This window comes from Brachybacterium sp. EE-P12, from assembly GCF_003711805.1.
Lineage (GTDB): Bacteria > Actinomycetota > Actinomycetes > Actinomycetales > Dermabacteraceae > Brachybacterium.
In genome coordinates this window covers 111,273-165,547 of sequence record NZ_QXCP01000009.1, presented here as the reverse complement: position 1 = coordinate 165,547, position 54,275 = coordinate 111,273, and the positions used below count along the sequence as shown (strand labels likewise).

Genomic DNA, 54,275 nt, shown 5'->3' with positions numbered 1-54,275 from the left:
GGAAGGGATCCGGAACGACGGGCCCCGGGGTAGAGGTGGCCCCGGGGTGGAGATGGGGCCGGGGGAGAGGCGGGCCCGAGGTGGAGATGGGTCCGGGGGAGAGGCGGGCCCGGGCTCAGACCTTGCGCAGCAGCACCGAGTGGACGCGGTGCTTCCCGTCCTTGCGCAGCACGAGGTCGGCGCGGCCGCGGGTGGGGACCACGTTCTCGGTGAGGTTCGGTCCGTTGATGCTGCGCCAGATCCCGAGAGCCGTCTGCACGGCCTCGTCATCGGTGAGATCGGCGTAGCGGCGGAAGTAGGAGCGCGGGTCGGAGAAGGCGGTCCTGCGCAGCTGCAGGAAGCGGTCCACGTACCAGCGCTGGACGTCCTCGACCCGGGCGTCGACGTAGACCGAGAAGTCGAAGAAGTCCGAGACCGCCATCCCCAGCCGTCCGTCGCGGCGGGGGCGGGCGGGCTGGAGCACGTTCAGGCCCTCGACGATCAGCACGTCGGGACGCTCGACGACCACCTTCTCGTCCTCGAGGATGTCGTAGGTCAGGTGCGAGTACACCGGGGCCTCGACCCGCTCGTGGCCGGCCTTGACGTCCGCGACGAAGCGCAGCAGGCGGCGGCGGTCGTAGCTCTCGGGGAAGCCCTTGCGCTGCATGATCCCGCGCGATTCGAGCACGTGGTTGGGGTACAGGAAGCCGTCGGTGGTCACCAGCTGGACCCGCGGGGTGTCGGGCCAGCGCGCCATCAGCTCGCGCAGCAGACGGGCCGTGGTGGACTTGCCGACAGCCACCGAGCCGGCCACGCCGATGATGTACGGGGTGCGCTGCTGGTGCTGGTCGAGGAACTCCTCCCGCGCCCGACGCAGCGACTGCGCGGCCGCGACCTGGATGTTCAGCAGGCGGGAGATCGGCCGGTAGACGGCGTCGACCTCCGAGAGGTCCAGCCGGTCGCCGAGGCCGCGCAGCCGGTCCACGTCCTCCTCGGACAGCGGCAGCGGCGTCTGCCGTGACAGCCGCGCCCAGTCCTCTCGGGAGATCTCCTCGAACGGGGTGACCGTGGCGTGCGCCGCTGCTGCCTTCATGCAGGAGATTCTTCCAGCATTTCGAGCCCGCGCCGTGCAGCGGTGCATCGCCGCCCTCCCGGCTGCGCCCCGGTCAGCACCGCGCAGGGCGCGATGCTCATATCTGATCGGTCGTGAGCACGCTCGGCCACGGCCGCGCGCGGCGGGGAGCGAAGGTGAGGAAGGCCTCGCACGGATCCGGCGCGGGCGGCGGAATCGGAGGACGCGATCGCTAGCGTGAGCGCCATGTGTGGAATCGTCGGATACGCAGGCCCTCGCGCCGCAGCCCCCTCCTCCCGTCCCGTGGACGTGGCCCTCCAGGGCCTCGCCCGCCTCGAGTACCGCGGCTACGACTCCGCGGGCGTCGCCGTCCTCGACGAGGGCGCGGTGCGCGTGACCAAGCGCGCCGGCAAGCTCGCGAACCTCCGCGGCGCCCTCGAGGACGCCTCGGAGTCCACCGGGCAGGTCGCCATCGCGCACACCCGCTGGGCCACCCATGGCGGCCCCACCGACACCAACGCCCACCCCCACCTGGGCGGACGCGACGGCGAGCTGGCGCTGGTCCACAACGGCATCATCGAGAACTTCGCCGCGCTGCGCGGCGAGCTCGAGGCCGACGGCTTCGCCTTCGCCTCCGAGACCGACTCCGAGGCCGCCGCCCATCTCGTCGCCCGCGAGATGGCGGCCACCGGCGACCTCACCGAGGCGATGCGCCGCACCGCCGCGCTGCTCGAGGGCGCCTTCACGCTCCTGGCCGTCCACCGCGACGCCCCGGACACCGTCGTCGCCGCGCGCCGCAACTCCCCGCTGGTGGTGGGCCTCGGCGACGGGGAGAACTTCCTCGGCTCCGACGTCGCCGCCTTCGTCGACTCCACCAAGGAGGCGCTCGAGATCGGCCAGGACCAGATCGTCACCGTCACCCCCGATGCGGTCTCGATCATCGACGTCGAGGGCCGCGAGGTCGAGGACGCGAAGCGCTACACGATCGAGTGGGACGCCGCCGCCGCGCAGAAGGGCGGCTACGACTCCTTCATGGCCAAGGAGATCCACGAGCAGGCCGACGCTGTCGCCGACACCCTCCGCGGCCGGCTCGAGAACGGCACCCTCCAACTCGACGAGATGCAGATCGACCCCTCGGTGCTGCGCAGCATCGACAAGATCGTGGTGATCGCCTGCGGCACCGCCGCCAATGCCGGCGCCGTCGCGAAGTACGCGATCGAGCACTGGTGCCGGATCCCCACCGAGGTCGAGCTCGCCCACGAGTTCCGCTACCGCGACCCTGTCGTCACCGAGAAGACCCTGGTCGTCGCGATCTCCCAGTCCGGCGAGACGATGGACACGCTCATGGCGGTCCGGCACGCCCGCGAGCAGGGCGCGAAGGTGATCGCGCTGTGCAACACGCGCGGCTCCACCATCCCGCGCGAGTCCGACGCGGCGCTGTACCTGCACGTCGGCCCCGAGATCGCGGTCGCCTCGACCAAGGCGTACCTCGGCCAGATCGTCGCCAGCTACCTGCTCGGCCTCTTCCTCGCCCAGGTGCGCGGCAACCTGTTCCCCGACGAGATCGCGGCGCTCATGGACGACCTCGAGCAGATCCCCGCGCAGATCCAGCAGGTCCTCGACGGCTCCGCGCAGATCGAGCAGCTCGCCCGTGACATGAAGGACGTCACCAGCGTGCTCTTCCTGGGCCGGCACGTCGGCTATCCCACCGCGATGGAGGGGGCGCTGAAGCTCAAGGAGATCGCCTACATCCACGCGGAGGGCTTCGCCGCCGGCGAGCTCAAGCACGGCCCGATTGCCCTGGTCGAGGAGGGGCAGCCGGTGTTCGTCATCGTGCCCTCCCCGCGCGGCCGCCACTCCCTGCACTCCAAGGTCGTCTCCAACATCCAGGAGGTGCGCGCCCGCGGCGCCCGCACCCTGGTGATCGCCGAGGAGGGCGACGACGCGGTGCTGCCCTACGCCGACGAGGTGATCCGCGTGCCCGCCACGCGCACCCTCTTCGCCGCGCTGCTGACCGTGATCCCGCTGCAGATCTTCTCCTGCGAGCTCGCGACCGCGAAGGGCCTGGACGTGGACCAGCCCCGCAACCTCGCGAAGTCCGTCACCGTCGAGTGACCGGCACGGCCGGCCGGGGCGGCGGGCGACCTGCCCGGTCCGCCCCGCCGGTGGGCCGGGGGTGTGATACTGCCACTGTGACCCTCTCGACCCCTGCGACGTCCGGCCCCGACGACACCTTCGGCGGCCGGGCGTTCGCGCCCCGGGCCGACGGCACCGTCGTCGGCGTCGGCGTGGACGTGGTGGACATCCCGCGCCTGGACGCGATGATCGCCCGGACCCCCGCCCTGCTCGACCGTCTCCTGACCCCCGGGGAGCGGGAGCTCTCACCGGCCTCGCGCGCCGCCCGGGTCGCCGCGAAGGAGGCCGTGGGCAAGGCCCTCGGCACCCCGGGAGACTTCTCCTGGCAGGACGTCACCGTCGAGCGCGCCACGGGACAGCGCCCCCATCTGCGGCTGCGCGGCGCGACCCTGCGCGCCGCCGAGGAGCAGGACGTCGCCCACCTCCACCTCTCCCTCTCGCACGACGGCGCGATCGCCACCGCGATCGTCGTCGCCGAGCGAGAGGCGCAGGCGGGGAGGCGCTGATGCTGCGAGGGCACGACGCCGAGGCCGTCCGCGAGGCCGAGCGGCCCCTGCTCGAGGCGGGGGAGCCGCTCATGCTCCGCGCCGCGGCCGCCCTCGCCGAGCGCGCCGCCCACCACCTGCGCTCCGTCCCCTTCGCGCCGCAGGTCCTCGTCCTCGCCGGGGCGGGCGCCAACGGCGGCGACGGGCTGCATGCCGCGGCAATCCTGCGCCGCGAGAACTCCCTGTCCGCCGACGCGATCACCACCTCTGCGCGCCGCCACGAGGAGGGCGCCCGGGCGCTCGAGACCGCCGGCGGGACCCTCCACCCCCTCGCCGAGCTCGACGCGGAGCGGCTCGAGCACCTGCTGGGCGAGGCGGACCTCGTGATCGACGCGATCCTCGGCATCGGCGGCCGCCCCGAGGTCCCCGCCGAGCTCGAGGAGCTGCTCGAGGCGGTGCGGGACAGCGGCGTGCCCGTCCTCGCCGCGGACCTGCCGAGCTTCGTCGACGCCTCCACCGGGAAGGCCGCGCCCGGAGCGCTGCCGGCGAGGGAGACGATCACCTTCGGAGCGGTCAAGGCGGGGCTGCTGCTGCCCGGCGGCGCCGAGCTCGCCGGGGCCGTGCACCTCGTTGACCTGGGGCTCCAGCCGCACCTGCCCGCCCGGCCCGCCGTGCAGCGGCTGGAGCTCGCCGATGCGCGCGACCTGCTCCCGCGCCCGGACCGCAGCTCCACCAAGTACAGCCGCGGCGTGGTCGCCCTCGCCGCCGGCAGCGAGCAGTTCCCCGGCGCGGCGGTCCTCGCCGTCTCCGGCGCCGCCCGCACGGGGGCGGGCATGGTCCGCTGCCTCGCCCCGCAGCGCGTGCTCGACCTGGTCCTGGCCGCCCGTCCCGAGACCGTCGGCCATCCGGTCGGCCCCGGCCGCGCGGGCGGTCGCGTGCTGGACGACGAGACCCTCGCGCGCACCCATGCGGTCGTGATCGGGCCGGGCCTGCCGGCCGACGACCCGCGTGCCGGGATCGGCGTCGCCATGCTCGCCGGCGAGGGGGAGGGGCCGCGCCGCGGGGCGCTCGACGCCGGCGCCCTCGGGGCGATCACCCCCGCGCACCGCTTCGGCCCCGACGTGGTCCTCACCCCGCACCGCGGGGAGGCCGAACGCCTCGCCAGGCGGCTCGACGTGGACCCGGACCTGTCGGCGCCGGAGCTCGCCCGGGCGCTGGCCGCCGCGACCGGCGCGACCGTGCTGCTGAAGGGCGCGATCACCCTCGTCGCCCCCGGGGACGGGGGAGCGCTGCGCTCCCAGGACGACGCCACCTCCCAGCTCGCCGCCGCCGGGACCGGCGACGTGCTCGCCGGGATCCTCGGCACCCTCCTCGCCGCGGGGCTGCCGGGCCCCGAGGCGGCCGCGCTCGCGGCGCTGCTGCACGGCCGGGCGGGCCGCGCGGCCTCGGGTGACGGACGGCACCCCCTGGTCGCGCTCGAGGTCGCGGACTCTCTGCCGGCGACCATCGGGTCTATCCTGGCGGACGCCCAGGACCTGAACCGAGGAGCCCGATGACCATCCCGATCCCTGCCGAGGACCCCCGGCACGTGCCCAACCGGGCGGTGATCGACCCCTCCGCGATCACCCAGAACACGCGGGCGCTGGGGACACTCCTCGAGGAGCAGACGGCGCTGATGGCGGTGGTCAAGGCCGACGGCTACGGGCACGGCATGCTCACCGCAGCTCGCGCCGCGATCGAGGGCGGGGCGACCTGGCTCGGCGTCGCCCACCCCGCGAGCGCCCTCGCGCTGGCCCGCGCGGACCTCGACGCGCAGATCCTCACCTGGCTGTACGAGCCGCACACGGCACGGATCGTGCTGCCCGAGGTGCTCGCCTCCGGGGTCGATGTCGCCGTCGGCTCCCCGGAGATGCTGCAGCTGGTCTCCGCCGCCGCGCGCGAGGCGGACCGGCGCGCCCGCGTCCACCTCAAGATCGACACCGGCATGGGCCGCAACGGTGTGATGCCCTGGCAGATCCGGGAGATGGGCACGGCGCTGCGCGAGGACGACTTCCTCCAGCTCACCGCCGCCTGGACCCACCTGACCAGCGCCGACTACCCCGAGGATCCGGCGACGGACCAGCAGGTGGAGCTGTTCGACTCGGCCTGCGAGGCGCTCGAGGAGGTCGCGGGCCCGATCCCGCTGCGGCACCTGGCGAACTCCGCCGCGACGCTGACCCGCCCCGATCTCCACCGCGACATCGTCCGCCCCGGCATTGCGCTGTACGGCTACCCGCCCGTGCCCGCCGATGTGCCGCTGCGCCCGGCGATGACTCTCTCGAGCCGGCTCGCGCTGGTCAAGGAGGTCCCCGAGGGGCACAGCGTCGGCTACGGCCGCATCCACCGCACCAGCCGTGCGACGACCCTGGGCCTCGTCCCCATCGGATACGCCGACGGGCTGCACCGCACCGCCTCGGACCGCATCGAGGTGCTCGTGCGCACCGAGAGCGGTGACCGGCGCGTGCCGCAGGTGGGACGGATCAGCATGGACCAGATCGTGGTCGACCTGGGTCCCGACAGCGACGCCCGCGCCGGGGACCAGGTGGTCCTCTTCGGCGACGCCGGCGGGGAGCCCGACGCCCCCACCGCCCCGACCGCGGATCACTGGGCGCGCGCCGCGGACACCATCCCCTACGAGGTGCTGACCTCCGTCTCCGGCCGGGTCACCCGCGAGGTGCGCGCATGACCGCGGGCTCCGACGGCACCGGTGCGTCCGGGGCCGGGACGGCCGGCACCGGCGCTACGGGCGAGAGCGACGGCGCCCTCGAGCTGCACACCCGCGACGCCGACGGGACCCGCGTGATCGCCCACGCGCTCGCCGCGGCGCTGCGGCCCGGCGACCTGCTCGTGCTCGACGGCCCGCTCGGGGCCGGCAAGACCACCTTCACCCAGGGGCTCGGCCAGGGCCTCGGGGTGCGCGGCCCCGTCGCCTCGCCGACCTTCGTGATCGAGCGGGTCCATCCGAACCTCGCCGGCGGCCCCGACCTCGTGCACGTGGACGCCTACCGCCTCGGCGGCACCGGCGAGATCGACGACCTCGATCTCGAGGCGGACCTGGACCGGGCCGTGACCGTCGTGGAATGGGGGAGGGACCGGGTCGAGCACCTCGCCGACTCCGTGCTGCTGGTCGAGCTCGAGCGCCCCGACCGGGTCGAGGACCCGCTGGACCCCGACGAGCCCCGCACCCTGCGTCTCACCCCGCGCGGACCCCGCTGGGACTCGGCCGCGATCGCCGCGCTCGAGGCGGCGCTCGCCGCGGTCACCGCCGCCGACGGCACCGCCGATCCTTCGGCCGAGTCCGACGTCCCCACCGCCACCGACCCCGTCGGCCCCGCCGAGCAGGAGGAGAGCTGATGCTCCTGGGAATCGACACCTCCGGCGCCGTGAGCGTCGCCGTCGCGCGCGGAGAGCTGCCCGGCACCGACGAGTCCGCGCCCGCCGCGGAGCTCGAGATCCTCGCGGTCCGCTCCGACGCTCGCTCCCGCCACCACGACGAGGTGCTGCTGGCCCTCGTGGAGGAGACCCTGCAGGCCGCGGGCGTGACGCGCGAGGAGCTGACCGGCGTGGTCGTCGGCCGCGGCCCGGGCCCCTTCACCGGGCTGCGCGTGGGGCTGATCTCGGCCCGCTCGATCGCCGCCGTGCTCGGTCTGCCCCTGCATGGACTGAGCTCCTTGGACGCCCTGGCCCATCAGGCTCTCGCGGATGTGCCGGCCGATCGAGGCCCGGTCACCGTCGCCGTGGCGCTCGACGCCCGTCGCCGCGAGGTCTACCACGCCCGCTACCGACGGGAGACGGACGGCGCGGTCACCCGGACCGCGGAGCCCGCCGTGCACGCCCCCGCCGAGGTCGCCGCCGAGCTGACCGGCTGCGACCTGCTGGTCGGCTCCGGCACCGCGCTGTATCCCGAGCTGCTGCCCGCGACCGCCGAGATCGAGCACGTCGACGCCGGCCACCTGCTGCGCGCCGCCGCCGAGCTCGCCGCCCGCGGCGAGGACCTCACCAGCACCGAGCCGATGTACCTGCGCGAGCCGGACGCCGCGAAGCCCACTGCGCGCAAGAGCGCCCTGGGCCGCTGAGATGAGCACGGCCGACGGCAGCGGCATCGCCGGCGGGTCCTGGATCTTGCGACCGGCGACCCTCGAGGACGTCGAGGAGATCGCGTTCGCCGAGCTCGAGCTGTTCCCCGACGAGGCCTGGACCGTCTTCCAGCTCGCCGAGGAGATCGCGCACCCCGACCGCCGCTATGTCGTCGCGGTCGAGGAGGGCACGCTGCTCGGCTACGCCGGGATCATGCTCGCCGGCGACATCGCCGACCTGCACACGATCGGCACGCGGAGTGAGGGGCAGGGGACCGGTCGCGCCCTGCTCGCCTGGTGCGAGGAGCAGGCCCGACGCGGCGGCGCGGAGCGGATGCTGCTCGAGGTGCGGGAGGACAACACCCGCGCCCGCGCCGTCTACACCGCTGCGGGCTATCGGGAGATCGGCCGCCGTCGCGCCTACTACCGCATCCGCGGTCGGCGCATCGACGCGCTCGTGATGCAGCGCGAGCTCGACGCCCCGGGCGGCCCCGCAGCCTGACCCGACGCTGCTGGCGCGGACCGGACCTCGCTCAGAGGTGGTCGTGCACCTTCTGGAAGATGTCCGGGTAACGGGCCTCCAGCCGCACCGAGGCGATCCGCAGCCCCACCAGCAGCACGACCACGCCGATCACGAGGGCGAGCGCCCCGGCGACGGTGATCAGCACGAGGCTGTCCGTGACCGCGCCCCAGATCCCCACGCCCAGCGGCAGCAGCATCGGCACGAACACGGCCACCATCGAGATCCCCATCGAGAGCATCGCGTTCGAGCTCGACGCGGACTTGTCCTTCATCGGGTTCGTGCCCGGAGGTGAGCTCGGGTAGGGCAGCATCACTCCCGCCACCATCGAGGTGCCCCAGCCGGCGAGCATCGCGCCGAGCGCGCCCAGCAGCGTCATCGGGATCAGATGCGGCAGCCCGAACAGCAGCGGCAGGCCGATCGTGATGACCACGACGGCGGGCACCATGAGCACCGCGATCGCCGCGATGCGGCCCAGCAGGTTCGCCCTCGCGGGCAGGCCGGTGACGATGTTGACCCAGCTGGCCGGGCCGTCGAAGCCGAACTCGTTCGAGACGCTGAGACCCGTCATCGCGCACATGAACACGGCCATCCCGAGCATCATCGGCCGCGCCTCGGGGGTGATGAAGCCCATCGCCACGAAGAACACGATGACCACCGGGTAGATGCCGAGCGCCGCGAGATAGCGGGTGTCGCGCCGCCAGTAGCGCAGCGCCTTGCCCATCACCGCGCCGAAGGGGCCGACGGGCACGAAGCGGGGCACGAGCGGGGAGACCTTCGCCTGCCCGGAGGAGGCGTCGCCGGTCAGCGCCGAGGTGAGGGAGAGGTCGATCGAGCGCCGCCACCACAGCCACACCACCACGATCGTCGCCGCGCCGATCAGCGCCCGCAGCAGCGCGGTGAGCACCCGCCCCTCGGCGAGGTCCATCGGCACGGAGAACAGCGCGCCGAGCGGCGTCCAGGCCAGCACGTCCACCGCGCGCGGCAGCTGCTCGCGCACCCACGCGGTGTCGAGGTCCTCGATCCGCTGCGCCGTGAGCGAGAAGGCGTAGATCGCCCCGAACATCACCATGAAGCCGAGGATCCCGCCCAGCTCGCGCCCCTTGCGGCTCGAGGTGCGCGAGGCCGAGTGCGCGAACCAGGCGCGCGGCAGCAGCAGGCACAGGGCGAGCCCGGCGAGATTCGCGGGGATCAGCGCGAGCGCGCCGAGCACGATCCAGCCCGCACCCTGCCCGAACACGATCAGCCACAGCAGCTCGAAGGCGGTCGCGATCCCGATCGCGAGCAGCGTGAAGATGCTCGGCAGGCTCAGCGCCGCCGCCGCGAACATGCCCGGCTGCAGCTCCTTCGCGCTGCGGGGGAAGAGCGCGAAGGCGCGCGGGTCCAGCGTGTCGTCGAGCCCGAAGGCGAACACGGGGATCAGGAACCACACCAGCACGGTGACCGCGCCGAGGCCCCGCACGATCTGCGGGAACAGCTCGCCCTCGCCGGCCCAGAGGGTCGTGCCCAGGAACAGGAACACGAGTCCCGCCAGGCCGCCCAGGGCGTACAGCGCCCCGATCGAGGTGCCGATGAGCTTGCCGATGTTCTTGCGGTAGGACCGCTTCCACAGCGTCCACTTCAGCCGCAGCTGCAGGCGCACCAGCGCGCGGCGCTCGATGTCGCCGTGGCGGACGTCCTGCGCGGCCGCGGTGCGGGCGTGCTCGGTGCTCAGGACTCCAACCACGACAGGCTCCCCTCCGCGACGTCGCCGCCGCCGACGAGGTCGATGAAGGTCTGCACGAGACTGCCGCCCTGGCGGACCTGGTCCAGCGTGCCGTCGGCCATCAGCTGCCCCTCGGCGATGATCGCGACGTGGCTGCACAGCCCCTCGACGAGCTCCATGACATGGCTCGAGAGCACCACCGTGCCGCCGCCGTCGACGTAGGCGGTGAGGATCGTGCGGATCACCTGCGCGGAGACCGGGTCGACGGCCTCGAGCGGCTCGTCCAGCACCAGCAGACGCGGGGCGTGCAGCAGCGCGCAGGCGAGCAGGATCTTCTTGGTCATGCCGGCGGAGTAGTCCACGACGAGCTTGCCGTCCTCGCCCGCGAGGTCGAGAGCGGCCAGCAGCGACTCCATCCGCTCCTCGACCACGGCCGGCTCCATCCCCCGGATCAGGCCGACGTAGGTCAGCAGCTCCCGGCCCGTGAGCCGGTCGAAGGTGCGCAGCCCGTCGGCGAGGACCCCCATCCGCGCCTTGGCCGCCTGCGGCTCGGCCCACATGTCGTGGCCGAGCACGTGGGCGGTGCCGGCGTCGGGCCGCAGCAGGCCCGTGGCCATCGAGAGGGTGGTGGTCTTGCCGGCGCCGTTGGGGCCGACGATCCCGTAGAAGGAGCCGCGCGGGACGTCCAGCGAGAAGGCGTGGACCACCTCGGTGCCGGAGAAGGACTTGCGCAGGCCGCGGATCGACAGCGCCGTCGACTCGGGGACCGACGCGTCGGCGGCGACGGGTGCGGCCGCGCCGGAGAGCGGGCGTGCTGCGGGCTCCGGGCTCGCTTGCGGGGAGGGGGCAGGCACCGAGGAGGGCTGGGGGGCGTCGCTGTGCATGCGGTCACGTTATCGCCCGGCCGGTGCGCGAAGCTCCCTCTCTCGGCGGGAGCATCTGCGACCTTCGTCGGTGCGCAGGCGGAGAGCCTGCGATGACTAGGATGCCCGTGAGCCACCGTGGCTCGTACGGAAGGAGCCCCATGTCGACATCGCGCCCCGCTCCCGGAGCCCCGGGCCTCGCGCAGGAGGTCCGAGAGATCCCGATCGGTGTGCGCCGGGCCGCCTCGTGGTCCTGGCGCCTGCTCCTCATCGTCGCCGCCGGCGCGCTGCTGCTGTGGGGGCTCGTGCAGATCACGACGATCGTGATCCCGCTGTTCATCGCCGTTCTGCTCGCCTCGCTGCTCACCCCCGTGGTCAAGGTGATCGTCCGCTACACGCCGCTGGGACGCGGAGCGGCCAGCGGCATCGCCCTGCTGGGCCTGCTGCTCGTGATCGCGGGGATGTTCACCCTCGCCGGCCGGCAGCTGATCGCGCAGTGGGACGACATCCAGGGCCGTGCCGTGCAGGGCTTCCAGGCGCTGCTCGACTGGGTCCAGAGCACGTTCCAGATCGACACCCCGATGATCGACTCCGCTCTCGAGGAGGGGCTCGAGCAGCTCCAGCAGTACTCCGGCCAGCTGGTCTCCGGCGCGGTCACCACCGCCACCGCGCTCGGCAACATCGGCACCGGTCTCGTCGTGGCGCTGTTCTCCCTGTTCTTCCTGCTCGCCGGCGGGTCGGGGATCTGGCGCTGGGTCGTCGGCCTGCTCCCGCCCGCCGCGCGCGTGCCCACCCATGAGGCGTTCCGCCGCGGCTGGAAGGCGCTGTCGGCCTACATGCGCACCCAGATCCTCGTCGCCGCCGTCGACGCGACCGGCATCGCGATCGGCATGGTCGCGCTGAGCCTGGGCTCCTACGCGGTGCCGATCTGGCTGCTCGTGTTCCTGTTCAGCTTCATCCCGCTGGTCGGCGCCATCGTCTCCGGCGCGATCGCGGTGCTGCTGGTGCTGGTGCTCAACGGCTGGGTCGGCGCGGTGATCATGCTCGTGATCGTGCTGGCCGTGCAGCAGCTCGAGGGCAACGTGCTGCAGCCCTTCCTCATGGGCAAGGCCGTCGAGATCCACCCGCTGGGCGTGTTCCTGGGCGTCGCCGCCGGCGCGATGATCGCCGGGATCCCCGGTGCGCTGTTCGCGATCCCGCTGATCGCCTTCGTCAACGCGACCCTGCTGTACGTGGTGGGGCGGGACCCGAGCCCCGACCTCGGCCACGACCGGGCCAGCGCGGAGCACTTCGCGGCGCTCACCCGCGGCACCCCCGCGCGCGAGAGCGTCGGCGCGCAGGGAGCGGCGCCCGACGCGGCGGACACGGCGGCCGACGACGACGGCCCGGTCCCGTCGGCCGGTGCCGCGGCGGGCGGTGATCCCGCCCCGTCGGTCGAGGAGCCCGTCCCGTCGGTCGAGGAGCCCGCCCCGTCGGTCGAGGAGACCGCCCCGCGCCCGCGCGAGGACGAGCAGCGGGACTGACCCTGCCCTCGGGAGCCGGCCTCCCGGGATCCGCTTCCTCGGAAGGCGGCCCCCAGAACGGGACGAGCCCCTCCCGGCAGCGCCGGGAGGGGCTCGTCCCTGTGTCCGGGACAGGGCCCGGACCTGCCCCGCGGGGCGTGCGACTCAGGCCGTGTACGGCTTGGCGCGGAGGATCTCGATCGGGAGCGACTTCCCGTTCGGGGCGATGTAGTCGACGGTGTCGCCGACCTTCGAGCCGTGGATCGCGGAGCCCAGCGGCGACTCGGTGGAGTAGACCTCCAGATCGTCGCCGTCGGCGATCTCGCGGTTGCCGAGCAGGAAGGTGCGCTCCTTGCCGGCCATCGAGATCGCCACGACCATGCCGGGCTCGACGACGCCGTCATCTTTCGGGGCCTCCCCGACCACGGCGTTCTTCAGCAGGCGCTGGAGATCGGCGATGCGCGCCTCCATCTTCCCCTGCTCCTCGCGTGCGGCGTGGTAGCCGCCGTTCTCCTTGAGGTCGCCCTCGTCGCGAGCCGCGGCGATGCGCTCGGCGATGTCGGTGCGGCCCGGGCCCTCGAGCTCGGCGAGCTCCTTGGCCAGGCGGTCGTACGCGTCCTGGGTGAGCCAGGCGCCATTCGGCTGGCTGCTCATGGGTTCACTCCTGTCGTCCTCGGTGATGCGCACGGGGACGAGAACCCCCGAAACGCGAATCACGGGGCACATGTCCTCATGCGCCCCGTGTGCGGGTGATGATGATGCCCGGCTGTTCGCCGGTTTCGGGCAACCTTACACGTCACCTCCCACGTTCCCCGGGACCGTCGGAGGATTTACGCGCACGGAGAAATCCGTGCCTGCCGCTCCGGGCCCCGTCAGCCGACGGTGCAGCCGACGATCTCGGCCGAGACCGCCTGGCCCTGCGTGGAGATCTCCACGTGGTGGGCGGTGCGCCGCTCCGTCTGCGCCGGCACGGTCGTCTCGACGAAGCCGACCTGGGCCCGTCCCTCGTTCAGCGCCTGGATCCGGCAGGTCGCCTCGGTGCCCGGGGGCATCGTGACCACGTAGTCCACCTCGATCAGGTCGTCGGCCAGATGCTCGTAGGCGACGACCTCGTAGCGCACGTCGGTCCTCGAGATCATCATGCCGATGACCACCACGGCCGCGAGGAACACCGCCGCGGCGACTCCCACCAGGATCTTCGCGGTGCGCGGGGACACGATCGGCCCGCCGTAGCGCTGCGCGTGGAGGTCCTTGACGTCGTCCATGGGCTCAGTCTCGCAGACGCCGGCGGGGAGCCCGCCGACAGTCGGGCCGGTGTCCGGGAGGGGCCGGTCACCTCCGCGCCGTGGGGAGGTGACGGTCACGTCGGCGCCGCGGACAGGGGTGCTCCCCGGTGCGGTCCAGGCGAGGTGGCGTACGATCGGACGCTGGTGCAGGACTCGTGGACCGCCCGGTGTGACCGCCCGGTCCGGGCCCGCCCACCGCACCGGGGCAGCGCCCCGCCCGTCGTTCTCCGAGGAGTCCCGTGACCGTCCAGCTGCCCGCCCCCGATGAGCCCCTGCGGATGATCGCCGTCCATGCGCATCCGGACGACGAATCGTCCAAGGGTGCAGGATCGACCGCGCGGTATGCCCGCGAGGGCGTCGAGGTCACGGTGATCACCGCGACCGGCGGCGAGCGCGGCGACGTGCTGAACCCCCGCCTGCGCGACGACCCCGAGATCACCCCGGCGACCCTGCCCGGCATCCGCCGCCGCGAGATGCAGCGCGCCCAGGAGATCCTCGGCGTCGGCCACGAGTGGCTGGGCTTCGTCGACTCCGGTCTTCCCGAGGGCGACCCGCTGCCGCCCCTGCCCGAGGGCAGCTTCGCGAGCCTCCCCGTCGAGGAGGCGGCGCGTCCCCTGGTCGAGGCGGTGCGCCGCCTGCGCCCCCACGTGATGACGACCTACGACGAGAACGGCGGCTACCCGCACCCCGACCACATCCAGGTCAACCGCATCTCGCTGGCCGCCTTCGACCTCGCGGCGGACCCGGGCTTCGCCCCCGAGCTCGGCGAGCCCTGGGAGATCGCCAAGCTCTACTACATCAACGGATTCCATCGCCAGCGCTTCTCCGCGGTGAGCCGTCACCTGCGCGCCGAGGGTGCCCCGAACGAGGAGCTCGAGCAGATGCTCCAGCGCTACGACGAGAGCCACGACCGGCTGCTCACCACCCGCATCGACGTGCGCGAGTATCTCGGGATCCGCGACGACGCGCTGCGCGCCCACGCCACTCAGGTCGACCCCGACGGGCCGTTCTTCCGCATCTCGCACGACGCCGAGATCGCGGCCTGGGGCACCGAGGACTACGAGCTGCACATCTCCCGCATCGGGGTGAAGCTGCCCGAGCGGGACCTGTTCGCGGGGCTGCGCCACGAGAGCGTCGAGGCGCGTCCGTGAACGCGGCGGGGATGCTCCCGGTCCTCGGCGCCGTGCTGCAGGCCGCGCCGAGCCCCTCGGACGGCGGCGAGGAGGAGTTCACCTCCGTCACCGTCTCCCCGGGGCTGCCGGGCTTCTTCGCGGTGTTCGTGCTCGCCGTGGTCGTCGTGCTGCTCCTGGTCGACATGACCCGGCGGGTGCGCCGGGTCCAGGCCAAGGCCCGGGTCGAGGAGCGCCACGCCGAGCTCGAGAGGGAGGCGGCCGAGGCCGCGGCCGCGCAGGACGACGAGGGGGTCCAGGGCGACGGGACGTCGGAGAGCGACGGCACGCCGCCCGACGACAACCGCGCCTGAGCCGTCGGCCCTGGGCGCTGTGTCAGAGCACGGCCACGGCGACGGCTGCGAAGTGGCAGCCGAAGCCGATCAGCGTCCCGGCGTGGAAGAGCTCGTGGAACCCGAACCAGGCCGGCGAGGGGTTCGGCCGCTTCAGCGCGTACATCACCGCACCGCCGGTGTAGGCGAGACCGCCCGCGATCAGCAGGATGACCACGGCCCAGCCGCCGCTCGCGAAGAGCTGCGGCATGTAGAACATCGCCACCCAGCCCAGCGCCACGTAGGCGGGGACGTACAGCCACCTTGGCGCACCGGTCCAGAAGATCCGGAAGCACACCCCGATCAGCGCCCCGCCCCAGGCGATCGCCAGCAGCGTCAGCGCCTGGCGCGGGGCGAGCAGCGCGGCGGCGATCGGCGTGTAGGTCCCCGCGATGATCAGGAAGATGTTCGCGTGGTCGAAGCGGCGCAGGATGATCGCGTGCTGCGGTGACCAGGTGCCGCGGTGGTAGACGGCGCTGACCCCGAACAGCATCCCCGCCGTCAGCACGAAGGCCGCGCAGGCCAGGCGGATCGTCACGGTCTCGCCGAGAGCGACGAGCAGCAGCCCGATCACGAGCGAGGTCGGGAAGGCGATCAGGTGCAGCATCCCGCGCAGGCGCGGCTTGGGCAGCTGCAGCCCCAGCTGGGTCGCGCGGCGCGCCATCGCCCGGGTCAGCGTGCGCGGCGCGAACGGGAAGTTCTCGGCGGTGGGCAGGTCCTCGTCGCGCACCTCGGTGGTGCCGCCGCTGCCGGCGACGGCGAGGGCGACCTCCCGCGGCGCCGGGTCCTCCAGGGTCGGGGAGATGGCGGGGGAGTCCTCGGCGGAGGCGCGCACGGCGGAGGAGTCGTCGGCGGTGGTCCGGGGCGAGCGCCCGGCGGTGCTCGGGGTGGCCTTCTCGGGCTGTCCGGGGGTCATGGGGTCACGTTAACCTACGCAGCCGTAGGTTCGGTGGGTGGGAGCTGTGACCGAGTCGTGTGGATTCCCGCCGAACGTCGGGCGGCACCCCCGTCGTCGTCGATAATGGAGGGCGGACGCGCCGCACCCGGCGCGCCCCGGAGCGGATCTCCGGGACAGCGGCGCGAACGACGGAGGTGAGGATGGACGACGACGGCCTCCTGTACCGCGTGTACGAGCGCCGCCTGGGCAAGGAGCTCGAGGCCTTCGACCTTCCCCAACATCTCGGAGTCATCGTCGACGGCAACCGCCGCTGGGCGAAGGCGGCGGGGGAGACCACGGCGCAGGGACACCGCGTCGGCGCCGCGAAGATCGTCGAGTTCCTCTCCTGGTGCGAGGACCTCGGCATCCCCCTGGTCACCGTGTGGATGCTCTCCACCGACAACCTGCGCCGCCCGCCCGATGAGCTCGGCGCGCTCTACGGCATCATCACCTCCGTGATCGAGCAGATCACCGAGGCCGGCTACTGCGTGCGCCTGACCGGCAGCGCCGACTCCCTGCCCGAGGAGATGCGCGCCGGCATCGCACGGCTGCAGCAGGAGAAGCCGCCGGAGTCCCGGCTGACCGTGAACGTCGCGATCGGGTACGGCGGTCGCGAGGAGATCGTCGACGCCGTGCGCGAGCTCGTGCGGGATCTCGGCGCACAGGGCAAGGGCGCGGACGAGATCGCCGAGGAGATCAGCGTCGGCTCGATCGCCGAGCACCTCTACACGCGCGGCCAGCCCGATCCCGACCTCATCATCCGCACCTCCGGGGAGCAGCGCCTCTCCGGCTTCCTGCTGTGGCAGTCGGTGCACTCCGAGTTCTGGTTCTGCGAGACCTACTGGCCCGGGTTCCGCCGCATCGACCTGCTGCGCGCCCTGCGCGACTACTGCCGACGCGAGCGCCGCTTCGGAGCCTGAGGCGAGGCGGTCCTCGTCGTCGCCTGAGCCCGGATCCGCCGGAGTCTCCCAGCGAGCCCCGGGCACGTGCGACGAGCGGCGCTGAGCCAGCATCCGCCGCTGTATGCGGGGATGGATGCCGGCTGAGCGCCACCGCGTGCAATCCCTCCCGCGACTGCCTCTCGCCCCCTCCCTGCCGCGCGCTGTGAGCGGTGGCACACTGGCGACATCGGGAACTGCACAACTCCCGATGACGATCGGGTGAACGTCGTGTCCGCCGCCTGCGGGACTCGCCCGACAGCGGGTGCGGGCAGGGCTATGGTCCTGGCATCCGCGCGAACCCGGGAGGCTCCCATGGACGAGACGACCACTGCCCGCGAGACGATGCCCGACGGCGGCATCCCGCATCGCGACGACCGGGGAGCGGAGGCGATCGGCGCCGCGAACCCCGACGGAGCGCCGGTGGTGCCCTCGCTGCGACCCGGCGCCGCCCAGCAGATGCTCGCCGAGGTCGAGACCGGTGTGATCACCTACGTGCTGGACACCTCCGTGCTGCTGTCGGACCCGCTGTCCCTGCACCGCTTCGCCGAGCACGACATCGTGCTGCCGATCGTGGTGGTCACCGAGCTCGAGGCCAAGCGCCACCATCCCGACCTCGGCTACTTCGCCCGCCAGGCGCTGCGCATCCTCGACGACCTGCGCGAGCTGCACGGCAACCTCTCCGTGCCGCTGCCGATCGGCAAGGACGGCGGCCACGTGCACGTCGAGCTGAACCACATGAGCCCCGCCTCCCTCCCCGACGGCTTCCGGCTCGGCGACAACGACACCCGCATCCTCGCCGTCGCCAAGAACCTCCAGCTCGAGGGCAAGAACGTGGTGCTGGTGTCGAAGGACCTGCCGATGCGGATCAAGGCCAGCGCCTCCGGCATCCACGCCGAGGAGTACCGCGCCGAGCTCGCCCGCGACCGCGGCTACACCGGAATGGTCACCGCCTCCGTGGACGAGCAGACCATGACCGACCTCTACGACGGCCAGACCGTCGAGCTGCCCGAGATCGCCCACCACCCCGTGCACACGGGCCTGACGCTCACCAGCCCGCGCGGCTCCGCGCTCGGCCGCGTCACCCGCGACAAGCAGGTGCGGCTGGTCCACGGCGACCAGACCGTGTTCGGCGTCTCCGGCCGCTCCGCCGAGCAGCGCGTCGCGATCGACCTGCTCCAGGACGAGTCGATCGGCATCGTCTCCCTCGGCGGCAGGGCCGGCACCGGCAAGAGCGCACTCGCCCTCTGCGCCGGTCTCGAAGCCGTCCTGGAGCGCCGCACCCAGCGCAAGATCATGGTGTTCCGCCCCCTGTTCGCCGTGGGCGGGCAGGAGCTCGGCTATCTCCCCGGGGATCAGAGCGAGAAGATGGGGCCCTGGGGCCAGGCGGTCTTCGACACGCTCGGCTCGATGGTGTCCCAGAACGTCATCGACGAGGTGCTCTCCCGCGGCATGCTCGAGGTGCTGCCGCTGACCCACATCCGTGGCCGCTCCCTCCACGACGCCTTCGTGATCGTCGACGAGGCCCAGTCCCTCGAGCGCAACGTGCTGCTGACCATGCTCTCCCGCATCGGGCAGAACTCCCGCGTGGTCCTCACCCACGATGTCGCCCAGCGCGACAACCTCCGCATCGGCCGCTACGACGGGATCGCCTCCGTGGTCGAGGCGCTCAAGGAGAAGGACCTCTTCGCCCACATCACCCTGCAGCGCTCCGAGCGGTCGAAGGTCGCGGAGCTCGTCACCCACGTCCTGGACGAGCCGATCCCCTGAACGGGGTCGGTGGCGGGTCGAGATCCGGTGGTGGGTCGAGATCCGGCGGCGGCCCGGTCGCATTGCAACGAGTGGCGCTGTGCCGACGGCCGGCCGCATATGCGGGGATGGATGCTCGCCGAGCGCCAGTGATCGCAACAGCCCGGTGGACGTGGGAGGCCAGTGGCCGCTCGGGGCTCAGGAGCGCTGGCGTGCCAGGACAGGCGACCATTCCTCCACAGCGGGCCCGTGTCCACAGCGGGAGCCCGGTCGCGGCGGGCCGAGGAAGATCGGTGCTTCCCTCGCAGGCATGCACATCAAGGGCATCGAGCACAGGGCGCGCCTCCGCGCGCAGGGCGTCGAGCAGGCCGTGGTCCGACGGTGGTTGAGGAACGGTGTCGTCTCGAGCATCCAGCCCTGGTACGCCACAGCAGAGGCGCCCCCCGGGATCGTCGCACTGCTGCGGCTCGGCGTGCGCCCCACCTGCCTGGACGGAGCCTCGCTCCACGGCCTGTGGACGCCTCCGCACCCCGGCACGCACGTCTTCCGACCGCGCCTCCTGAGCGCCGACGGCGAACTGTCGGGTGCCAAGGCCCAGCCCGTGCGGAGCCGGGACGGCACGATCATCACACTGGCCGAGGAGCAGGACCTCGTCCTGCATGGCCCGGCTCTTCGCTCGTGGCCGACGGACGATCCCGTCCCGGAGCTCGATCTCGTGCTCAGACATGCTGCACTGTGCCTGCCGGTGGCGACCTCGGCGGTGCTGTTCGAGTCCGCACTGCACAGGCGGCGACTTACCCGGCACGAGGCGGACCGGATCCTCGCCGCGCTGCCGCAGCGGATCCGCCGGCCCCTCTCCCGGATCCGTGCCGATGCGGAATCCGGGACGGAGACCACGGTGCGGTGGTGGATGGAGTCACGACAGTTCCCGGTCAGGCCCCAGGTCCTGTTCCCGGACGGCCGACGGAGGATGGATCTCCTGGTGGGACGGAGCTGGGTCATCGAATGCGACAGCCGCGAGCACCACGACGACCCGCTCAGCTACGCCGAGGATCGCTCTCGTGACCTCTACCTGACCTCGAGGGGATACCGAGTCACGCGGCTGTCATGGGAGCAGGTCTTCGTGCGCTGGGAGGAGACGCGGGAGATGCTGCTGGCCATCCTCCGTCGAGGGGAGCACCTCGAGCCGCCGCGTCGATGAGCGCGAGCGAGGCGGGGCAAGTTCACCGGTCAGGGCCTGGCCACGCACACGGGGCCGCGGCTCCTTGCCATGGATCCGGGGCCGCGGCTCCTTGCAACCAGTGGCGCTCAGCCAGCATCGAAGCCCGTATACGGGGACGGATACGGGCTGAGCGCCAGTACATGCACCCCTGACCGAGGCAGGCGCGGTACCAGGGACCTCTCGTGGCCGTTGGGATCGAGGCTGGGGCCGGCTCGGCGCGGCCGGTACGTCGCCGATCAGGCCTTCGGTGCGGTCATGGACAGCACGTCCAGCGCCTCGTCCAGCTGGGCCTCGGTGAGCTCGCCTCGCTCGACGAAGCCCAGCGCGATCACGGCCTCGCGCACCGAGATGCGCTCGGCGACGGCGTGCTTGGCGATCTTCGCGGCGGACTCGTAGCCGATGAGCTTGTTCAGCGGGGTGACGATCGAGGGGGAGGCCTCGGCGTAGAAGCGGGCCTTCTCCTCGTTGGCGGTGAGGCCGTCGACGGTCTTGTCGGCCAGGACGGTGGAGGCGTTGGCGAGCAGGCGGATCGACTCCAGCAGGCTCGTGCCCATCAGCGGGATCTGCACGTTCAGCTCGAAGGCGCCCTGCGCACCGCCCCAGGCGATCGCCGCGTCGTTGCCCACGACCTTCGCGCACACCATGAGCACGGCCTCCGGGATCACGGGGTTGACCTTGCCGGGCATGATCGAGGAGCCGGGCTGCAGGTCCGGGATCGCGATCTCGCCGAGGCCCGTGTTCGGGCCGGAGCCCATCCAGCGCAGGTCGTTGCAGATCTTCGTCAGGGACACCGCGATCGTGCGCAGCGCGCCGGACATCTCCACCAGCCCGTCGCGGTTCGACTGCGCCTCGAAGTGGTTGCGCGCCTCGGTCAGCGGCAGGCCGGTCTGCTCGACGAGGTTCGCGATGACCTTCTGCGGGAAGCCGAGCGGGGTGTTGATCCCGGTGCCGACGGCGGTGCCGCCCTGAGGGACCTCCGCGGTGCGGGGCAGCGCCGCCTCGACGCGCTCGATGCCGTAGCGGATCGAGGCCGCGTAGCCGCCGAACTCCTGGCCCAGGGTGACGGGGGTGGCGTCCATGAGGTGGGTGCGGCCGGACTTGACCACGTCCTTCCACTCCTCGGCCTTCCGCTCGAGGGACTCGGCGAGGTGGGCGAGGGCGGGCAGCAGGTGCTCGACGACGCCTGCGGTGACGGCGACGTGCACGGAGGTGGGGAATACGTCGTTGCTGGACTGCGAGCAGTTGACGTGGTCGTTGGGGTGGGTCTCGGTGCCCGCGTCCGTGGCGAGGGTCGCGAGGACCTCGTTCATGTTCATGTTCGAGCTGGTGCCCGAGCCGGTCTGGTAGGTGTCCACCGGGAACTGCTCGTCGTGCTCGCCGGCGATGACCGCGTCGGCCGCGGCGACGATCGCGTCGGCGATCGCCCCGTCCAGCACCCCGAGCTCCTTGTTCGCCCGTGCCGCGGCCTTCTTGACCTGGGCGAGCGCATGGATGTGGGCGGGCTCGAGACCCTGGCCGGAGATCGGGAAGTTCTCGACCGCACGCTGGGTCTGGGCGCGGTACAGGGCCGAGGCGGGCACGCGCACCTCTCCCATGGTGTCGTGCTCGATGCGGTAGTCGCTCTGCGGCGCTGCGGGGGTGGACTGGTTCATCGATGGGCCTTTCTCGTTCTCTCGTGACGGTGCACCTGGATCGCAGGTGACTCGGGCGGGCCGCTCGCGGGATCTGCTCCGCGGGCGGGAGGGTCAGAGGAGCTCTCGGCTCCAGGGCGGGTTCGCGCCGGCCCGGGAGACGGTGATCGCGGCGAGGCGGGCGGCACGGCGCAGCACGGAGGCGAGCTCGTCCGAGGTGATCGCGGCGAGCATCTCGCGACGGTCGGCGCCGAGCAGGTCCTTGTCGGACAGGGCATCGAGGATCCCGGCGGAGAACGTGTCGCCGGCGCCGACGGTGTCGACGACCTCGACCTGCGTGGGCGCGACCTGCACGCGACCGCTCGCGGAGAAGGCGACCGCCCCCTCGCCGCCGCGCGTCAGGACCGTCAGCGAGGGGCCGAGGCCCCGCCAGGAGGAGACGACGTCCTCGAGGTCGTCGGTGCCGTACAGCCAGGCCACGTCCTCGTCGGACGCCTTGACCACGTCGGCCAGGGCGATGTTCTCCTCGATCCGTGAGCGGACGTCCTCGGGCGCACCCATGAGGGTGGGGCGGGCGTTCGGGTCGTAGCTGATGGTCGCGGAGGCACCGGCGGTGCGCAGCAGCTCCGCGAGCGTCGACGCGCCGGGCTCCATGACGGCCGCGATCGAGGAGGTGTGGACGGCGTCGAGGCCCTCCGGGATCCCCGCGGGGTCCGGGTCCCAGGCGAGGTCGAAGGTGTACGTCGCGGCACCGCTCGCGTCCAGGACGGCCTCGGCGGTGGAGGTGCGGCCGGGGCGGACCGAGGCGGGGGTGAGGCGCACACCGGACTCGTCGAGGTGCGCGCGGATCGCGTCTCCGCGCGGGTCCTCGCCGATGGCGGTGAGCAGGTGGGCGTCGTGGCCGAGTCGCGCCAGGGCGACGGCCACGTTCAGGGGGGAGCCGCCGGGGTGCTCGCGACGACCGCCGTCGGCGTCGATGACGATGTCGGTGAGGGCTTCTCCGGCGATGAGGATTCTCGCGGTCACCTCTCGATCATCGCAGGTTTCCTGGGCAGGGGCGAACACGGGGCCGACGGGCGAACACGGGGCCGACGGGCGGCGGGCACCGTGACGGTGCTGCGACAGCGCTCGGCGTCGACGTGGCCGTGGCCCGGCTCACCCCGGGAAGCGGCCTGGGGCGTGGGCGGGGACAATGTCCCCATGCACGATGCCCAGCCCGAGAGCCCCGACCGCACGGAGAGCCCCGACCTCGTCGAGAGCGAGCCGCCGGTGGAGCGGCCGAAGTCCGCGTACCAGCTGCCGACGAAGCAGAACACCGTCCTGCGCAACATCCTCTGGGCGATCGTGCTGACCATGGCGGTGGTGATCGTTCTGGCCATCGGCTTCTTCGGCGTGGGCAGCGATCTCGAGCGGGAACCGCTGGAGAACTCCGAGGTGGACGTCGCCGCGACCGCGGAGCGTGCCCAGGCGGTCGCCGAGTTCCCGGTCGCGGTGCCGGTGACGGGGGAGGAGTGGGAGGTGCGCTCGGCCCGCTTCACCGACGGGCAGAGCCCCGCCTGGACCGTGCAGTACACCTCTCCCGGGGGTGCCCTGGTCACCCTCGCCGAGGACGGCGAGATCAGCGCCCCGATGCTCTCTGCCGAGCTGCCCGGCGCGAGCGTCACCGAGGAGACGACCCTCGACGGCGCCGACTGCCAGGTGCTCACCGGCGGGGACTCCGGAGCGGACCGGCTGGGCATCGCCTGCGAGGGCGAGGGCTACGGGATGCTCGTCCACGGCGAGGCCGAGCGCGCCGAGCTCGAGCAGCTCATGAGCGAGGCGCTCGCCGCGGTCGGCTGAGCCGCCGCGCCGCGTGGCTCAGCGCTCGCCGCTGTCCGTCCCGTCCTCGCGTCGCGCCGCGACGGCGTCCTCGAGGCGTTCCCGCGCGCCGTCCAGCCACTGCTGGCAGCGGCGGGCGAGCATCTCGCCCCGCTCCCACAGCGCGATCGAGTCCTCGAGACCGCCCTGCCCGGACTCGAGGCGCCGCACCACCTCGACGAGCTGGTCGCGCGCCGCCTCGTAGGAGAGCTCGGCGATGTCCGCGGGCAGCGGGGTCTCGCCGGCGGGTTCGGACGGGGTGACGGCGGGGGTCGTCTGGTCGGAGGGGGAATCGGCAGGGGACTGGCTCATGGGTGTGCTCCTCGGGGATCGGGGTCGGGGTCAGCTCCGGGCCGGAACCGGCGGATCGGAGTCGTCGGGCGCGGGCGGGGTGTACGGGTCCTCGTCCACGTGCAGCGCGCCGAAGCGGCCGCCCGCGACCCGCACCGACAGGGCCTCGCCGACGCTGCTCGCCTCGGGGCTGCGCACGATCGTTCCGTCGGCCGTCTGCACCACGGCGTAGCCGCGCTCGAGCGTGGCCAGCGGGCTCAGGGAGCGCACCTGGCGCCCCAGATGGGAGACCTCGTCGGCCGCCCGGTCCAGGCGCGAGCCGATCAGGGTGCGGGCCAGCGCGATCCGGGAGCGGATCTCGTCGGCGCGCCCGGCGAGGATGCTCGCGGGGTTCTCGAGCACGGGCCGGGAGCGCATCGCGTCCAGCCCCGACTGCTCCCGTTCGATGCGTGCCCGGATCGCGGCGCGCAGGCGGGTGCGGCCCAGGTCCAGCTGCTCGAGCTCGGCCTGGATGTCGGGGACGACCCGCTTGGCGGCGTCGGTGGGGGTGGAGGCGCGCACGTCCGCGGCGAGGTCGATCAGCGGGGTGTCCACCTCGTGCCCGATCGCGGAGACGATCGGGGTGGCGGCATCGGCGACGAGCCGGGTGAGCTGCTCGTCGGAGAAGGGCAGCAGGTCCTCGAGGGAGCCGCCGCCGCGGGAGATGATGATGACCTCGACGTCCTCGCGCTCGTCGAGCTCGCGCAGCGCCGCAGAGACCTCTCGCACCGCCCGCGCGCCCTGCACGGCGACCTCGCGGATCTCGAACTGCACGGCGGGCCAGCGGCGTCGGGCGTTGACCACGACGTCGCGCTCGGCGGCGGACTCCCGCCCGCAGATCAGCCCGATCACACGCGGCAGGAAGGGCAGCGGCTTCTTCCGCGAGGCGGCGAACAGGCCCTCCGCGGCGAGGACCCGCTTGAGCTGCTCGAGCCGCGCCAGCAGCTCGCCGAGGCCCACGGGGCGGATGTCGTCGGCCTCGAGCTGGAGGCTTCCGCGCTTGGTCCAGAAGGTGGGCTTCGCATGCACCACCACGCGCGCGCCGGGCACCGGCTCGACCGGCAGGGCTCGCAGCACGTGCTCCCGCACCGGCACGGAGAAGGACATGTCCACGTCGATGTCCCGCAGGGTCATGAAGCTCAGCCCGGCGCCGGGGCGGCGGTTCAGCTGCACGATCTCGCCCTCGACCCACAGCGGCGACATCCGTGCGATGTATTCGCCGACCTTCACCGACAGCTGCCGCAGCGGCCACGGGTTCTCCGCTGTGGTCTGCGCGGCGGTCGCTGCGAGCGGCGGGCGGGCCGCGGGGCCGGGAGCGCCGCGGGACGCCGCACCGTCGGCCTCCGCGCCGCCGACCGGTGCGCCGGAGCCCGCTGCACCTGCGCTCGCCGCCACGGTGCCGCGTGCGTCGGCGCCTGCTGCGGTGCTGCCCGCCTCTCCCTGCCGGGGGGTCCTCTGCGTCATGGGTCCACTCTTCCACGTCGGGCCGACATCCTGCCGACGGGCCGGCGGCTGTGGAGGAGGCGGCGGTGTGGAGGGGCGGTGGCCCTCCCTCCCGAGCGCGCTGCAGCTCCCGGGTCGGCCCCGCTCGGAGCCGTGCTCAGCGGGAGGTGCGGCGCGGGAACACGTACCCCGCGACCACGAGCGCGATCGTGATGAGACCCGTGCACCAGACCACCGAGACCAGGGCGTCGGCTCCCGCCGCCTGCCCGTCCATCAGCGCGCGGGCGGCGTCGATCAGCGGGGTCATCGGCTGGTGCTCGGCGAAGGCGCGCAGCCAGCCCGGCATCGTCTCGACCGGCGCATAGCCGCTGGAGAGGTACGGCAGGAACAGCAGGATGAAGCCGTAGCCGCTCGCGGCCTCGGCGGAGCCGGCGAGCATGCCGAGCGTCGCGAAGACCACCGTGATCACCAGGATCCACAGCGCGATGAGCCCGAAGGCGCCCAGCAGCGACAGGAGCGGGGCGTCGGTGCGGTAGCCGACGGCCAGCGCCACCAGCACCACCACCACGGTCGCCAGCAGGTTCCGCACCAGCGAGGCGACCGTATGGCCCAGCAGCACGGTCACGGCGGGGAACGGCATGGTGCGCAGCCGATCGATCAGCCCGGTGGTCATGTCGTTGCTGACCACCACGGCCGTGAACGAGGCCCCGAACCCCGCGGAGGTCAGCGCGATCGCCGGCAGCACGTAGGCGAGGTACTCGCCGTGCGACGGGGCGCCGTCGCCGACGCTCATGGCGCCGCCGAGCACGTACACGAAGATCAGCATCATCATCACCGGCAGCAGCACGGCCATCAGCACCGACTCGGGGTCGCGGAAGGAGTGGAGCAGGCTGCGGCGGGACAGCACGAGCGTGCCGGTCAGGAAGCTCGCCGCACGGGGCTCGGCGGATGCGGCGGGGTGCAGGGCGGGCGCGGCGGGAGCGAGAGCGGACATGAGGGCCTCCGGGTCGATGGTCGGGCGGGGTAGGGGCAGATGCGGTCAGACGCGGACGGGGGCGACCGACGGTGCGGTCGCCGCACCGTCCGGGTCGGCCGACGGGCCGGCCTCGGTGAGGTGGAGGAAGACGTCGTCCAGGGTGGGTCGGTGGATGCTCGCCGTCGCCGTGGGGAAGCGGTGGGCGGCCTCGGCCAGGCGTGCGGCGAGGTCCGGCGCGGTGCCGGTGGTCGCGAGCTCCTCGAGCACGGCGCCGTCCTGGTCGAGGATGCGGACGACTGCCCCGCCCACGAGTGCCTTGAGCTCCTGCGTGGTGCCGCCGGCGACGATGCGGCCCCGGTCCAGGACGTGGACCTGCTCGGCGAGGGCGTCGGCCTCCTCGAGGTACTGCGTGGTCAGCAGCACGGAGGTGCCCTCGGCGGCGAGGCCGCGGATCTCCTCCCACAGCACCTGGCGGCTGCGGGTGTCCAGCCCCGTGGTGGGCTCGTCGAGGATCACCAGCCGCGGCCGGGACAGGAGGCCGGCGGCGATGTCGAGCTTGCGGCGCATCCCGCCGGAGAGCGTCGCGGCCCGGGTCGAGCGGGCGCGGGTGAGCTCGAAGCGCTCGAGCTGCTCGGCCGCGCGCGTCCGGGCGAGAGAGCCGGGCAGTCCGAACAGCCGACCGATCATCTCGAGGTTCTCGGTGCAGGTGAGTGCGCCGTCGACGGCGGCGAACTGCCCGGTCAGGGAGAGGAGTCCCTGCAGGCGTCGGCGATCGCGCCGGGGATCCAGGCCCAGCACGCGCACCGTGCCGCCGTCGTGCGGGAGCAGCGTGGACAGGATCTTGATCAGCGTGGTCTTCCCCGCGCCGTTCGGGCCCAGCAGGGCGTGGATCCCGGGCGGGAGGACGAGGTCGAGCCCGTCGAGGACGGGGCGCGTGCCGTAGGACTTCCGCAGGCCGCGGATCTCGAGCAGGGGCGGGGGTGCGGTCATGGCGGGCTCCTGGGAGCGGGAGGGGCTTCTCCCCGTCGACTGTGTATGACGCAGACAGCGTACGGCATACACCGTGTATTGCATAGACAGTTCCTGGGGTCGGGGACGATGGGCGGGGCCCGCGGCGCGAGTGGAACACTGGGGCCATGGCCGAGAAGAGCGAAACGGGACTGCCCCGCGCGGTGATGATCGCGTGGGGGATGGAGGAGGCGCCGCAGCGCGGACCCAGCCGCGGGCTGAGCCATGAGCGGATCGTCGCCGCCGGGATCGAGCTCGCCGACGCAGAGGGACTCGGCGCCGTGACGATGCAGGCAGTGGCGAGATCTCTCGGCTTCACGACGATGTCGCTGTACCGCTACGTCTCGAGCAAGGACGAGCTGCTGCTGCTCATGCAGGATGCGGCGCTCAGGCTGCCCGAGCGGGCGCGCCTGCCCGAGGGGTGGCGCGAGGGGCTGCGGGCCTGGGCCGAGCTCGTGCGCGACGCCTACCGCTCCCATCCCTGGGTGCTCGGCATCCCGCGCGGCCAGTCCTCGGTGCTCATGCCCAACTCGATGTGGGCGGCGGATCTGGGTCTCGGGGTCCTGGCGGACCTCGAGCTCGACATGGAGGCGAAAGTGGGCACGATCCTGGTGGTCTCCCAGCTGGCCGCCTCGATGGTGGAGCTCGAGGAGGACCTGGCCGCCGAAGGGCTGCTCGCCACGACCGCGGCGGGCTCGGCGCTGCTCGGCGAGGTGATCACCCCCGAGCGGTTCCCGCACATCGCCGGCCTGTTCGCGACGAATGCTCGGGCGGGCGGCGAGGAGTCGGGCGAGGACCTCCCGGTGATCGACGGGGGCACCCTCGGGGTCGACGACGAGTTCGGGCTCGGCCTGTCGTTGATCATCGACGGGCTCGAGCGGCGGGTGGCGCGGAGCCGCGTCTGAGCGGATCAGCTCGCGGAGCGGCGACGGTCCTTCGCGGGGTCTGTGCGCGGGTTCGCGAGCTGCGCGATCTCCGGGACCTCCAGCGTGCGGGAGCGGCGTGTGAGCTGCTCGACCTCCTCGAGGGACGTGCCCGACAGTCCCAGGTCCTCGAAGCGCCGCGCGGTGACCATCACGCGTGACTGCAGCGAGCCGACCGCGTCGTTGAACGCCGCCACGGAGGAGTCCAGCGACCGCCCCACCTTCCCCAGGTGCGCGGTGAACGTGCCCAGGCGATGGTGCAGCTCCCGCCCCGCCTCGAGCACCTCGCGGGCGTCGCGGTTCAGCGAGTCGGTGCGCCAGGTGTGCGCGACCGTGCGCAGCAGCGCCATCAGCGTCGCGGGGGAGGCGATCACGACGTCCTTCGCGAAGCCGTGCTCGAGCAGGTCCGGCGCGGACTCGAGGGCCGCGGCGAGCACCCCGTCGCTCGGCACGAACAGCACCGTGAACTCCGGGGTGTCCCCGAGCGACTTCCAGTAGGCCTTCCCGGCGATCTGGTCCACGTGGTGGCGCAGCGCCCGGGCATGGGCGGTGCGGCGGGTGCGGGCCCGCGCGGGATCGGTCTCCTCGACCGCGTCGAGATAGGCGTCCATCGGCGCCTTCGCATCGACGACGAGGGTGCGCTCGCCGGCCAGGTGGACGACGAGGTCGGGGCGCTGGCCCTTCTCCCCGTCGGCCCGCGTGCCCGCGAGCTGCTCGGAGAAGTCCACGTGCTCGAGCATCCCGGCGGCCTCGACGATCCGTCGCAGCTGCACCTCGCCCCAGCGGCCGCGCGCGGTGGGGGCGCGCAGCGCGGCGGTGAGCGCGCTGGTGCCCTGCTCGAGGGACTGCGCCCGACGCCCCAGCTCGCCCAGATGGCTGCGCAGCGCCCCCTCGGCCTCCGCCCGCGCCGCCTCGGAGCGGGCCAGGTTCCGCTCCAGCTGGGCCAGGGTCGCGGTCAGCGGGGCGAGGGTGCGCTGCAGCTCCGCCTCCCGCTCCTCCTCGGCGGCGTCGCGGCGGGCCACGTCCCGCTCATGGCGCTCGTCGGCCAGACGCAGCAGGCGGTCGGCGGAGTCCTCGCCGGTGCGGCGCTGCTCGAGCGCGGTGCGCGTCCGCTCGCGCAGGAGGAGGAAGGCCGCCGTCGCGCCGAGCAGCGCGCCGAGGACGAGGCCCAGCAGGAGCATCATGGTTCCGCTCATGGCCTCAGCACATCACGGGGGTGCGACAGGCGAGCGGTGCCACGCCCCGGGCGACGGGCGCGCGGCCGGGCGCCGCCGGATCGGGCAGCCGGACGCCGCCGGGCCACGCCGTCGGCCGACGACGGGTCACGCGATGGCGGACCGGGCGTCCCGGGAGGTCTGCACCTCGCCCATGTGCTCGGTGGCCCAGCTGATCAGCGCGCCGAGCGGCTCGAGCAGCGAACGACCCAGCTCCGTGAGCTCGTACTCCACGCGCGGCGGGATCTCGGGGTGGACGGTGCGCAGCACCAGCCCGTCGGCCTCGAGGGCGCGCAGGGTCTGCGTGAGCATCTTCTGGGAGATCCCGTCGACCGTGCGCAGCAGCTCGGAGAAACGGCGCGGACCGTCCTCGAGCGCGGTGATCAGCAGCACCGTCCAGCGGTCGCCGATGCGGTCCAGCAGGCGGCGGGACGGGCACTCGCGCGCGTAGGGGTCGTAGGGGAGAGGGGCGAGGGACTGCATCAGGGGTTCCTCCTTCGGGAGCGGCGGACGGGGAGGGCGGTGGACGATCGGTTCCGCGGATGGTTACCGCGAAGTGCCTACTTCCCGATGGAGAGCAGGTTACCTATAGTGAGTATGCAGGTCCACCAGTCATCGTGGAAATGATCCTCGACAAACGTCATAGCAGCACCCCACTCCGGGTGCGGAAGGAGAGCTCATGGCTCGCATCGTCATCCTCGGCGGCACCGGATATGCCGGATCCCACCTCGCGCAGGAGGCCGCCGCGCGCGGCCACGACGTCCTCGCCCTCAGTCGCACCGCCCCCGAGCAGATCCCTGCCGGGGTCGCCCACCGCGCCGGGGACGTGCGCGACGAGATGTTCCTCGCCGAGGCGCTCGAGGGCGCCGACGTGGTGGTCTCGGCCCTCTCGCCCCGCGGCGACATGGCCGACCTCGAGGCCTTCCGCGCCCTCATCGGCACTGTCGGTCGCCTCGCCCGCGAGAAGGGCGTGCGCCTGGGTGTGATCGGCGGGGCCGGCTCCCTGCTCGTCGCCGAGGGCGGGCCGAAGCTCGTGGACACCCCCGACTTCCCGAAGGAGTTCGCCGAGGAGCCGCGCGTGCTCGACGCCGTGCTGCAGGACCTGCGCGCCTCCGAGGACGAGGCGCTCGACTGGTTCTTCGTGAGCCCCGCCGGCGGCTTCGGCAGCTTCGCCCCGGGCGAGCGCACCGGAACCTACCGCGTGGGCGGCGACGTGCTGCTGACCGACGAGAACGGCGAGTCCCAGCTCTCCGGCGCCGACCTCGCGATCGCACTGGTCGACGAGATCGAGTCCCCGGCCCACCGCCGCACCCGCTTCACCGTCGCGTACTGATCCGGGCCCGGATCCCGAGCCCCGTCGACCGTGCGTCGGCGGGGCTCGTCGCGGGATAGGGAACGGAGGCGGGCGCAGGGACCGGGCGGCCGGCAGGGGAGCGAGCGGCAGGGTCCGCGATCTCACGGCGGGCGGCAGGCGCCGTGACGTCCCGGCCCCGTAGACTCAGCTCCCGTGGCTCTTACTATCGGAATCGTCGGGCTGCCCAACGTCGGCAAGTCCACCCTGTTCAACGCCCTGACCCGCGCCGAGGTGCTCGCGGCGAACTATCCGTTCGCGACGATCGACCCCAACATCGGCGTGGTCCCGCTGCCCGACCCGCGGCTCGCGCAGCTCGCGTCCGTCTTCGGCAGCCAGAAGCTGCTGCCGGCGACGGTGTCCTTCGTGGACATCGCCGGGATCGTCAAGGGCGCGAGCGAGGGCGAGGGCCTGGGGAACAAGTTCCTCGCCAACATCCGCGAGGCCGACGCGATCTGCCAGGTCACCCGCGCCTTCACCGACCCCGACGTGACCCGCGTGGACGGCTCGACCGATCCCTCCGGCGACATGGAGGTCATCACCACCGAGCTGATCCTCGCCGACCTCCAGACCATCGAGAACTCGATGCAGCGCCTGGAGAAGGACACCAAGCGCGGCCTGATCGACTCCGCCGTGCTCGAGAACGTCGTGAAGGCCAAGGCGCTGCTGGAGACGGGCAAGACCCTCTACCAGGGCGCGGAGGGGGCCGGCATCGATCTCGCCGCCGTGCGCGAGCTGCAGCTCATGACCGCCAAGCCCTTCATCTACGTCTTCAACACCGACGAGGAGGGCCTGGCCGACACCGCCTCGCAGGAGGCGCTGCGCAAGCTCGTCGCCCCCGCGGAGGCGATCTTCCTCGACGCGAAGTTCGAGTCCGAGCTGATCGAGCTCGACGAGGAGGAGGCCGCGGAGATGCTCGAGTCCACCGGCCAGGAGGAGTCGGGTCTGGACCAGCTGGCCCGCGTCGGCTTCGACACCCTCGGCCTGCAGACCTATCTCACCGCCGGCCCCAAGGAGTCCCGCGCCTGGACCATCCCCAAGGGCGCCACCGCCCCGCAGGCCGCCGGCGTCATCCACACCGACTTCGAGCGCGGCTTCATCAAGGCCGAGATCGTCTCCTTCGACCAGCTCATGGAGGCCGGCTCGATGGCTGAGGCGAAGGCCAAGGGCTGGGTGCGCATGGAGGGCAAGGAGTACGTCATGCGCGACGGGGACGTGGTGGAGTTCCGGTTCAACGTGTGATGTGATCTGATCCCGCTCCGTGGGCCCCGTCGATCGTCGTGATCGGCGGGGCTTCGTTGTCTCGTTCTTGCCTTCCGTGCCGAGCAATAAGCGCCATCATGGTTGATGGCAGGAGGAGGTGGCGCTGATGTCATCCATCATCGTGCGTGGTCTCGATGACCGCGTGAAACAGCAACTCGCCGCGCAGGCGAAGGAGCACGGGCGGTCCATGGAGGCCGAGGTTCGCGACATCCTGACGAAGGCCGCTCGACGGCCGCACATCGGCATGGCTCTGCTTTCTGTGGCGCGGGACGTCGGTGGGGTCGATGAGCTGCCGACCCCGACGCGCGATGACGTCGCACGGGCGGCGGACTTCGAATGATCGTCCTCGACACGAATGTCATCTCGGAGATCTTTCGGCCCTCGCCGGAGCCTCGTGTCGTCGAGTGGCTCGTGTCGCTGACGGGCGACGTCGCGATCGCGTCCATCACTCTCGCGGAGTTGCTTGTCGGTGTCCGAAGGCTCCCGGATGGCCGACGTAAAGACGAGCTGGCGCACGGGATCGAGGAAGCGGTAGCGCCGTATCGGGGGAGACGGTCGGTGCTCGCATTCGATGCTGACGCGGCGGAGCGATACGCGGAGGTGCTCGCGTCGCGTGAGGCAGCAGGTGCGCCGGTCAGTACGGCCGACGCCCAGATCGCCGCGATCTGCCTGGCGCACGGGGCAACCTGCGCTACGCGCACTGTGAAGGGCTTCCAACACGCCGGCGTCGAGCTGGCGGACCCGTGGAATGTGGACGCGTGACGCATCATTCGATCGAGGTCCTCGCCCACCAGGAACTCACTGCGGCCGATCTGGGTGAGCTTCGACAGCTCTTCGACAGCGAGTACCTCAAGGAGTTCGGACAGTGGGATCCGCAACAGCCCTACGGCTACGCGTCACACGATGTCCACGTCATGGCCCGGATCGAAGGTCGCGTCGTCGGTCAAGGCGGCGGACATTGCCGAGTGGAACTCGCGCATCGAGCGTGGGCTGCTGCGTCTTTCGGCCGTGACCCGGCTCGAACTCGGCTTCTCTGCCCGCTCGGGTGAAGCAGCTCGCGAGGCATTCGGGCTGCCACCGCTGTCGCTCATGCCGATCGAGCATCTCACGCCCGCGATGGAGGACCGTGCCTTCGAGGTGCAGATGCTCCTTGCCGACCGAGGCCAGCATCCAGCTCCCTCGATCCCGGATCTGCTCATCGCAGCGACAGCGGAGAAGACAGGGCTGACGGTCCTGGCTGTCGACAAGGACTTCGACCTCATCGCCGAGATCACCGGTCAGTCCGTGGAGACCCTCGCACTGCTCTGACTCGTCGAGGACGGCAGCACCGTTTCTGATCCGCGCACACGCTGGGATGGTGTCGCCGATGCGGCGAGCCGCGTAGGGTCGGGGCCCCGATTCCCGAGGAGGGTGAGGATGCTGAACTGGTTGCTGAAGCTGCGACGTCTCCGCGGGGACGCCCGGGCCGTCAAGCGGGGCCCGGAGGCCGTGGGCAAGCGTGCCGGACGGCGCGCGATCAACAGGGCGGCCAGGCGCGCACTGCGCTGAGTCGCCCGGAGTCCAGAACGCGCTGAGCGTCCTGATCGAGCCGAGACGCGGGACAGACGGAGCAGCGGCTCAACGGGGCCGCGGCCGCGACGTATCCTGGGTCACACAGCATCGGAGGGATCAGGATGAGCTCACCCCGTCGCAAGGCAGACCACGACCACGCTCCGAAGCCAGGGGAGGAGACCCCGATCCCGGAGCTCGAGAGCGACGAGACGATCGCTCCCCGCCCCGAGGAGGAGATCGCCGACCTGTTCAGGGCCGAGCCCGACGCGCAGGACCCCGCGTCGACGTGATGCCCCCGGTGGTGACGTCGGCAGGACGTCGCTGAGCAGCGGACCGGTCTCGTCGGAGAAGACGACCGGGCTCGAGGCCATGCCGCGCAGCAGGTCACTACCGTGGCCTCATGACCAGACCGAGGCCGCACCGACCGGACCACATCGCCGTGCGCGGCGCGCGCGTGCACAACCTCCGCGGCGTCGACGTCGACATCCCGCTGGACCGCCTGGTCGCGCTCGCCGGCGTCTCCGGCTCCGGGAAGTCCTCCCTCGCGATGGGCGTCGTCTACGCGGAGGGGTCCCGCCGCTATGTCGAGGCGCTGTCGACCTACACCCGTCGTCGCATGGCGCAGGCACCGCGCGCGGACGTGGACGAGGTGGTGCACGTCCCGGCCGCGCTCGCGCTGCGCCAGCGACCCGGCGTGCCGAGCGTCCGCTCCACCTTCGGCACCTCGACCGAGCTGCTGAACGTGCTGCGCCTGATGTACTCGCGCCTGGCCTCCCATGTGTGCCCGAACGGGCATCGGGTCCCGCCCTCGCTGCTCGTCGCCGCGGAGCAGCCCTACCCGTGCCCGGAGTGCGGAGCAGAGGTGGATGCACCCGGCGCGGAGGCTCTCGCCTTCAACTCCGAGGGCGCGTGCCCCACCTGCGAGGGCACCGGGATCGTGCGCGAGGTCGACGACGACGCCCTGGTCCCGGACACCTCGAAGACCCTCGACGAGGGCGCGGTCAAGCCCTGGAACATGTTCGGCTGGAAGGTGCAGCCGGACATCGCCCGCGAGTTCGGGGTGCGCACCGACGTGCCCTGGCGGGACCTCGAAGACTGGGAGCGGGACATCGTCCTGTCGGGCCCCGAGGAGAAGAAGGCGATCACGGTCCGCTCGAAGAAGGGCGCCCACGACCTCGACTTCACCTTCCGCAACGCCCGCCTGACCGTCACCGAGGAGCTGCGCCGCGCCCATGACGAGAAGCGGCTCGCCCGCGTCTCCCGCTTCCTCGTCGAGCGCACCTGCCCCGCCTGCCACGGCACGCGCCTCTCGCCTGAGGCGCGGGAACCCGAGATCGACGGCCGCGACCTCGCCGTAGCCTCCGCGATGACGCTCGACGAGCTGCTGGACTGGGCTCCGCGGGTCATCGACCCCCTCCCGCGCGAGATGCACCCGATGGCGCGCGGGCTCGTCGAGCAGCTCGTGCACATGGCCGAGCGCCTCGTCGACCTCGGCCTCGGCTACCTCTGCCTGGATCGGGCCGCCTCGACCCTCTCCACCGGGGAGCGCCAGCGCGCCCAGCTCGCCCGCGCCGTCCGCAACCGCACCACCGGTGTCCTCTACGTGCTCGACGAGCCCAGCATCGGCATGCACCCCGCGAACATCGACGGACTCCTCGAGCTGATCGGCGACCTGCTCGCCGACGGGAACTCCGTGCTCGTCGTCGACCACGACGTGCAGCTCCTGCGCGAGGCCGAGGAGATCCTCGAGATCGGACCCGGAGCGGGCGGGGACGGCGGCACCGTCATCGCCCAGGGCCCTGTCGACGCGATCACCGCCGACCCCGCCTCCCGGCTCGGCCCGTTCCTCGACGGCCGCGAGGAGGTCGTCGTGCGCGAGCGTGCCGCGGCGGAGGAGGTGTTCGTGCACGGTGCGCTCCGCCTGGCCAGCGACCCCCTGCACACCGTCCGGGCCCTCGACGTCGCCGTGCCGCGCGGCCGCCTCACCGCGGTCACCGGGGTCTCGGGCTCGGGCAAGACCACCATGGTGCTCGAGACGCTCGTGCCCGCGCTGCGCGCGAGGAGCGAGGGCCGCGACCTCCCCGCGCACGTGCGCGAGCTCGAGGCGGAGGACGCCCGGCACGTCCACCGGATCGACGCCACGCCGATCGGCGTGAACGTCCGCTCGACCGTCGCGACCTACTCCGGGGTGCTGGACCCCCTGCGGCGCGAGTTCGCCCGCACGCCCGCCGCCGTGGAGCGCGGGCTGACCATGGGCGACTTCTCCTACAACACCGGCTCGCTGCGCTGCCCCCGCTGCCAGGGCACGGGCCGCGTCGAGCTCGACGTGCAGTTCCTGCCCGACGTCGACATCGACTGCCCCGACTGCGAGGGCGGCCGCTACGCCCCCGAGGCCGAGGAGATCCTGTACCGGGGCGTCGCTCTGCCCGGCCTGCTCGCCGCGACGGTCGCCGAGGCGATCGAGCTCGTCGGCGAGATCCCCGCCGTCCGCCGCACGCTCGAGACGCTGATCGACCTGGGCCTGGGCTATCTCACCCTCGGCGAGGACACCCCGGCGCTCTCGGGCGGCGAGGCGCAGCGGCTCAAGCTCGCCGGGCAGATGGGCCGCACCCAGCGCCATGCCGTGTTCGTGTTCGACGAGCCGAGCGTCGGCCTGCACCCCCTGGACGTGCGCACTCTCGTGCACGTCCTGGACCGGCTCGTCGGCAGCGGGGCGACCGTCCTCGTCATCGAGCACGACCTCGACCTGATCGCGAACGCGGACTGGGTGATCGACATGGGGCCCGGCGGCGGCGCCTCCGGCGGGAGCATCGTCGCCGAGGGCACCCCGGAGCAGATCGCCGCGGCCGACGGAAGCCTCACGGGTCGGCATCTGGCCCGTCACCTGAAGGGATGATGCGCCGTGCCAAGGCCGACCTGGAGCAGGTCGGTGTGGACTCCGGCCCCTGCGGCGCCGCCACCCCCGTTCCGACAGCGGACACGGCCATCGAGCGCGTCGATGCCCTGCCCCAGATGATGCAGGCGTCACTTGCCCAGGGTCAGGGCAGCGACCCGGCGGCGAGAACATCGACCACTGCCCCGCGATCAGCCACAATCGACCGAGGCGCAGTGCTTCGCGGCAAGAGGCCGCCACCAGAATTCACCATCCGCTGCACAAGGAGACGGAAGGGACATGTCCCGCCCACGGATCATCTGCCACATGCACACGCTGCTCAACGGGAAGATCGACGGCATCGCCAACCCGACGTCGGTCGGCATGCGCTCCCAGAAGCTGTACTTCGATCTCTTCCTCGGCGAGAACCGCTTCTTCACGAAGCACCGAGGGTGGATCAGCGGAAGCGGGACGAGCCGGGCGATCCTGGGCGGTGCGCCGCAGATCGAGCTCTCGGAACCGACCGAGCCGGTCCCGGCCGGGGACTTCATCGCCGACCCTGATGCCCAGATGCATTACTTCGCCGTCGACCGGTCCGGGACGCTCGCCTGGGATCGGAGCACCTTCAGCTACTTCGACGCCGACGTCCACATCGTCGAGCTGATCCCCGCCTCGGTCAGCGATGCCTTCAAGGCGCATCTGCGGTCCGTCGGCGTCTCCTACCTCATCGCGGGAGACGAGCAGCTGGACATGGCAGAAGCCGTGCGCAAGATCGGTGACATCTTCGACACCGACGAGGTCATCCTCGGCGGCGGAGCCACCCTGAACTGGTCGATGATCCGCGACGGCCTCTGCGACGAGATCAGCCTGGTCCTCATGCCGACCGCGGACGGGGAGAACAGCACCAGCTCCCTCTTCGAGGCCGACGAGAGATATTCTGCGCCCGTGCCGATCCGATTCTCTCTGAAGAGCGTCGAGCCGCTCGAGGACGGCAGCGTATGGCTGCGCTACGACGTGCAGGGTCCGGTGGCCGAGGACGAGGCTCCTTCACCTGCGAGCGTCTGACGGGCCACGAGAGCCCTGCCCACCGCCGCCCCGGACGGTGGGCAGAACCGACGAGGCGTCAGCACGTGTCATGTCCCGGTCACGTGGAGACCGGTCTCGTGGCCAGGGGCGGCGACCGCGATCTTCGGGGTGGAGGACGAGGCTCAGGAGGTGTTCGTCCAGCGGCCTCGGCCGCCGCGCGGACCCTCAGCCGCGGGGCCGCGCGCTCCGCGTCGTCGAGACCTCGAGCCCGTCGGCGATCATCGTCAGCGCCCGCGCGAAGTCGTCCTCGTCGGCCGATGCGGCGGACGCATCTTCGGGACGCAGGGAGTCCGGGCCCTCGAGGAGGCCGAGGGAGTCCGCGGTGCGGCGCTGCTGCTCGTGGAAGACGCGGCCCACGGTGAAGTGGATGAGCAGCTCGGCGGCCACCTCGGACAGTGCATCCGGCACGCCGTGGCGCCGGGCGACCTCCAGCAGCGGGGGACGCACCGGTGAGCCGACCAGTCCGAGGGCGAGGGAGCTGGAGACGAGCTCGGCGCCGTCCCGGTAGGCGAGCAGGCAGTCGCGCAGCCGCCCCCCGAGCGTGCGCACCGCCTCGCGCGGGCTCAGATCCTCGACCGCGAGCCGTGTCACGGGGGCGAGGATCTTCGCGCTGACCGCGGCGAGCAGGGCCTGCTTGTTCGGGAAGTGCCAGTACAGGGCGCTCGGCTGGATGCCGAGCGCCGTGGCCAGGTTCCGCATCGTGAGGTCGGGGAGCCCGTACTCGTCGAGGAGCTGGAGGGCCATCTCGGCGACGTCCTCACGGCTCCGTCGGCGTGGATTTCCTGAGGTCGCCATCCGGTCACTATAGTGTTGAACACCGTTCAGGTGAACGGTGTTCAGGAGAGAGGTGGTCAGATGGACCAGGGGACCGACAGGCACGGCACGCTCGAGGAGCGGGAACGGATCGGCGGGCGAGGCGATGCCGAGGGGCCGTCGTGGTCGCTGGGCGCGCAGGACGTCGCGCGGGTCGCGGTGTTCGCCGCGCTCGTGGCGGTGCTGGGGCTGCCCGGGAGCTTCAGCGTGCTCGGCGCCGTGCCCATCACCGCGCAGACCTTCGGCGTCATGCTCGCCGGCGCCGTGCTCGGGCCGCGCCTGGGTGCGCTGTCGATCGTCGTGTTCCTGGCCCTGACGGCCGCCGGACTCCCCCTGCTGGCCGGCGGGCGCGGGGGCCTCGGCGCGTTCGTCGGCCCCTCGGCCGGGTACATGCTCGGGTGGATCCTCGGGGCGTTCGCGGTCGGGCTGATCGTGCATGCCTCGCCGCGCAAGCCCTCCGCGCTCCGGGTCGCGCTCGCCTCGATCCTCGGCGGCATCCTCGTCATCTACGCCGTCGGCGTCCCCGTGCAGAGCCTCGTGACCCGGCTCCCGCTCGGGCAGACCGCCCTGGCGAGCCTGGTCTTCCTCCCCGGCGACCTGCTCAAGGCCGCGCTGACCACCGCCGTCGTCTCCACACTGCTGCGCGCCTATCCGCGCGCCTTCCGGCGCACGTGGCAGCCGGCCCGTCGGCCGAGCGGCCGCCCCGCCGCCGCGCACGCGCCGCGATGACCCCGCGGATCGTGGTGCTGGGCGGCGCCGGGGAGGGCCTGCTCGACAGGCTGCGCGCGGTGCGCGCCGACGGGGACGTGCCGCTGGTCGGGAACGATCGCTGGCCGGCGGCCCAGTGGAAGGCGGTGCGCGAACTCGCCGCCTCCGCGCCGGTCCCGGCGCAGGCCGGCTGGGCGACCCTGACCTCGGGCACGAGCGGATCGCCGCGCATCGTGCTGCGCAGCGCCGCCTCCTGGGAACACTCCTTCGCGGCCGTCTCCGCGCTCCTGGCCCCACCAGGGCAGCCGGGCATCGCGGAGCCGGAGGCCGCGCAGCGGATCCTGCTGCCCTCGCCGCCCGCCTCGTCGCTCACCCTGTTCTCCCTCGCCCACGCGCTCGCCGGCGGCCCGCGCCCCGTCCTGCCCGGTGACGGCGACCGCTGCCGGGCGACCGCGCTGCATGGGACACCACAGGCCCTGAGCGCCGCGCTCGCCGCCGACGACCTCCCGCACCTGCGCACGGCGCTGATCGGCGGCTCCCGCCTCCCGGCCGGCCTGCGCGCCGCGGCGGAGGCGCGCGGGATCCGCGTCATCTCCTACTACGGCGCCGCCGAGCTCTCCTTCGTGGCGGTCGACACCGGCGATGGGCTCCGCGCCTTCCCCGGGGTCGCGCTCGAGGTGCGCGCGGGCGAGCTGTGGGTGCGCTCGCCGTTCACGGCCCTGGCGTGCCTCGGCGGCGCGGGCCCGGCGCGCCGGGACGGGCAGTGGATGACCGTCGGCGATCTCGCGACGCTCCAGGACGGCGTGCTCGCCGTGCACGGCCGCGCGGACGCCGCGATCCTCACCGCCTCGGCGACCGTGATCCCGGACGAGGTCGAGGAGGGGCTGCGCGAGCTACCCGGGATCGCCGACGCGCTCGTGGTCGGACTGCCCGCGGACGGCATCGGCGCCCTGGTCGCCGCGATGATCGAGGTGGAGCCCGGTGCCGCCCCGCCCACCGCCCGCCGGCTGCGGACGATGGCGCGCGCGAGCTTCGCCTCCTCCCACCGGCCCCGGCTCTGGTTCGAGGGCCCGCTGCCCCGCACCGTCACGGGCAAGCCCGCCCGCGCCGAGGCGCTGCGCCGCATGCGGGCGGGGGAGGTGAGGCGCTGTGCGTGATCGCGCCGTCGTCGTCGCCGCGCGACGCACCCCGCTCGGCACCCGCAGCCGCGCCCTCGCCGGTCACGGCCTCGAGCAGCTGGCCGCGCCGGTGCTGCGCGCCGTGGGCGACGACGCCGCAGCCGCGCTCGGCGCCGAGCCTCCCCTCGCCGACGTGCTGCTCGGCAACTGCATGGGCCCGGGCGGGAACCCCGCCCGGATCGCCGCTCTCGCCGCGGGGCTCGGCGTGGACGTGCCGGGGCAGACCGTCGACCGACAGTGCGGCAGCGGTCTCGCCGCCGTGCTCGACGCGGCACGCGCGCTCGAGGCCGGGGGCGAGCATGCTCGTCTCGCCGGCGGCGTCGAGAGCGCCTCGACCGCGCCGGAGCGCCGGCGGGACGGCACCGCCTACGAGCGCGCCCCGTTCACCCCGGCGGGCTGGCCCGATCCGGACATGCCGCGCGCCGCGGAGGCCCTCGCGGCCGCGGACGGGATCCCGCGGGCACGCCAGGACGCGCACGCCGAGCGCAGCCATCGACGGGCCCGTGCCGCCTGCCGCGCCGGGCGCTTCGACGCCGAGCTGGTGCCGCTGGGCGAGGTCACGGACGACGACTCCCTGCGCGCCTCGGCGCCGCCGTTCACCCGGCTGCCACCCCTGTTCCCGGGCGGCACCCTCACCGCCGGGACCTCCACCCGGATCAGCGACGGCGCGGCCGCCGTGCTGCTCGTCCCGGAGCGCGCGCGGGGCCGTGCCCCGGGGCTCGCGATCCGCGCCCACGCCGTGGTCGGCTGCGACCCCGCGCTGCCCGGGATCGGCGCCGCACCCGCCGTCGACGCCTCCCTGGCCTCAGCGGACCTGGGCCTCGAGGACCTCGCCGCGATCGAGATCGTCGAGGCCTTCGCCGCGCAGTCGCTCGCGGTGCTGGACCGGCTGGGGCTGCCGGAGGACGACCCCCGGATCTGCGCCGACGGCGGGGCCCTCGCCCTCGGCCACCCCTGGGGTGCGAGCGGTGCCGTCGCCGTGGTGCGGCTGTTCAGCCGCCTGGTCAGGGCGGATGCCCCGGCGGGGACCCTCGGCCTCGCCGCCGCCTCGATCGGCGGGGGCATGGGCATCGCCGCCGTCGTGGAGGTGGTGCGATGAACGTCCTGGACCTCGCCGGGGTGGGAGTGCGCCTGGGCGACGCCGAGGTGCTGCACGGAGCGACCTGCACGCTCGATGCCCGCACGATCGCGGTGATCGGGGACAACGGCTCGGGCAAGTCCACCCTCGCCCGGCTCGCGGGCGGGCTCGTCACGGCCACCGAAGGACGGATCCGCGTGCTCGGCCTCGACCCGGCCCGTGAGCCTGCCCGGCTGCGCCGGCGCGTCTGCGTGGTCTTCAGCAACCCGGACGCGCAGATCATCATGCCCACCGTCGCCGAGGACGTCGCCTTCTCCCTGCGCTCGCAGAAGCTGCCCCGGGCCGAGACGGCCCGCCGCGTGGACGCGGCGCTGGAGCGCTTCGGCCTGGCCGAGCTCGCGGACCGCTCCGCCCATGACCTCTCCGGCGGGCAGAAGCAGCTGCTCGCCCTGTGCGGGGCGTTCGTGCGCCGCCCCGAGCTGGTGATCGCCGACGAGCCGACAGCCGCCCTCGACGCGCGCAACGCCCGCCGCATCGCCGACCACCTCTTCGCCGCCGTCGACACCCGACTGCTCCTGGTCACGCACGATCTCGGGCTCGCCAGGCGCTGCGAGAGCGCGGTGCACGTCGCCGGCGGCACGATCGTCGACGCCGGAGCGCCGGAGGAGGTCATCGCCGCCTACGAGGACACCCTGCGATGCTGACCCTGCACCGGCCCGGCAGCGGGCCCTGGCACCGCCTGCCGGCGGGACGGAAGTCCGTGCTGCTCATGATGCTCGTGCTCGGCCTGTGCCTGCTGCCCACGAGCCGCACGAGCGCCGCGATCACCGCGATAGTGTGCGCGGCCTGCTTCGCGGTGCCCGGCGTGGGGCTGCGCGAGCTGCTCCGCCAGCTCTGCGCGGCGCGCTGGATCCTCGGGGTGACGGCGGCCGGGCAGCTGCTGTTCCTCGGGCCGGAGGAGGCGCTGGCGAACACGGTGCGGGTGGCGGCGACGGTGGCGCTGTGCGGCCTGCTGGCCCTGACCACCCCGGTCAGCACGCTGCTGGAGGCGCTCGAACGGGCGCTGCGGCCGCTCGCACTGCTGCGCCTGGACCACCGGCGGGCGGCCCTCGTCCTCACCGTCGCGCTCAGCACCCTGCCCGTGCTGGCGGGGCTGGCCCGGCAGGTGCGCGAGGCGCAGCGGGCTCGCGGCGGCGGGCACAGCCTGCGCCGCTTCGCGCTGCCCTTCCTCGTGCTCGCCCTGAAGCACGCCGACGCGCTCGGCGACGCGCTGGCCGCGCGGGGTGTGCGATGAGCCGGGAGGACCGGGCGGTTCAGAGGGACCGGGAGCGTCAGGACCACCAGTCGGGGCCGGAGGGCCCACCGGTGCTCGGGCCGACGGTCGATGCGCAGACGCGCTGCATCCACTACCGGACGGTGCTCGACGTGATCGCGATCCGCTTCGCCTGCTGCGGCGAGTTCTACCCCTGTCACCTCTGCCACGAGGAGACCGCCGGCCATCCCTCGCGGCCGTGGCCGGCAGCCTCTCGTCACGAGCGGGCGATCCTGTGCGGTCTGTGTCGCTGCGAGCTCACGATCCAGGAGTACACCCGCAGCCCGCACGACCCTCGGTGCCCCCGATGCGGGGCCGTCTTCAATCCTCGCTGCTCCCGGCACCACGCGCTGTACTTCGCCCCGGCGGGGGAGTGAGCGGTCGGCTTCGCGTCCCTGCTCGGGCACCCGGAAGCTGGGAATAGGCCGCACGTTCGCTGATAGCCTTCTTCGCGGTGAGGACGGTCGGCCGTCACGGTCGGCGCACCTCCTGCGCACATGCTCCCGGATCCAGAAGGACGATGAACGTGACCACCGACCCGGCCAGCGGCGACCAGGCTGCACGCCACGACGCGCAGCAGGCGCACTCCCAGCCGTCCCAGCCCGAGCCTCCTCAGCGAGGCCGGGCGCAGGGCACGGGCAGCGCCGGGCCCGCGCCGGATGCGGCCGGGCAGAAGAACCCCTACGTCGACTTCACGGGCTATCGGGTGCGGATGCCCGCCTCATGGCCCACGTCCGTCCGCGCCGCCCTCCCGTCCTTCCGCGGCGGGATCGGCAGCATCGTGAGGACCGCGCACATGCCGATGGATGCGCGCATCGGCTACTGGGTGTGGCTCATCGGATGCGTCCTCGCCATCATCGGGTGGGTCTTCTCGATCGCCGCGATCCTGCTCGGCATCCTCTTCAACCCGATCATCCTCGTCGGAACGGGGATGATGAGCCTGTTCGGCGACATCCGGTGGGGCGTGATCCTGTTCTACGTCGCCACCATGATGCTGTCGCTCGTCGTGCTCCTCCTCCAGCTCACCCTGTCGCTGAAGATCCGCGAGGGAGCCGAATGGGCCCGGGCGGGGCTGACAGCTCTCACCGTGCTCAGCATCGTCTATTCGATCATCCTCACGGCGGCAGGCCTGGAGTCGGGCGGCGGGGGCACCGTGGCGGTGTCGGTCATCTCCCTCGCCCTGCTCGCCTTCTTCTGGATGCCGCAGGCCAATGCCTGGTTCCTCCGGACCACCGACAACGGAGCGGGCCGCATCGACGCGGCCGGTGCGCCGATGTGATCGCGGCACGCGGACCGGACGGAGGGCCGCGTCCTGTCTCGGTGAGGGCGCCGACGGAGGGGATCCCCCGACGTGGAACGACGGAGGCCCGCTCTGCGGCCGGTCGATCCGCCACCCGGTGCCGGACCGTGCGAGCTCGCCGGCGAGCCCGAGCGTCACGGCGCAGTCCTGGAGACTCAGCCGGAGCGTCGCGGCCGTGCCGTGGAGCGCCGTCATGTCATCGGCCCCGGAGGCCCGGCGGCGGGAGAACTCGGCGCGGATCGTCTCGGTCATCGCGGGGTCGGGTTCGGCGGGAGTGGACTCCATGCCGTCATCCTGCCCTCCGGAGCTGACCGACGCGGTTCACCTCCCTCAGCATGGCGAGATCCTCGGACATCGCGAAGCCGGAGGGCAGGTCCCGGTGGCCGTGCGACATGGTCCCAGCATCCGGCCCGGCTCCGTGACTCCTGCGTGCTCCGCCGGTCACTTCCTCCTCCTCGCCGTCGGGGCAGGGACGGTCCGGCACGGGGCCCCGGAGCCCGCCTGGGCGCGGCCGGGCCCGCGCCGGAGGTGAGCCTCTGCTGCAGCGGGAGCGCTCTGCGGGGCACGGCGGTCGGCCGGCGAGGAGGCCGACCGCGGGAGCGTCGTCGGCGCGAGGGCGAGCAGCAGCAGCGAGGCGCCGATGCCCGCCAGCCCCGCCCAGGCCGCACCGGGCAGGCGCTCGCCGACCACCAGCACCGCCAGGACGGCGGCCACGGCGGGTTCGGCGAGCGTGAGCGTGGTGGCGCTGCTCGGGGAGATCCGCGAGAGGCCGTACCCGAACAGCAGGTAGCCCAGGAACATCGGGACCAGGGCCATGTACGCGCCGACCGCGAAGGACTGCCCGGACGCGAGCAGGGGCGCCCCGGTGGCCAGCAGCACGGGCATCAGGGCGAGGCCGCCCAGCCCGAAGACCGCCCCCATCGCCGCCGCGCGCCCGATGCCGCGCCGCATGAGCCGGTGCGCGCTCCACGAGTACAGCGCGTAGGCGGCGCCGGCGAGCAGTCCGAGGGCGACGCCCGCGAGCGTCGCCCTCGCCGCGCTCGGCGCCCCGTGCGCCGTCGCCAGGCACAGCACCGCGCTGCCCGCGATGCCGAGCGCCGCCGCGAGCATCCACCAGATGCTCAGCCGTCGCCGCTCCACCACCCGCTCCAGCAGCCCGGAGGCCAGGGGAGCCGAGCCGAGCGAGACCACGGTGCCGATCGCGACCCCCGCGAGATGCATCGAGCTGTAGAACGCCAGCGGATAGACCACCACGGCCGCACCGCCGGCGAGCAGCGTCCCGCGATGCGCGGCCAGTGCGAGCCGCTCCCGGCGCAGTGCGGGCACGGCGACCGCGGCCTGGAGGAGTCCGCCGATGCCGAGCGCCGCCGCGCCGATCGCGAGCGGGCCGACGCCGGGCGCGAAGGTGGCCGCGGTCCCCGTGGTGCCCCACAGCACCGCGGTCAGGAGGACGGCGGCGATTCCCAGCAGCCCAGCCCGCGCAGCTCCGTTCCCCATGGCGACCTCCTCGTGAGCAGGGATACCAGCCCACCTGCTGTGTGGCGATGTCCTCGCCGAGCCCGGGCGCCTGCGGAACAGGGCGTCCAGCGGCACGCCGAGGAGCTCATCGTCGCGGCGTGCCGCTGGACGCCCCTTTCTGCAGAGGGGCGCGGCGCGGCGGGGCGGTGGGAGGATGGGGAGATGGAGCCCGACGACGTGCAGTTCTTCCTCGCCCTCGAGGAGCAGGTGTGGCAGGCGCAGGTCAGCGGGGACGCCGCGGCCGAGCGGGAGGTGCTGCCCGCGGATTTCCTCGGCGTGACCGGCGGCGGTTTCGCGGACCTCGAGCGGCATCTCGACGAGCTCGCCGACGGGCCGATCACTGCGCGGTACGCGCTCTCGCAGGAGCGTGTGCTGCGCCTGGGCGAGGATGCGGTGCTGCTGAGCTACCGGGCCGACGCCCGCGCCCCGGGCGCGGAGGTCGAGGAGCGCTTCTACATCACCTCGCTGTGGCAGCGCCGCGAGGGGCGCTGGTGGAACACCTTCAGCCAGGACACCCCGGGGCACCGCTGAGACGCGGGCGCTGCTGAGACGCGGGCGCTGCTCAGAACACGATGAGGCAGCCGAGGCCGAACAGGATGAGGAAGCCGAACAGTGCGAAGCTCATGAAGTTGTTCTCCGCCGCGCTCGGCTCCCGGTCCTCCGGCACCCAGCCGTCGACCGGCTGCGGCGCGCTGGGAGTGCTCGGGGGCTGAGCGGCGGCCCGGTCGGGCCCGGTCGGCTCCGGGGAGGGCGCGGTCCGTCGTGCGGCGGTCCGGTCGGTTCCGATGCTCATAGCGCTGCCACCAATCTGCTCGTCTCGGTCCAGGTGGAGAGGGTCAGGACGACGAACACCACCGCGATGAAGGCGGTGTAGGTCCATCGCTGCGGATGGTCGGTGCGCCAGAACCGGCGCACGCTGCGGATCCCGTTGACGGCCGCGATCACGCACAGGGCGATCCCGACGGGGCCGGCGACCCACCCGGACAGGCTCAGCACCGGGATGATCACGGGGATCGCCACATAGGTGATCAGGCAGCGCAGCGCCGAGATCACCACGGCGATCCGGAAGGTCCGGTGCGCTCCCGCGCCTGAGCGCGGATCCACCTCGGTGATGCCCAGGATCCGGCGCGCCACCCGGTCGGGCACGCCGTCGGAACGGAAGCCGACGTGCTCCGGGGATGGTGCGACGGTGCTCGTCGCGGCTTCTGCGGGGGAGGCGCTCATCGTTCCGCCTCCACCCCGCGATCGCGCTGGTGGCGCCAGAGCCTCGCCGCGCCGAGGCCGGCCACCACCAGCGCGAGGGCGCCGACGAGGCTGCCGAGGGCGAAGCCCCAGGCCATCGGGGACAGCCCGGCCGTGCTCGGCCCGGTGCCGATGCCGCTGCCGATGAGGATCCCGAAGAACGGGGCGAGCAGCGCGACGACGACTCCCAGGAGCGTGGCCCAGAACCCGGGCGGGGTGGGGGACAGACGCACGGGGCGGCCGGGAGGCGCGGGAGCGTCGTCCTCGGTGACGCCATCGGGCCTCGTCGCGGGCTCGACGGCCGTGGGGCGCGGACGACCGGCCGACGGGGAGCTCGGGCTCATCGTTCTCCTCCTCCTGTGCTGCTCTGGTCGCCGGGGGCATCGCGGTCGCCCGGGTCCTCCGGGCCCGCCGGGGCGTTCGCCTCCGCCGCGCCTCCCGTGTCGGCGAGGCCTCCGGAGAGCTGGTTCATCGCGCCCACCAGGGGGCCGATCACGTCCATCGGCAGGGGGAACACGACGGTGGAGTTCTGGTCCGCGCCGAGCTCGAGCAGGGTCTGCAGGTAGCGCAGCTGCAGCGATCCGGGCGCCTCGCCGAGGATGCTCGCCGCGTCACGCAGCTCCGTGGACGCCTCGAGCTCTCCGTGGGCGCTGATGACCTTCGCGCGGCGCTCCCGCTCGGCCTCCGCCTGGCGCGCCATGGCCCGCTGCATCATCTCGGGGATCTCCACGTCCTTGATCTCGACCACGGAGACCTCGACCCCCCAGGGCACGGCCTGCTGGGCGATGGAGCGGTAGAGGTCCTCGTTGAGGTCCGCACGATGGGCCAGCAGCGTGTCGAGGTCCGCGCGGCCCACCACGGAGCGGAGCGTGGTCTGCGCGTACTGGGAGGTCGCCACGGCATGGTTCTCCACCGCCATCACGGACTTCACGGGATCGGCGACCTGGAACATCACCACGGCGTTCACGCGGGCGGTGACGTTGTCGCGGGTGATCACCTCCTGCGGCGGGATCGTCAGCGTCACCACGCGCAGGTCGATCCTCACCGAGCGGTCCAGATAGGGCAGCAGGAGCACCAGCCCCGGCCCGAGCGGGCCGCGCAGACGGCCCAGACGGAAGACCACCAGGCGCTCGTACTCGCGCACCACCCGCAGGGAGGCGATGAGCAGCACGAGCAGGAGGATCGCCACGACGACCAGGGGGATCATGAGCTCAGGCATCGTCCTCGGCCTCCCGCCGCTCGGAGGCGTACCGGGTGCGCCCCAGCACCAGCGGTGTGGGGGAGTCCGCGGAGCGGCGACGGTCGGAGGCGTAGGTGGTCCGGGACCGGACCAGGGCCTCGACGCTCCGCGCACGGTCCTGCAGGTTCTCGTCCAGGGACTTCACCAGCACGCCCTGCGGATCCGCGGGCGAGCGCCGCAGGTGCGACCACAGCGGGAGGGCGGCCAGCGCGATCACGGTCGCGGTCCCCAGCAGCAGGAGCCGGCCGGGCGTCTGCTCGACGGTGAAGCTCGCCGCCGCGGGCCAGGTCACGGCCAGGACGCTGACGGCGCAGGCGATGCCGCGATGGAAGCGGGCGGACTCCGAGGCCGGCCACGAGTCCACCATGCGGCGCAGCTCCCGCCCGTCGTCGGAGGTCGTGCAGGTGTCCTTGACCGGGCAGGAGTTGCACACCGAGGGGCTGCCCCGATAGCGCATCACGCGGTTGTAGGGGTCGAAGGACTGCGGCCACAGCCACTGGTCCTCGGGGCACAGCCAGGCGTCGTGGTCCTCGTGGTAGACGAACCCGGTGTTCTGGTGCTCGTCGTGCAGCACGTGCACCCGCTTGGCGAGCAGGTCGATGCCGTGGGCGGCCAGCAGCAGCACCAGCCCGTAGCCCGCGGAGAGCAGCGCGGTCATCCCGAACCCGTCGAGGGGGCCGTCGAGGAGCCCGGTCATGACTCGTCCTCCTCGGCGGCCTCGCCGTCGTGACGTCGGTCGGAGGCGTAGGGGGAGCGCGGCCGGGCCGTCCCGGAGCGTGGGGCCGCGCGCCCGGCGCCCTGCACGGGGGCGACGGCCCGCACGGTCCCGGTGCGGTCCTCATGGGCCTCGGGGGTCTCCTCGACGTACAGGGTCTCCGGCTCCATCCGGGTGACGGTCGCCCGGATCCCGCGGCGCACGCCGAGCCAGGTGATGTACAGGAACGGCAGGATCCCGCCCACGATGAACAGCACATCGCCGGGCATGCGGATCCACTCCAGCGCCAGGTTCTCGGTGCGGGTGAGGTAGCCCATCGAGCGGGCCTCGTAGTAGCCCTCGCCGACGGAGGCCCACAGCTGCATCACGCCCAGCGGCAGGAGCGTCGCGAAGACCATCCACGCGAGCCCGATGTTCAGCGACCAGAAGGAGAGCTTGGCCAGCCGGTCCGGCCAGCGGTCGGGCGGGACGATGTAGCGCAGCGCGAACAGGGCGAGGCCCACCGCCAGCATCCCGTACACGCCCATCATCGAGCCGTGCGCATGGTTGGCGGTCAGGGCGGTGCCGATCTGGTAGTAGGAGACCACCGGCAGGTTCACCAGGAACCCGAACACCCCGGCGCCCAGGAAGTTCCAGAAGCCGACGGCGACGAGGAACATGACCGCCCAGCGGTGCGGGAAGGGCGCCGTGGTGCGGGACTCCTGGCGGGAGCCGAGCTGCAGGAACGTCCAGGCCTCGACGGTCAGGAAGGTCAGCGGGATGACCTCCAGGGCGGAGAACACCGCGCCGAGGGCCATGTGCTCGACAGGCGTGCCCGAGAAGTACAGGTGGTGCATGGTGCCGATGACCCCGCCGGCCGAGTACAGGATGACGTCCAGCAGGATGATCTGGATCGCGATCCGCCGACGCACCACGCCAAGCATCACGAAGATGTAGGCGACCATCACCGTGGTGAACAGCTCGAGGAAGTCCTCGACCCACAGGTGCACCACCCAGAAGCGCCAGAACTCCGCGACGGTCAGATGCGACTCGTTGGTGGCCAGCAGCCCCACCGCGTAGAAGGCGGGGATCGCCAGCGCCGCGTACAGGAACAGCCAGGGCATGTTGAACTTCGACTCGGTGCGCAGACGCGAGCGGATGGCGCGGAAGATGATGAGGAACCACAGCCCGAGCCCCACCGCCAGCAGGATCTGGAACATGCGCGGCAGGTCCAGGTACTCCCACTGCTGGGTGAGGAAGGGGGAGCCCTCGGCCCATTCGGGACCGTAGATGCTGATCGCGGTGCCGCCGAACATGCCGACGACGACGAGGGCGAGCGCGCCCAGCAGCCCGTAGGAGAGCCAGTGCTGACGCCGCGGCTCGCGCCCGGAGATGATCGGGGCGAGGAAGATCGCGGCGGCCAGGAACGACGCGGCCGTCCACAGCAGCGAGAGCTGGACGTGCCAGGTGCGGGCGAGGTTGAACGGGAAGATCTGCGCGAGGTCGATCCCGAAGAAGCCCTGGATCTCCACGCGGTAGTGCTCGACCGAGGCGCCCACGGTCGCCTGGACGAGGAACAGCAGGGCGACGACGAGGAAGAACCAGGCCGTGGACCGCTGGGCCTTCGTGATCCCCACCGTCCCGGGCTGGAGGAACTGCAGGGAGGTCGTGTCGTTGCCCTTCCAGCCGAGCTTGCTGCTCCACCGTCCGTAGACGGCGAACAGCAGGCCGAGCCCGATCAGCAGGGCGACCAGCGAGATCGCGGACCACACGAGGATGTCGGCGGTGGGATGGTTGTCCACCCGCTGCTCGGCGGGCCAGTTGTTGGTGTACGAGTAGCCGAGGCCCGGCCGCTCCGCGGCGCTCGCCCATGCGGTCCAGGCGTAGAAGGCGGTGAGGTCGTGGATGTCCTGCGGGTCGGTGATCGCCTCGGGGACGAGCCCGTTGGCGGTGGTCGGGTCGCCGAAGAACTCCCCGTAGTAGCCCTGCAGCTCCTCGAAGGCGCTGATCTGCTCGTCGGTGAGGACGAGCGTGCTGGTGTCCTCGTCGAAGCGGTTGGTGCGCTGCATCTGCGCGGTGGCCTCGCCCGGGTCCTGGACGCCTTGCCGCTCCAGCTGCTCGCGGATGTGCTCGGAGCTCAGGCGCAGGTACTCGGCGGTGTAGTCGGGGCCCAGGTAGGCGCCGTGCCCGAGGATGGAGCCGTACTGCTGGATCCCGCGGGCCAGGAAGATGTTCTGCCCGCGGGTGATGTCCTCCCCGGTGTAGACGACCTCGCCGTCCTCGCTGACGACCTGCTGCGGCAGCGGCATCGAATGGGTGTAGGTGCGGTAGGCGAGCACCCCCATCACGAAGAAGCCGAAGACCAGCACCAGTGCGACGCCCTGGATCCACCCCTTGGACAGGGAGATCTCCGATCGCGACCGATGCCGGGAATCCTTGTCGAGGATGCTCACGCGCACGCTCCCGTTCTGCTGTGCTCAGTCGCGTTCGCCGGAGGCTCCTCGGCGGCGCGCGACACCCGATCCTTCCCGTCGGGGAGTCGACGTGCTGGTCAGCGTCTTCTCCCACGGGTGCCGACCAACGTACTCACGGGGCGGCGCACTCCCATGACGGCCGTCAATCGTCCGCAGATCGGCTGGTGGGCGCCGGGCGACGCCGAGGGCAAGGGACCTCGGTCCGCGCGGTGCGCACCCGGAGCAGGGCAGGATCCGGAGCATGGCAGCAACGGCGATGACCTCCCCTGTCGGACGGCGGACGATCCCCGTGCGAGAGATCCGGATCCCGCATTCCTGCCCGCAGCCCGCCCGGCTCTCGGTGCTGGCCGGATCGGAGTGGTTCGGATGCCTGGACGGGCAGGAGCTGGCCGAGGTCGAGTCGCTGATGATCCGGCGCGCCTGGACGGCGGGCGACCGGCTGTTCCATGCGGAGGACGAGGCGGACGCCCTGTTCATGGTCGCGCGGGGGAGGGTCAAGCTCCAGCAGGTCCGGCCCGACGGCAGCGAGGTGGTCACGGACGTCCTCGCCCCCGGCGAGGTCTGCGGGGCGCTCGGGATCCTCGCCCGGCCCTTCCAGCGGCACACCGCCGAGGCGCTCGTGGACACCTGCACCCTCGGCATCCGGCAGTCGGACCTGCGCCGCGTGCTGACCGAGCATCCGCAGGTGGCGCTGCACGTGATCGACCAGGTCGCCGCCCGGCTCGCCCGCGCCGAGAGCCTGATCGGCGCGCAGGCGACGCGGACCGTCCCCGCCCGGCTCGCGACCACCCTGCTGCGACTGGCGGCCAAGCTCGGCCGGGAGCGAGGCGCGCAGGGCGTGCTGCTCGAGGTGCCGCTGTCCCGCGCGGATCTCGCGGGCCTCGCCCGCTCGACCCCCGAATCCGTCTCGCGCGTGCTGAGCAGATGGAAGGAGGAGGGGCTGATCGACTCCGGCCGGCGCTGGGTCTCGCTGCTGGACCGGGCGCGCCTGGAGCGGATCGCCCGGGAGCAGGAGATCTGACGCCGTGCGGCCGCGGAGGGGAGCTCGCCACGTCTACCCTGGGAGGGACCAGAGGAGACCGAGATGGACGAGTCCCGTCACGCGATCGTGCCCACCGCGCTGGGCGAGCTGACGCTCACCGCCGAGGGGCACGCGCTGACCGGTCTGTTCTTCCCCGAGCACTGGCATCCGCCGACCCCGGCGCAGCTCGGCGACCAGGTCGAGGCAGCCGCGGATCCGCTGTTCCCCCGCACGCTCGCCCAGCTCGAGGAGTACCTCGCCGGCGAGCGCCGGGACTTCGACCTGCCGCTGCGCACGCACGGCGACGCCTTCTCCGAGAAGGTGTGGGCGCTGCTGCGCGAGATCCCCTACGGCGCGACCACCACCTACGGCGCGCTCGCCGAGCAGCTCGGCTCCCGCGGCCTCGCCCAGCGCGTCGGCCAGTGCGTGGGCCGCAACCCGCTGAGCATCCTCATCCCCTGCCACCGCGTGGTCGGGGCCGACGGCTCCCTCACCGGCTACGCCGGCGGGCTCGAGCGCAAGCGTGCGCTGCTCGAGCTCGAGGAGCCCGCCGAGCGCGCCGCCGAGCGACTGTTCTAGCTCGTCCGGATCGGGACCTCACATCCCGGCTCGCTCGCGCGTCTACCGTGTGATGACCATGACAGAGCCCTTCGAGCAGGCCGTCCAGCGGCACGGGGAGACCGTGCTGCGGGTGTGCCGCGCCGTGCTCGGCCCGGGACCCGACGCCGAGGACGCCTGGTCGGAGACCTTCCTCGCCGCGCTGCGCAGCTGGCCCGAGCTGGCCGAGGACACGAACGTCGAGGCCTGGCTGGTCCGGGTCGCGCACCGCAAGGCGATCGACGTGACCCGCGTCCGCACCCGCCGCGCGATCCCCACCGACCAGCTGCCGGAGCGTCCCTCGCGGGAGACGGTCGAGGGCGGGGACGAGCAGGGCGTGTGGGCGGCGGTCGCCGCGCTGCCCGAGCGCCAGCGGCTGGCGCTGGCCTATCACCACCTCGGCGGCCTGCCCCACGCCGAGACCGCGCAGCTCATCGGCGGCACCCCCGCCTCGGTGCGCCGCGCGGCCGCGGACGGCATGAAGACCCTGCGCCGCGTCTACGGGGCGCAGGGCGACGCAGCGGATCGCGAGCCGGCGCAGCAGGAGCAGGTGCGCTGCGAGCCGACGCACCGCGAATCGACACCGCGCACCACGGACGGAGAGCCACGATGAACCGCACCCCCGAACCCCCGCCGGCCCCGTCGTCCGGCCCTGCCATCGTCGAGGAGATGCTCCCCCTCGAGGACGGCAGGCTCGCCGGCCTGCACGCCCGTCTCGCCGCCCGCGCCGAGCAGGAGGGGCTGCTCGAGGTCGCCTATCGCACCGTCGACAGCCCCGTCGGCCCCCTCCTGCTCGCCGCGACCCCGCAGGGCCTGGTACGCATCGCCTATGAGCGCGAGGGCTTCGACGCCGTGCTCGAGACCCTCGCCGCACGGATCGGCCCCCGCGTGCTCGCCGCGCCGCGCCCGCTCGATGCGGCCGCCGCCGAGCTCGAGGAGTACTTCGCCGGGAACCGCCGCGCCTTCGACCTGCCGCTGGACCATGCGCTGTCCTCCGGGTTCCGGGCCGTCGTGCAGCGGGCGCTGCCGCGCATCGACTACGGCCGCACCCGCACCTACCAGGAGGTCGCCGAACTGGTCGGGAACCCGCGGGCGGTGCGCGCCGTCGGCACCGCCTGCGCGACGAACCCGCTGCCGCTGGTGGTGCCCTGCCATCGGGTGCTGCGCAGCGACGGGAGCCTCGGCGGCTATCTCGGCGGCGCCGAGGCGAAGACGCTCCTGCTCGCCCTGGAGCGGGAGGGATCGGCGGCATGATGGTCCCGAACCCGCACTCCCCGAGACGACGAGGACCCCATCTGTGAGCACCCCCGATCCCGGCATCGTCCTCGGCGAGGACGGGCTCGCCCGGCCCGCCTGGGCGGCGACCGATCCGCTGCTGCGCGACTACTACGACACCGAATGGGGCATGCCCGTGCGCGATGAGCAGGGCATGTACGAGCGGCTCAGCCTCGAGGCGTTCCAGGCGGGGCTGTCCTGGGCGACGATCCTGCGCAAGCGTCCCGCCTTCCGCGAGGTGTTCGACGGCTTCGACCCCGAGCAGGTCGCCCGCTACGGGGACGAGGACGTCGAGCAACTCATGGCCGAT

At 72.8% G+C, this 54,275-nt stretch carries 58 protein-coding genes (1 of these 58 only partly in view); 36 read left to right on the top strand and 22 right to left on the bottom strand.

Annotated features, from left to right (window positions below):
- Positions 1–115: 115 nt before the first annotated feature.
- Complete coding sequence (gene coaA / locus D1648_RS12965) at positions 116–1,072, bottom strand: type I pantothenate kinase (protein ID WP_122942514.1); 957 nt, start codon at positions 1,070–1,072, stop codon at positions 116–118.
- Positions 1,073–1,297: 225 nt separating this feature from the next.
- On the opposite strand from coaA, the gene glmS reads away from it, so the two are divergent.
- From glmS to D1648_RS12930, 7 genes are all read left to right on the top strand, one after another.
- Entirely contained in the window at positions 1,298–3,166 is a 1,869-nt protein-coding gene (gene glmS / locus D1648_RS12960) for a glutamine--fructose-6-phosphate transaminase (isomerizing) (RefSeq protein WP_122942512.1), read from the top strand.
- Between the two features lie 77 nt (positions 3,167–3,243).
- A complete protein-coding gene (locus tag D1648_RS12955; RefSeq protein WP_122942509.1) occupies positions 3,244–3,693 on the top strand; it encodes a holo-ACP synthase in 450 nt (149 codons plus the stop codon).
- Positions 3,693–5,228 (top strand): NAD(P)H-hydrate dehydratase, encoded by a 1,536-nt coding sequence (locus D1648_RS12950; RefSeq protein WP_122942507.1) that lies wholly within the window; start codon positions 3,693–3,695, stop codon positions 5,226–5,228. Before D1648_RS12955 ends, D1648_RS12950 begins: the two co-directional genes overlap by 1 nt.
- On the top strand, positions 5,225–6,397 hold the full coding sequence (gene alr, locus D1648_RS12945; protein WP_122942505.1) for an alanine racemase: 1,173 nt from the start codon (positions 5,225–5,227) through the stop codon (positions 6,395–6,397). Before D1648_RS12950 ends, alr begins: the two co-directional genes overlap by 4 nt.
- A complete protein-coding gene (gene tsaE, locus D1648_RS12940) occupies positions 6,394–7,065 on the top strand; it encodes a tRNA (adenosine(37)-N6)-threonylcarbamoyltransferase complex ATPase subunit type 1 TsaE (protein WP_122942501.1) in 672 nt (223 codons plus the stop codon). The genes alr and tsaE overlap by 4 nt, the downstream gene beginning before the upstream one ends.
- On the top strand, positions 7,065–7,787 hold the full coding sequence (tsaB, locus tag D1648_RS12935) for a tRNA (adenosine(37)-N6)-threonylcarbamoyltransferase complex dimerization subunit type 1 TsaB (RefSeq protein WP_122942498.1): 723 nt from the start codon (positions 7,065–7,067) through the stop codon (positions 7,785–7,787). Before tsaE ends, tsaB begins: the two co-directional genes overlap by 1 nt.
- 1 nt (position 7,788) lies before the next feature.
- Entirely contained in the window at positions 7,789–8,289 is a 501-nt protein-coding gene (locus D1648_RS12930; protein ID WP_122942496.1) for a GNAT family N-acetyltransferase, read from the top strand.
- Between the two features lie 31 nt (positions 8,290–8,320).
- Here D1648_RS12930 and D1648_RS12925 read toward each other — a convergent pair whose 3' ends face one another.
- Complete coding sequence (locus D1648_RS12925; RefSeq protein WP_122942494.1) at positions 8,321–10,033, bottom strand: hypothetical protein; 1,713 nt, start codon at positions 10,031–10,033, stop codon at positions 8,321–8,323.
- Positions 10,018–10,896 carry an ABC transporter ATP-binding protein gene (locus D1648_RS12920; protein ID WP_122942492.1) on the bottom strand — a complete coding sequence of 293 codons (879 nt, stop codon included), beginning with the start codon at positions 10,894–10,896 and terminating at the stop codon, positions 10,018–10,020. The genes D1648_RS12925 and D1648_RS12920 overlap by 16 nt, the downstream gene beginning before the upstream one ends.
- A gap of 140 nt (positions 10,897–11,036) precedes the next feature.
- On the opposite strand from D1648_RS12920, the gene D1648_RS12915 reads away from it, so the two are divergent.
- Positions 11,037–12,398: an AI-2E family transporter gene (locus D1648_RS12915; protein WP_122942490.1), complete on the top strand. Its 1,362-nt coding sequence runs from the start codon at positions 11,037–11,039 to the stop codon at positions 12,396–12,398.
- Positions 12,399–12,542: 144 nt separating this feature from the next.
- Here the strand turns inward: D1648_RS12915 and greA are convergent, their stop codons facing one another.
- Both greA and D1648_RS12905 read right to left on the bottom strand, forming a co-directional pair.
- Positions 12,543–13,031, bottom strand: a complete 489-nt coding sequence (gene greA, locus D1648_RS12910) for a transcription elongation factor GreA (RefSeq protein ID WP_122942488.1) — start codon at positions 13,029–13,031, stop codon at positions 12,543–12,545.
- A gap of 218 nt (positions 13,032–13,249) precedes the next feature.
- Complete coding sequence (locus D1648_RS12905) at positions 13,250–13,642, bottom strand: DUF4307 domain-containing protein (protein WP_122942486.1); 393 nt, start codon at positions 13,640–13,642, stop codon at positions 13,250–13,252.
- Positions 13,643–13,902: 260 nt separating this feature from the next.
- Between D1648_RS12905 and mca the strand changes: the two genes are divergently transcribed.
- Together mca and D1648_RS12895 are read left to right on the top strand one after the other, a co-directional pair.
- Positions 13,903–14,814: a mycothiol conjugate amidase Mca gene (gene mca / locus D1648_RS12900; RefSeq protein WP_122942483.1), complete on the top strand. Its 912-nt coding sequence runs from the start codon at positions 13,903–13,905 to the stop codon at positions 14,812–14,814.
- The gene (locus D1648_RS12895; RefSeq protein ID WP_206424811.1) at positions 14,811–15,146 is read left to right on the top strand and encodes a hypothetical protein; all 336 of its coding nucleotides are present in this window, start codon (positions 14,811–14,813) and stop codon (positions 15,144–15,146) included. The genes mca and D1648_RS12895 overlap by 4 nt, the downstream gene beginning before the upstream one ends.
- Before the next feature lie 22 nt (positions 15,147–15,168).
- Here the strand turns inward: D1648_RS12895 and D1648_RS12890 are convergent, their stop codons facing one another.
- On the bottom strand, positions 15,169–16,080 hold the full coding sequence (locus D1648_RS12890) for a hemolysin III family protein (RefSeq protein WP_164518717.1): 912 nt from the start codon (positions 16,078–16,080) through the stop codon (positions 15,169–15,171).
- 182 nt (positions 16,081–16,262) lie between these two features.
- Between D1648_RS12890 and D1648_RS12885 the strand changes: the two genes are divergently transcribed.
- From D1648_RS12885 to D1648_RS12875, 3 genes are all read left to right on the top strand, one after another.
- Positions 16,263–17,021, top strand: a complete 759-nt coding sequence (locus tag D1648_RS12885) for an isoprenyl transferase (RefSeq protein WP_122942481.1) — start codon at positions 16,263–16,265, stop codon at positions 17,019–17,021.
- A gap of 333 nt (positions 17,022–17,354) precedes the next feature.
- Positions 17,355–18,809 carry a PhoH family protein gene (locus D1648_RS12880; RefSeq protein ID WP_206424810.1) on the top strand — a complete coding sequence of 485 codons (1,455 nt, stop codon included), beginning with the start codon at positions 17,355–17,357 and terminating at the stop codon, positions 18,807–18,809.
- 289 nt (positions 18,810–19,098) lie between these two features.
- Positions 19,099–19,989 carry an endonuclease domain-containing protein gene (locus D1648_RS12875; RefSeq protein WP_122942479.1) on the top strand — a complete coding sequence of 297 codons (891 nt, stop codon included), beginning with the start codon at positions 19,099–19,101 and terminating at the stop codon, positions 19,987–19,989.
- A 257-nt stretch (positions 19,990–20,246) separates the two neighbouring features.
- On the opposite strand, the gene D1648_RS12870 is transcribed toward D1648_RS12875, so the two are convergent.
- Both D1648_RS12870 and D1648_RS12865 read right to left on the bottom strand, forming a co-directional pair.
- Positions 20,247–21,662: an aspartate ammonia-lyase gene (locus D1648_RS12870; protein ID WP_122942477.1), complete on the bottom strand. Its 1,416-nt coding sequence runs from the start codon at positions 21,660–21,662 to the stop codon at positions 20,247–20,249.
- A 93-nt stretch (positions 21,663–21,755) separates the two neighbouring features.
- Positions 21,756–22,667 carry a carbohydrate kinase gene (locus D1648_RS12865; RefSeq protein ID WP_122942475.1) on the bottom strand — a complete coding sequence of 304 codons (912 nt, stop codon included), beginning with the start codon at positions 22,665–22,667 and terminating at the stop codon, positions 21,756–21,758.
- 174 nt (positions 22,668–22,841) lie between these two features.
- Here D1648_RS12865 and D1648_RS12860 point away from each other — a divergent pair, with 174 nt between their 5' ends.
- A complete protein-coding gene (locus tag D1648_RS12860; protein WP_122942473.1) occupies positions 22,842–23,480 on the top strand; it encodes a DUF4245 family protein in 639 nt (212 codons plus the stop codon).
- Between the two features lie 18 nt (positions 23,481–23,498).
- Here D1648_RS12860 and D1648_RS12855 read toward each other — a convergent pair whose 3' ends face one another.
- The 4 genes from D1648_RS12855 to D1648_RS12840 all read right to left on the bottom strand — a co-directional run bounded on the left by D1648_RS12855 (position 23,499) and on the right by D1648_RS12840 (position 27,237).
- On the bottom strand, positions 23,499–23,810 hold the full coding sequence (locus D1648_RS12855; protein ID WP_122942471.1) for an exodeoxyribonuclease VII small subunit: 312 nt from the start codon (positions 23,808–23,810) through the stop codon (positions 23,499–23,501).
- Positions 23,811–23,840: 30 nt separating this feature from the next.
- Complete coding sequence (gene xseA / locus D1648_RS12850) at positions 23,841–25,292, bottom strand: exodeoxyribonuclease VII large subunit (protein WP_241155492.1); 1,452 nt, start codon at positions 25,290–25,292, stop codon at positions 23,841–23,843.
- Between the two features lie 136 nt (positions 25,293–25,428).
- The gene (locus tag D1648_RS12845; RefSeq protein WP_122942469.1) at positions 25,429–26,265 is read right to left on the bottom strand and encodes an ABC transporter permease; all 837 of its coding nucleotides are present in this window, start codon (positions 26,263–26,265) and stop codon (positions 25,429–25,431) included.
- 45 nt (positions 26,266–26,310) lie between these two features.
- Positions 26,311–27,237 (bottom strand): ATP-binding cassette domain-containing protein, encoded by a 927-nt coding sequence (locus D1648_RS12840; RefSeq protein WP_122942466.1) that lies wholly within the window; start codon positions 27,235–27,237, stop codon positions 26,311–26,313.
- 146 nt (positions 27,238–27,383) lie between these two features.
- Between D1648_RS12840 and D1648_RS12835 the strand changes: the two genes are divergently transcribed.
- The gene (locus D1648_RS12835) at positions 27,384–28,160 is read left to right on the top strand and encodes a TetR/AcrR family transcriptional regulator (RefSeq protein WP_122942464.1); all 777 of its coding nucleotides are present in this window, start codon (positions 27,384–27,386) and stop codon (positions 28,158–28,160) included.
- A gap of 5 nt (positions 28,161–28,165) precedes the next feature.
- Here D1648_RS12835 and D1648_RS12830 read toward each other — a convergent pair whose 3' ends face one another.
- A complete protein-coding gene (locus tag D1648_RS12830; protein WP_241155491.1) occupies positions 28,166–29,374 on the bottom strand; it encodes a DNA recombination protein RmuC in 1,209 nt (402 codons plus the stop codon).
- Positions 29,375–29,500: 126 nt separating this feature from the next.
- Complete coding sequence (locus D1648_RS12825; protein WP_122942462.1) at positions 29,501–29,875, bottom strand: helix-turn-helix domain-containing protein; 375 nt, start codon at positions 29,873–29,875, stop codon at positions 29,501–29,503.
- 196 nt (positions 29,876–30,071) lie between these two features.
- On the opposite strand from D1648_RS12825, the gene D1648_RS12820 reads away from it, so the two are divergent.
- The 8 genes from D1648_RS12820 (at position 30,072) to D1648_RS12790 (ending at position 37,494) form a co-directional block, all read left to right on the top strand.
- Complete coding sequence (locus D1648_RS12820) at positions 30,072–30,725, top strand: NAD(P)-dependent oxidoreductase (RefSeq protein WP_122942460.1); 654 nt, start codon at positions 30,072–30,074, stop codon at positions 30,723–30,725.
- Between the two features lie 174 nt (positions 30,726–30,899).
- Positions 30,900–31,985 carry a redox-regulated ATPase YchF gene (gene ychF / locus D1648_RS12815; protein WP_122942457.1) on the top strand — a complete coding sequence of 362 codons (1,086 nt, stop codon included), beginning with the start codon at positions 30,900–30,902 and terminating at the stop codon, positions 31,983–31,985.
- Positions 31,986–32,112: 127 nt separating this feature from the next.
- On the top strand, positions 32,113–32,346 hold the full coding sequence (locus D1648_RS12810; RefSeq protein ID WP_122942455.1) for a toxin-antitoxin system: 234 nt from the start codon (positions 32,113–32,115) through the stop codon (positions 32,344–32,346).
- Positions 32,343–32,768, top strand: a complete 426-nt coding sequence (locus D1648_RS12805; RefSeq protein WP_122942452.1) for a type II toxin-antitoxin system VapC family toxin — start codon at positions 32,343–32,345, stop codon at positions 32,766–32,768. Before D1648_RS12810 ends, D1648_RS12805 begins: the two co-directional genes overlap by 4 nt.
- Before the next feature lie 141 nt (positions 32,769–32,909).
- On the top strand, positions 32,910–33,314 hold the full coding sequence (locus tag D1648_RS12800) for a PIN domain nuclease (RefSeq protein ID WP_122942450.1): 405 nt from the start codon (positions 32,910–32,912) through the stop codon (positions 33,312–33,314).
- Positions 33,315–33,679: 365 nt separating this feature from the next.
- The gene (locus tag D1648_RS17930; protein WP_164518716.1) at positions 33,680–33,847 is read left to right on the top strand and encodes a hypothetical protein; all 168 of its coding nucleotides are present in this window, start codon (positions 33,680–33,682) and stop codon (positions 33,845–33,847) included.
- A 110-nt stretch (positions 33,848–33,957) separates the two neighbouring features.
- Positions 33,958–36,453 (top strand): excinuclease ABC subunit UvrA, encoded by a 2,496-nt coding sequence (locus D1648_RS12795; RefSeq protein WP_122942448.1) that lies wholly within the window; start codon positions 33,958–33,960, stop codon positions 36,451–36,453.
- A gap of 276 nt (positions 36,454–36,729) precedes the next feature.
- The gene (locus D1648_RS12790) at positions 36,730–37,494 is read left to right on the top strand and encodes a dihydrofolate reductase family protein (protein WP_122942446.1); all 765 of its coding nucleotides are present in this window, start codon (positions 36,730–36,732) and stop codon (positions 37,492–37,494) included.
- A 186-nt stretch (positions 37,495–37,680) separates the two neighbouring features.
- Here the strand turns inward: D1648_RS12790 and D1648_RS12785 are convergent, their stop codons facing one another.
- Positions 37,681–38,310: a TetR/AcrR family transcriptional regulator gene (locus D1648_RS12785; protein ID WP_122942443.1), complete on the bottom strand. Its 630-nt coding sequence runs from the start codon at positions 38,308–38,310 to the stop codon at positions 37,681–37,683.
- 60 nt (positions 38,311–38,370) lie between these two features.
- Between D1648_RS12785 and D1648_RS12780 the strand changes: the two genes are divergently transcribed.
- The 7 genes from D1648_RS12780 (at position 38,371) to D1648_RS17925 (ending at position 43,883) form a co-directional block, all read left to right on the top strand.
- Entirely contained in the window at positions 38,371–39,057 is a 687-nt protein-coding gene (locus tag D1648_RS12780; RefSeq protein ID WP_122942442.1) for a biotin transporter BioY, read from the top strand.
- Positions 39,054–40,193 (top strand): class I adenylate-forming enzyme family protein, encoded by a 1,140-nt coding sequence (locus D1648_RS12775; protein ID WP_122943306.1) that lies wholly within the window; start codon positions 39,054–39,056, stop codon positions 40,191–40,193. Before D1648_RS12780 ends, D1648_RS12775 begins: the two co-directional genes overlap by 4 nt.
- Positions 40,186–41,313 (top strand): thiolase family protein, encoded by a 1,128-nt coding sequence (locus D1648_RS12770; RefSeq protein ID WP_122942439.1) that lies wholly within the window; start codon positions 40,186–40,188, stop codon positions 41,311–41,313. The genes D1648_RS12775 and D1648_RS12770 overlap by 8 nt, the downstream gene beginning before the upstream one ends.
- Positions 41,310–41,996: an energy-coupling factor ABC transporter ATP-binding protein gene (locus tag D1648_RS12765; RefSeq protein ID WP_122942437.1), complete on the top strand. Its 687-nt coding sequence runs from the start codon at positions 41,310–41,312 to the stop codon at positions 41,994–41,996. The genes D1648_RS12770 and D1648_RS12765 overlap by 4 nt, the downstream gene beginning before the upstream one ends.
- Complete coding sequence (locus D1648_RS12760) at positions 41,990–42,586, top strand: CbiQ family ECF transporter T component (protein ID WP_122942436.1); 597 nt, start codon at positions 41,990–41,992, stop codon at positions 42,584–42,586. Before D1648_RS12765 ends, D1648_RS12760 begins: the two co-directional genes overlap by 7 nt.
- Positions 42,583–42,981, top strand: a complete 399-nt coding sequence (locus D1648_RS12755) for a CHY zinc finger protein (RefSeq protein WP_122942435.1) — start codon at positions 42,583–42,585, stop codon at positions 42,979–42,981. The genes D1648_RS12760 and D1648_RS12755 overlap by 4 nt, the downstream gene beginning before the upstream one ends.
- 149 nt (positions 42,982–43,130) lie before the next feature.
- Positions 43,131–43,883, top strand: coding sequence for a hypothetical protein (locus D1648_RS17925; protein WP_164518715.1), 753 nt, complete (start codon positions 43,131–43,133; stop codon positions 43,881–43,883).
- 462 nt (positions 43,884–44,345) lie between these two features.
- On the opposite strand, the gene D1648_RS12745 is transcribed toward D1648_RS17925, so the two are convergent.
- A complete protein-coding gene (locus tag D1648_RS12745) occupies positions 44,346–45,401 on the bottom strand; it encodes an EamA family transporter (RefSeq protein ID WP_122942434.1) in 1,056 nt (351 codons plus the stop codon).
- Between the two features lie 183 nt (positions 45,402–45,584).
- Here D1648_RS12745 and D1648_RS12740 point away from each other — a divergent pair, with 183 nt between their 5' ends.
- Positions 45,585–45,953, top strand: a complete 369-nt coding sequence (locus tag D1648_RS12740; RefSeq protein WP_122942433.1) for a nuclear transport factor 2 family protein — start codon at positions 45,585–45,587, stop codon at positions 45,951–45,953.
- Positions 45,954–45,984: 31 nt separating this feature from the next.
- Here D1648_RS12740 and D1648_RS12735 read toward each other — a convergent pair whose 3' ends face one another.
- Genes D1648_RS12735 through D1648_RS12710 form a run of 6 tightly spaced genes read right to left on the bottom strand, consistent with a single transcriptional unit; the run spans position 45,985 to position 51,051 of the window.
- Positions 45,985–46,215, bottom strand: coding sequence for a hypothetical protein (locus D1648_RS12735; protein WP_122942432.1), 231 nt, complete (start codon positions 46,213–46,215; stop codon positions 45,985–45,987).
- Positions 46,212–46,646 (bottom strand): hypothetical protein, encoded by a 435-nt coding sequence (locus tag D1648_RS12730; protein WP_241155489.1) that lies wholly within the window; start codon positions 46,644–46,646, stop codon positions 46,212–46,214. The genes D1648_RS12735 and D1648_RS12730 overlap by 4 nt, the downstream gene beginning before the upstream one ends.
- Positions 46,643–47,008 carry a hypothetical protein gene (locus tag D1648_RS12725; RefSeq protein WP_122942431.1) on the bottom strand — a complete coding sequence of 122 codons (366 nt, stop codon included), beginning with the start codon at positions 47,006–47,008 and terminating at the stop codon, positions 46,643–46,645. Before D1648_RS12725 ends, D1648_RS12730 begins: the two co-directional genes overlap by 4 nt.
- A complete protein-coding gene (locus D1648_RS12720) occupies positions 47,005–47,883 on the bottom strand; it encodes a slipin family protein (protein WP_122942429.1) in 879 nt (292 codons plus the stop codon). The genes D1648_RS12725 and D1648_RS12720 overlap by 4 nt, the downstream gene beginning before the upstream one ends.
- The gene (locus D1648_RS12715; protein WP_241155488.1) at positions 47,876–48,601 is read right to left on the bottom strand and encodes a hypothetical protein; all 726 of its coding nucleotides are present in this window, start codon (positions 48,599–48,601) and stop codon (positions 47,876–47,878) included. The genes D1648_RS12720 and D1648_RS12715 overlap by 8 nt, the downstream gene beginning before the upstream one ends.
- On the bottom strand, positions 48,598–51,051 hold the full coding sequence (locus tag D1648_RS12710) for a nitric-oxide reductase large subunit (protein WP_122942427.1): 2,454 nt from the start codon (positions 51,049–51,051) through the stop codon (positions 48,598–48,600). The genes D1648_RS12715 and D1648_RS12710 overlap by 4 nt, the downstream gene beginning before the upstream one ends.
- Before the next feature lie 262 nt (positions 51,052–51,313).
- On the opposite strand from D1648_RS12710, the gene D1648_RS12705 reads away from it, so the two are divergent.
- The 5 genes from D1648_RS12705 to D1648_RS12685 form a co-directional block, all read left to right on the top strand.
- Positions 51,314–52,093 carry a Crp/Fnr family transcriptional regulator gene (locus D1648_RS12705; protein ID WP_241155487.1) on the top strand — a complete coding sequence of 260 codons (780 nt, stop codon included), beginning with the start codon at positions 51,314–51,316 and terminating at the stop codon, positions 52,091–52,093.
- A gap of 63 nt (positions 52,094–52,156) precedes the next feature.
- The gene (locus tag D1648_RS12700) at positions 52,157–52,672 is read left to right on the top strand and encodes a methylated-DNA--[protein]-cysteine S-methyltransferase (RefSeq protein WP_122942422.1); all 516 of its coding nucleotides are present in this window, start codon (positions 52,157–52,159) and stop codon (positions 52,670–52,672) included.
- A gap of 58 nt (positions 52,673–52,730) precedes the next feature.
- Positions 52,731–53,303 (top strand): RNA polymerase sigma factor, encoded by a 573-nt coding sequence (locus tag D1648_RS12695; protein ID WP_122942420.1) that lies wholly within the window; start codon positions 52,731–52,733, stop codon positions 53,301–53,303.
- Between the two features lie 56 nt (positions 53,304–53,359).
- A complete protein-coding gene (locus D1648_RS12690) occupies positions 53,360–53,944 on the top strand; it encodes a methylated-DNA--[protein]-cysteine S-methyltransferase (RefSeq protein WP_122943298.1) in 585 nt (194 codons plus the stop codon).
- A 43-nt stretch (positions 53,945–53,987) separates the two neighbouring features.
- Positions 53,988–54,275, top strand: partial view of a DNA-3-methyladenine glycosylase I gene (locus D1648_RS12685; protein WP_122942418.1) — the 5' portion only. Its footprint extends 315 nt past the window's final position; only the first 288 of its 603 coding nucleotides appear in the window; its start codon is at positions 53,988–53,990; the stop codon falls past the right edge of the window.

Excerpts from the sequence above, each read along its gene's own strand:
- D1648_RS12885 (WP_122942481.1), top strand. The coding sequence starts at position 16,263 with ATGGACGACGACGGCCTCCTGTACCGCGTGTACGAGCGCCGCCTGGGC.
- D1648_RS17930 (WP_164518716.1), top strand. The coding sequence starts at position 33,680 with ATGAGCTCACCCCGTCGCAAGGCAGACCACGACCACGCTCCGAAGCCA.
- coaA (WP_122942514.1), bottom strand. The coding sequence starts at position 1,072 with ATGAAGGCAGCAGCGGCGCACGCCACGGTCACCCCGTTCGAGGAGATC.
- D1648_RS12825 (WP_122942462.1), bottom strand. The coding sequence starts at position 29,875 with ATGCAGTCCCTCGCCCCTCTCCCCTACGACCCCTACGCGCGCGAGTGC.
- D1648_RS12875 (WP_122942479.1), top strand. The coding sequence starts at position 19,099 with ATGCACATCAAGGGCATCGAGCACAGGGCGCGCCTCCGCGCGCAGGGC.
- D1648_RS12915 (WP_122942490.1), top strand. The coding sequence starts at position 11,037 with ATGTCGACATCGCGCCCCGCTCCCGGAGCCCCGGGCCTCGCGCAGGAG.
- D1648_RS12735 (WP_122942432.1), bottom strand. The coding sequence starts at position 46,215 with ATGAGCATCGGAACCGACCGGACCGCCGCACGACGGACCGCGCCCTCC.
- D1648_RS12730 (WP_241155489.1), bottom strand. The coding sequence starts at position 46,646 with ATGAGCGCCTCCCCCGCAGAAGCCGCGACGAGCACCGTCGCACCATCC.
- D1648_RS12775 (WP_122943306.1), top strand. The coding sequence starts at position 39,054 with ATGACCCCGCGGATCGTGGTGCTGGGCGGCGCCGGGGAGGGCCTGCTC.
- D1648_RS12835 (WP_122942464.1), top strand. The coding sequence starts at position 27,384 with ATGGCCGAGAAGAGCGAAACGGGACTGCCCCGCGCGGTGATGATCGCG.
- D1648_RS12920 (WP_122942492.1), bottom strand. The coding sequence starts at position 10,896 with ATGCACAGCGACGCCCCCCAGCCCTCCTCGGTGCCTGCCCCCTCCCCG.
- greA (WP_122942488.1), bottom strand. The coding sequence starts at position 13,031 with ATGAGCAGCCAGCCGAATGGCGCCTGGCTCACCCAGGACGCGTACGAC.
- D1648_RS12845 (WP_122942469.1), bottom strand. The coding sequence starts at position 26,265 with ATGTCCGCTCTCGCTCCCGCCGCGCCCGCCCTGCACCCCGCCGCATCC.
- tsaB (WP_122942498.1), top strand. The coding sequence starts at position 7,065 with ATGCTCCTGGGAATCGACACCTCCGGCGCCGTGAGCGTCGCCGTCGCG.
- D1648_RS12880 (WP_206424810.1), top strand. The coding sequence starts at position 17,355 with ATGGACGAGACGACCACTGCCCGCGAGACGATGCCCGACGGCGGCATC.
- D1648_RS12830 (WP_241155491.1), bottom strand. The coding sequence starts at position 29,374 with ATGAGCGGAACCATGATGCTCCTGCTGGGCCTCGTCCTCGGCGCGCTG.
- D1648_RS12720 (WP_122942429.1), bottom strand. The coding sequence starts at position 47,883 with ATGCCTGAGCTCATGATCCCCCTGGTCGTCGTGGCGATCCTCCTGCTC.
- D1648_RS12785 (WP_122942443.1), bottom strand. The coding sequence starts at position 38,310 with ATGGCGACCTCAGGAAATCCACGCCGACGGAGCCGTGAGGACGTCGCC.
- D1648_RS12740 (WP_122942433.1), top strand. The coding sequence starts at position 45,585 with ATGGAGCCCGACGACGTGCAGTTCTTCCTCGCCCTCGAGGAGCAGGTG.
- glmS (WP_122942512.1), top strand. The coding sequence starts at position 1,298 with ATGTGTGGAATCGTCGGATACGCAGGCCCTCGCGCCGCAGCCCCCTCC.
- D1648_RS12705 (WP_241155487.1), top strand. The coding sequence starts at position 51,314 with ATGGCAGCAACGGCGATGACCTCCCCTGTCGGACGGCGGACGATCCCC.
- D1648_RS12800 (WP_122942450.1), top strand. The coding sequence starts at position 32,910 with ATGTCCACGTCATGGCCCGGATCGAAGGTCGCGTCGTCGGTCAAGGCG.
- D1648_RS12695 (WP_122942420.1), top strand. The coding sequence starts at position 52,731 with ATGACAGAGCCCTTCGAGCAGGCCGTCCAGCGGCACGGGGAGACCGTG.
- tsaE (WP_122942501.1), top strand. The coding sequence starts at position 6,394 with ATGACCGCGGGCTCCGACGGCACCGGTGCGTCCGGGGCCGGGACGGCC.
- D1648_RS12780 (WP_122942442.1), top strand. The coding sequence starts at position 38,371 with ATGGACCAGGGGACCGACAGGCACGGCACGCTCGAGGAGCGGGAACGG.
- D1648_RS12860 (WP_122942473.1), top strand. The coding sequence starts at position 22,842 with ATGCACGATGCCCAGCCCGAGAGCCCCGACCGCACGGAGAGCCCCGAC.
- D1648_RS12790 (WP_122942446.1), top strand. The coding sequence starts at position 36,730 with ATGTCCCGCCCACGGATCATCTGCCACATGCACACGCTGCTCAACGGG.
- xseA (WP_241155492.1), bottom strand. The coding sequence starts at position 25,292 with ATGACGCAGAGGACCCCCCGGCAGGGAGAGGCGGGCAGCACCGCAGCA.
- D1648_RS12745 (WP_122942434.1), bottom strand. The coding sequence starts at position 45,401 with ATGGGGAACGGAGCTGCGCGGGCTGGGCTGCTGGGAATCGCCGCCGTC.
- D1648_RS12715 (WP_241155488.1), bottom strand. The coding sequence starts at position 48,601 with ATGACCGGGCTCCTCGACGGCCCCCTCGACGGGTTCGGGATGACCGCG.
- D1648_RS12890 (WP_164518717.1), bottom strand. The coding sequence starts at position 16,080 with ATGACCCCCGGACAGCCCGAGAAGGCCACCCCGAGCACCGCCGGGCGC.
- D1648_RS12690 (WP_122943298.1), top strand. The coding sequence starts at position 53,360 with ATGCTCCCCCTCGAGGACGGCAGGCTCGCCGGCCTGCACGCCCGTCTC.
- D1648_RS12810 (WP_122942455.1), top strand. The coding sequence starts at position 32,113 with ATGTCATCCATCATCGTGCGTGGTCTCGATGACCGCGTGAAACAGCAA.
- alr (WP_122942505.1), top strand. The coding sequence starts at position 5,225 with ATGACCATCCCGATCCCTGCCGAGGACCCCCGGCACGTGCCCAACCGG.
- D1648_RS12950 (WP_122942507.1), top strand. The coding sequence starts at position 3,693 with ATGCTGCGAGGGCACGACGCCGAGGCCGTCCGCGAGGCCGAGCGGCCC.
- D1648_RS12760 (WP_122942436.1), top strand. The coding sequence starts at position 41,990 with ATGCTGACCCTGCACCGGCCCGGCAGCGGGCCCTGGCACCGCCTGCCG.
- D1648_RS12930 (WP_122942496.1), top strand. The coding sequence starts at position 7,789 with ATGAGCACGGCCGACGGCAGCGGCATCGCCGGCGGGTCCTGGATCTTG.
- D1648_RS12840 (WP_122942466.1), bottom strand. The coding sequence starts at position 27,237 with ATGACCGCACCCCCGCCCCTGCTCGAGATCCGCGGCCTGCGGAAGTCC.
- D1648_RS12855 (WP_122942471.1), bottom strand. The coding sequence starts at position 23,810 with ATGAGCCAGTCCCCTGCCGATTCCCCCTCCGACCAGACGACCCCCGCC.
- D1648_RS12905 (WP_122942486.1), bottom strand. The coding sequence starts at position 13,642 with ATGGACGACGTCAAGGACCTCCACGCGCAGCGCTACGGCGGGCCGATC.
- D1648_RS12700 (WP_122942422.1), top strand. The coding sequence starts at position 52,157 with ATGGACGAGTCCCGTCACGCGATCGTGCCCACCGCGCTGGGCGAGCTG.
- D1648_RS12765 (WP_122942437.1), top strand. The coding sequence starts at position 41,310 with ATGAACGTCCTGGACCTCGCCGGGGTGGGAGTGCGCCTGGGCGACGCC.
- D1648_RS12820 (WP_122942460.1), top strand. The coding sequence starts at position 30,072 with ATGGCTCGCATCGTCATCCTCGGCGGCACCGGATATGCCGGATCCCAC.
- D1648_RS12795 (WP_122942448.1), top strand. The coding sequence starts at position 33,958 with ATGACCAGACCGAGGCCGCACCGACCGGACCACATCGCCGTGCGCGGC.
- D1648_RS12755 (WP_122942435.1), top strand. The coding sequence starts at position 42,583 with ATGAGCCGGGAGGACCGGGCGGTTCAGAGGGACCGGGAGCGTCAGGAC.
- D1648_RS12805 (WP_122942452.1), top strand. The coding sequence starts at position 32,343 with ATGATCGTCCTCGACACGAATGTCATCTCGGAGATCTTTCGGCCCTCG.
- D1648_RS12870 (WP_122942477.1), bottom strand. The coding sequence starts at position 21,662 with ATGAACCAGTCCACCCCCGCAGCGCCGCAGAGCGACTACCGCATCGAG.
- D1648_RS12725 (WP_122942431.1), bottom strand. The coding sequence starts at position 47,008 with ATGAGCCCGAGCTCCCCGTCGGCCGGTCGTCCGCGCCCCACGGCCGTC.